The organism is Aquibium microcysteis (assembly GCF_014495845.1).
Classification (GTDB): domain Bacteria; phylum Pseudomonadota; class Alphaproteobacteria; order Rhizobiales; family Rhizobiaceae; genus Aquibium; species Aquibium microcysteis.
Genome location: NZ_CP061080.1, coordinates 175,001 through 232,671, shown reverse-complemented (window position 1 = coordinate 232,671; position 57,671 = coordinate 175,001). Strand labels below are relative to the sequence as shown.

46 protein-coding genes, 1 tRNA gene and 2 rRNA genes (1 of these 49 cut by a window edge) are annotated in these 57,671 nt (G+C 67.9%); 25 read left to right on the top strand and 24 right to left on the bottom strand.

Annotated elements, in window-relative coordinates:
• The first annotated feature begins 76 nt into the window (after positions 1 to 76).
• The 3 genes from IAI54_RS01050 to IAI54_RS01040 are packed head-to-tail and all read left to right on the top strand — an operon-like array spanning position 77 to position 1,971.
• Positions 77 to 1,162 carry an LLM class flavin-dependent oxidoreductase gene (locus tag IAI54_RS01050; RefSeq protein WP_187970603.1) on the top strand — a complete coding sequence of 362 codons (1,086 nt, stop codon included), beginning with the start codon at positions 77 to 79 and terminating at the stop codon, positions 1,160 to 1,162.
• Positions 1,163 to 1,166: 4 nt separating this feature from the next.
• On the top strand, positions 1,167 to 1,472 hold the full coding sequence (locus tag IAI54_RS01045; RefSeq protein ID WP_187970602.1) for a hypothetical protein: 306 nt from the start codon (positions 1,167 to 1,169) through the stop codon (positions 1,470 to 1,472).
• A 4-nt stretch (positions 1,473 to 1,476) separates the two neighbouring features.
• Positions 1,477 to 1,971: a flavin reductase family protein gene (locus IAI54_RS01040; protein ID WP_187970601.1), complete on the top strand. Its 495-nt coding sequence runs from the start codon at positions 1,477 to 1,479 to the stop codon at positions 1,969 to 1,971.
• Between the two features lie 31 nt (positions 1,972 to 2,002).
• Here the strand turns inward: IAI54_RS01040 and IAI54_RS01035 are convergent, their stop codons facing one another.
• Together IAI54_RS01035 and IAI54_RS01030 are read right to left on the bottom strand one after the other, a co-directional pair.
• Entirely contained in the window at positions 2,003 to 3,775 is a 1,773-nt protein-coding gene (locus IAI54_RS01035) for a TRAP transporter permease (protein WP_187970600.1), read from the bottom strand.
• Entirely contained in the window at positions 3,772 to 4,725 is a 954-nt protein-coding gene (locus tag IAI54_RS01030; RefSeq protein ID WP_187970599.1) for a TAXI family TRAP transporter solute-binding subunit, read from the bottom strand. The genes IAI54_RS01035 and IAI54_RS01030 overlap by 4 nt, the downstream gene beginning before the upstream one ends.
• 18 nt (positions 4,726 to 4,743) lie before the next feature.
• Here IAI54_RS01030 and IAI54_RS01025 point away from each other — a divergent pair, with 18 nt between their 5' ends.
• Complete coding sequence (locus IAI54_RS01025; RefSeq protein WP_187970598.1) at positions 4,744 to 6,033, top strand: alpha/beta fold hydrolase; 1,290 nt, start codon at positions 4,744 to 4,746, stop codon at positions 6,031 to 6,033.
• Here IAI54_RS01025 and IAI54_RS01020 read toward each other — a convergent pair.
• The gene (locus tag IAI54_RS01020; protein ID WP_187970597.1) at positions 6,011 to 7,504 is read right to left on the bottom strand and encodes a class I adenylate-forming enzyme family protein; all 1,494 of its coding nucleotides are present in this window, start codon (positions 7,502 to 7,504) and stop codon (positions 6,011 to 6,013) included. The two genes, IAI54_RS01025 and IAI54_RS01020, sit on opposite strands and share 23 nt — an antisense overlap.
• 227 nt (positions 7,505 to 7,731) lie before the next feature.
• On the opposite strand from IAI54_RS01020, the gene IAI54_RS01015 reads away from it, so the two are divergent.
• The 3 genes from IAI54_RS01015 (at position 7,732) to IAI54_RS01005 (ending at position 13,135) form a co-directional block, all read left to right on the top strand.
• Complete coding sequence (locus IAI54_RS01015) at positions 7,732 to 8,034, top strand: hypothetical protein (RefSeq protein WP_187970596.1); 303 nt, start codon at positions 7,732 to 7,734, stop codon at positions 8,032 to 8,034.
• A gap of 116 nt (positions 8,035 to 8,150) precedes the next feature.
• Complete coding sequence (locus IAI54_RS01010; protein ID WP_187970595.1) at positions 8,151 to 10,268, top strand: glycosyltransferase; 2,118 nt, start codon at positions 8,151 to 8,153, stop codon at positions 10,266 to 10,268.
• Positions 10,265 to 13,135: an alginate lyase family protein gene (locus tag IAI54_RS01005; RefSeq protein WP_187970594.1), complete on the top strand. Its 2,871-nt coding sequence runs from the start codon at positions 10,265 to 10,267 to the stop codon at positions 13,133 to 13,135. The genes IAI54_RS01010 and IAI54_RS01005 overlap by 4 nt, the downstream gene beginning before the upstream one ends.
• A 93-nt stretch (positions 13,136 to 13,228) precedes the next feature.
• Here the strand turns inward: IAI54_RS01005 and IAI54_RS01000 are convergent, their stop codons facing one another.
• The 5 genes from IAI54_RS01000 to IAI54_RS00980 are packed head-to-tail and all read right to left on the bottom strand — an operon-like array spanning position 13,229 to position 18,152.
• A complete protein-coding gene (locus tag IAI54_RS01000) occupies positions 13,229 to 14,692 on the bottom strand; it encodes an aldo/keto reductase (RefSeq protein ID WP_187970593.1) in 1,464 nt (487 codons plus the stop codon).
• Position 14,693: 1 nt separating this feature from the next.
• On the bottom strand, positions 14,694 to 15,686 hold the full coding sequence (locus IAI54_RS00995; RefSeq protein WP_187970592.1) for a branched-chain amino acid ABC transporter permease: 993 nt from the start codon (positions 15,684 to 15,686) through the stop codon (positions 14,694 to 14,696).
• Positions 15,683 to 16,594, bottom strand: coding sequence for a branched-chain amino acid ABC transporter permease (locus IAI54_RS00990; protein ID WP_187970591.1), 912 nt, complete (start codon positions 16,592 to 16,594; stop codon positions 15,683 to 15,685). The genes IAI54_RS00995 and IAI54_RS00990 overlap by 4 nt, the downstream gene beginning before the upstream one ends.
• A complete protein-coding gene (locus IAI54_RS00985) occupies positions 16,591 to 17,349 on the bottom strand; it encodes an ABC transporter ATP-binding protein (protein WP_187970590.1) in 759 nt (252 codons plus the stop codon). The genes IAI54_RS00990 and IAI54_RS00985 overlap by 4 nt, the downstream gene beginning before the upstream one ends.
• The gene (locus tag IAI54_RS00980) at positions 17,346 to 18,152 is read right to left on the bottom strand and encodes an ABC transporter ATP-binding protein (RefSeq protein ID WP_187970589.1); all 807 of its coding nucleotides are present in this window, start codon (positions 18,150 to 18,152) and stop codon (positions 17,346 to 17,348) included. Before IAI54_RS00980 ends, IAI54_RS00985 begins: the two co-directional genes overlap by 4 nt.
• A gap of 118 nt (positions 18,153 to 18,270) precedes the next feature.
• Here IAI54_RS00980 and IAI54_RS00975 point away from each other — a divergent pair, with 118 nt between their 5' ends.
• From IAI54_RS00975 to IAI54_RS00960, 4 genes are all read left to right on the top strand, one after another.
• Positions 18,271 to 19,047, top strand: coding sequence for a GntR family transcriptional regulator (locus tag IAI54_RS00975; RefSeq protein WP_187970588.1), 777 nt, complete (start codon positions 18,271 to 18,273; stop codon positions 19,045 to 19,047).
• The gene (locus tag IAI54_RS00970; RefSeq protein WP_187970587.1) at positions 19,040 to 19,390 is read left to right on the top strand and encodes a TIGR04076 family protein; all 351 of its coding nucleotides are present in this window, start codon (positions 19,040 to 19,042) and stop codon (positions 19,388 to 19,390) included. The genes IAI54_RS00975 and IAI54_RS00970 overlap by 8 nt, the downstream gene beginning before the upstream one ends.
• Before the next feature lie 7 nt (positions 19,391 to 19,397).
• Entirely contained in the window at positions 19,398 to 20,447 is a 1,050-nt protein-coding gene (locus IAI54_RS00965) for an aldo/keto reductase (RefSeq protein WP_187972961.1), read from the top strand.
• An 83-nt stretch (positions 20,448 to 20,530) separates the two neighbouring features.
• A complete protein-coding gene (locus IAI54_RS00960) occupies positions 20,531 to 21,793 on the top strand; it encodes an ABC transporter substrate-binding protein (RefSeq protein ID WP_187970586.1) in 1,263 nt (420 codons plus the stop codon).
• Positions 21,794 to 21,908: 115 nt separating this feature from the next.
• Here IAI54_RS00960 and IAI54_RS00955 read toward each other — a convergent pair whose 3' ends face one another.
• The gene (locus tag IAI54_RS00955) at positions 21,909 to 22,925 is read right to left on the bottom strand and encodes a nucleotidyltransferase family protein (RefSeq protein WP_187970585.1); all 1,017 of its coding nucleotides are present in this window, start codon (positions 22,923 to 22,925) and stop codon (positions 21,909 to 21,911) included.
• A gap of 325 nt (positions 22,926 to 23,250) precedes the next feature.
• On the opposite strand from IAI54_RS00955, the gene IAI54_RS00950 reads away from it, so the two are divergent.
• The 3 genes from IAI54_RS00950 to IAI54_RS00940 are packed head-to-tail and all read left to right on the top strand — an operon-like array spanning position 23,251 to position 25,002.
• Positions 23,251 to 23,547: a PqqD family peptide modification chaperone gene (locus tag IAI54_RS00950; RefSeq protein WP_187970584.1), complete on the top strand. Its 297-nt coding sequence runs from the start codon at positions 23,251 to 23,253 to the stop codon at positions 23,545 to 23,547.
• Positions 23,544 to 24,011: a lasso peptide biosynthesis B2 protein gene (locus tag IAI54_RS00945; protein ID WP_187970583.1), complete on the top strand. Its 468-nt coding sequence runs from the start codon at positions 23,544 to 23,546 to the stop codon at positions 24,009 to 24,011. Before IAI54_RS00950 ends, IAI54_RS00945 begins: the two co-directional genes overlap by 4 nt.
• Positions 24,004 to 25,002 (top strand): phosphoenolpyruvate carboxykinase (ATP), encoded by a 999-nt coding sequence (locus tag IAI54_RS00940; protein ID WP_187970582.1) that lies wholly within the window; start codon positions 24,004 to 24,006, stop codon positions 25,000 to 25,002. The genes IAI54_RS00945 and IAI54_RS00940 overlap by 8 nt, the downstream gene beginning before the upstream one ends.
• Before the next feature lie 1,642 nt (positions 25,003 to 26,644).
• Here IAI54_RS00940 and IAI54_RS00935 read toward each other — a convergent pair.
• From IAI54_RS00935 to IAI54_RS00920, 4 genes are all read right to left on the bottom strand, one after another.
• A complete protein-coding gene (locus tag IAI54_RS00935) occupies positions 26,645 to 27,403 on the bottom strand; it encodes a DUF6065 family protein (RefSeq protein ID WP_187970581.1) in 759 nt (252 codons plus the stop codon).
• Between the two features lie 252 nt (positions 27,404 to 27,655).
• A complete protein-coding gene (locus IAI54_RS00930; protein WP_187970580.1) occupies positions 27,656 to 29,128 on the bottom strand; it encodes an aldehyde dehydrogenase family protein in 1,473 nt (490 codons plus the stop codon).
• Between the two features lie 17 nt (positions 29,129 to 29,145).
• On the bottom strand, positions 29,146 to 30,441 hold the full coding sequence (locus tag IAI54_RS00925; protein WP_187970579.1) for a nucleotide disphospho-sugar-binding domain-containing protein: 1,296 nt from the start codon (positions 30,439 to 30,441) through the stop codon (positions 29,146 to 29,148).
• A 17-nt stretch (positions 30,442 to 30,458) separates the two neighbouring features.
• Positions 30,459 to 31,346, bottom strand: a complete 888-nt coding sequence (locus IAI54_RS00920; RefSeq protein WP_187970578.1) for a GntR family transcriptional regulator — start codon at positions 31,344 to 31,346, stop codon at positions 30,459 to 30,461.
• A gap of 252 nt (positions 31,347 to 31,598) precedes the next feature.
• On the opposite strand from IAI54_RS00920, the gene IAI54_RS00915 reads away from it, so the two are divergent.
• From IAI54_RS00915 to adhP, 11 genes are all read left to right on the top strand, one after another.
• Positions 31,599 to 32,666, top strand: coding sequence for a polyamine ABC transporter substrate-binding protein (locus IAI54_RS00915; RefSeq protein WP_235679212.1), 1,068 nt, complete (start codon positions 31,599 to 31,601; stop codon positions 32,664 to 32,666).
• A 222-nt stretch (positions 32,667 to 32,888) separates the two neighbouring features.
• Positions 32,889 to 33,686, top strand: coding sequence for an ABC transporter permease (locus tag IAI54_RS00910; protein WP_187972959.1), 798 nt, complete (start codon positions 32,889 to 32,891; stop codon positions 33,684 to 33,686).
• Entirely contained in the window at positions 33,683 to 34,471 is a 789-nt protein-coding gene (locus IAI54_RS00905; RefSeq protein WP_235679211.1) for an ABC transporter permease, read from the top strand. Before IAI54_RS00910 ends, IAI54_RS00905 begins: the two co-directional genes overlap by 4 nt.
• Positions 34,468 to 35,529 (top strand): ABC transporter ATP-binding protein, encoded by a 1,062-nt coding sequence (locus IAI54_RS00900; RefSeq protein ID WP_187970577.1) that lies wholly within the window; start codon positions 34,468 to 34,470, stop codon positions 35,527 to 35,529. The genes IAI54_RS00905 and IAI54_RS00900 overlap by 4 nt, the downstream gene beginning before the upstream one ends.
• A gap of 17 nt (positions 35,530 to 35,546) precedes the next feature.
• Complete coding sequence (locus IAI54_RS00895; RefSeq protein WP_187970576.1) at positions 35,547 to 36,830, top strand: nucleotide disphospho-sugar-binding domain-containing protein; 1,284 nt, start codon at positions 35,547 to 35,549, stop codon at positions 36,828 to 36,830.
• A 1-nt stretch (position 36,831) separates the two neighbouring features.
• Positions 36,832 to 37,194: a cupin domain-containing protein gene (locus IAI54_RS00890; RefSeq protein ID WP_235679210.1), complete on the top strand. Its 363-nt coding sequence runs from the start codon at positions 36,832 to 36,834 to the stop codon at positions 37,192 to 37,194.
• A 27-nt stretch (positions 37,195 to 37,221) separates the two neighbouring features.
• Complete coding sequence (locus IAI54_RS00885) at positions 37,222 to 37,569, top strand: cupin domain-containing protein (RefSeq protein WP_187970575.1); 348 nt, start codon at positions 37,222 to 37,224, stop codon at positions 37,567 to 37,569.
• 76 nt (positions 37,570 to 37,645) lie between these two features.
• Positions 37,646 to 39,154 carry an aldehyde dehydrogenase family protein gene (locus IAI54_RS00880; RefSeq protein WP_187970574.1) on the top strand — a complete coding sequence of 503 codons (1,509 nt, stop codon included), beginning with the start codon at positions 37,646 to 37,648 and terminating at the stop codon, positions 39,152 to 39,154.
• A 37-nt stretch (positions 39,155 to 39,191) separates the two neighbouring features.
• Positions 39,192 to 40,379, top strand: coding sequence for a saccharopine dehydrogenase family protein (locus tag IAI54_RS00875; protein WP_187970573.1), 1,188 nt, complete (start codon positions 39,192 to 39,194; stop codon positions 40,377 to 40,379).
• A 98-nt stretch (positions 40,380 to 40,477) separates the two neighbouring features.
• Positions 40,478 to 42,349, top strand: a complete 1,872-nt coding sequence (locus IAI54_RS00870) for a hypothetical protein (protein WP_187970572.1) — start codon at positions 40,478 to 40,480, stop codon at positions 42,347 to 42,349.
• A gap of 178 nt (positions 42,350 to 42,527) precedes the next feature.
• Entirely contained in the window at positions 42,528 to 43,550 is a 1,023-nt protein-coding gene (gene adhP / locus IAI54_RS00865) for an alcohol dehydrogenase AdhP (protein WP_187972956.1), read from the top strand.
• Positions 43,551 to 43,855: 305 nt separating this feature from the next.
• Here adhP and IAI54_RS00860 read toward each other — a convergent pair whose 3' ends face one another.
• The 11 genes from IAI54_RS00860 to IAI54_RS00810 all read right to left on the bottom strand — a co-directional run.
• Positions 43,856 to 44,797, bottom strand: coding sequence for a dihydrodipicolinate synthase family protein (locus IAI54_RS00860; protein ID WP_187970571.1), 942 nt, complete (start codon positions 44,795 to 44,797; stop codon positions 43,856 to 43,858).
• Positions 44,798 to 44,941: 144 nt separating this feature from the next.
• On the bottom strand, positions 44,942 to 45,661 hold the full coding sequence (locus IAI54_RS00855; protein ID WP_187970570.1) for a GntR family transcriptional regulator: 720 nt from the start codon (positions 45,659 to 45,661) through the stop codon (positions 44,942 to 44,944).
• A gap of 393 nt (positions 45,662 to 46,054) precedes the next feature.
• Positions 46,055 to 47,224 carry a hybrid sensor histidine kinase/response regulator gene (locus IAI54_RS00850; protein ID WP_187970569.1) on the bottom strand — a complete coding sequence of 390 codons (1,170 nt, stop codon included), beginning with the start codon at positions 47,222 to 47,224 and terminating at the stop codon, positions 46,055 to 46,057.
• Positions 47,221 to 47,793, bottom strand: coding sequence for a chemotaxis protein CheB (locus IAI54_RS00845; RefSeq protein ID WP_187970568.1), 573 nt, complete (start codon positions 47,791 to 47,793; stop codon positions 47,221 to 47,223). The genes IAI54_RS00850 and IAI54_RS00845 overlap by 4 nt, the downstream gene beginning before the upstream one ends.
• Positions 47,790 to 48,620 carry a CheR family methyltransferase gene (locus tag IAI54_RS00840; RefSeq protein ID WP_187970567.1) on the bottom strand — a complete coding sequence of 277 codons (831 nt, stop codon included), beginning with the start codon at positions 48,618 to 48,620 and terminating at the stop codon, positions 47,790 to 47,792. Before IAI54_RS00840 ends, IAI54_RS00845 begins: the two co-directional genes overlap by 4 nt.
• Complete coding sequence (locus IAI54_RS00835) at positions 48,620 to 52,060, bottom strand: response regulator (protein ID WP_187970566.1); 3,441 nt, start codon at positions 52,058 to 52,060, stop codon at positions 48,620 to 48,622. Before IAI54_RS00835 ends, IAI54_RS00840 begins: the two co-directional genes overlap by 1 nt.
• 219 nt (positions 52,061 to 52,279) lie before the next feature.
• Positions 52,280 to 53,539, bottom strand: a complete 1,260-nt coding sequence (locus tag IAI54_RS00830) for a glycosyltransferase (RefSeq protein ID WP_187970565.1) — start codon at positions 53,537 to 53,539, stop codon at positions 52,280 to 52,282.
• Between the two features lies 1 nt (position 53,540).
• Positions 53,541 to 55,226: a glycosyltransferase family 2 protein gene (locus tag IAI54_RS00825; protein WP_187970564.1), complete on the bottom strand. Its 1,686-nt coding sequence runs from the start codon at positions 55,224 to 55,226 to the stop codon at positions 53,541 to 53,543.
• Positions 55,227 to 55,421: 195 nt separating this feature from the next.
• Positions 55,422 to 55,498, bottom strand: a tRNA-Met gene (locus IAI54_RS00820).
• A 232-nt stretch (positions 55,499 to 55,730) separates the two neighbouring features.
• Positions 55,731 to 55,845: ribosomal RNA gene (rrf, locus tag IAI54_RS00815) — 5S ribosomal RNA — on the bottom strand.
• A 286-nt stretch (positions 55,846 to 56,131) separates the two neighbouring features.
• Positions 56,132 to 57,671, bottom strand: a 23S ribosomal RNA gene (locus tag IAI54_RS00810) (it continues 1,371 nt past the right edge of the window).

The window sequence follows — 57,671 nt, the reverse complement described above, 5'->3', positions numbered from 1 at the left end:
AACTTAATCAATAGTGCCGAAATGCGCAACGACCTACCGTAACCACACCTGACGAATGCCAAGGGAGGTAGATGGTATGGAATTCGGTGTCTTCCTGCTCGCGCAGCAGCGCAGCTACGACCAGTCGTCGTTCGACGTGATCCACAATTCGATCGAGCAGACCGTCGCGGCCGAACAGGCCGGTTTCGACGTGGCATGGTATGCCGAACACCATTTCAACAACTACTCGCTCTCGCCCTCGCCGCTGATGCTGTGCGCCCATGCCGCGGCGAAAACGTCCACCATCCGGGTCGGCCCGGCCGTCTGCGTGCTGCCGCTCTACCAGGCGCCGCGTTTCCTGGCCGAGGTCGGACTGGTCGACACGCTGTCGAACGGCCGGTTGGAACTGGGCATCGGCTCGGGCTACCAGCAGTTCGAGTTCGAGCGCTTCGGCACGGATCTGGCAGAGGCCGGCAAGATGTTCGCCGAGTACCTGGACCTGATCCCGCTGGCCCTGACCCAGAAAACCTTCGAGTATCACGGCAAGATTCTCGACATCCCGCCGAGCAGCCTCAACGTGCGCTGCGTCCAGAAGCCGATGCCGCCCATCTGGGTGACGACCGGCAATCCGGTGGTTCGCGCCCGCGCCATGCGCGAGGGCCACAACCTCTTCATCACGGCGCTGCTCGGCGGCAACGACGCCATCCGCGGCCTCCGCGCAAAGATGGTGGAGGCGGCCGAGTCGGCCGGCGTCGACGTCGACGCCACGAAGTTCGGCTTCCTGCGCTGCGGCTATGCCAGCAACGACCGGGCCGAGATCGACCGCTATCTCGACAGCGCCCGCTTCGCCCGCCGCCTGTCGGAGAGCCTGCGCGACCGCCGCCAGGAGACCGACGACGGCTATCTGATGCAGGAAGTACCGCTGCAGCAGGAGCTGAGCCTCGACGACATGCGCGAGAACCTGCCCGTCGGCGAGGTCGACCGCGTGATCGACAAGATGCTGGAGGAGATCGAGATCCTGAAGCCGCGCCACATCGCGCTGCAGACCCAGCTCGGCGACGTCGACCAGAAGACGATGCTGCGGCAGATCGAACTCTGGGGCGACCGGATCATCCCGGCCATCAAGAAGGCTCTCGGCACGCCCGCGAAGGCGCCCGCCACGGCCCGCTCCGCGGCAGCCTGAACCGATGGAGATCGTCGTCTCGCGCGCCGCGCCGGTGCGGCTCCAGGCGCCGGACGCGTTCGACCGGTTTTCCGTCGCGGTCGGGTCCGGCGGGGCGCCGGGCCTGCAGAAGGCACTGGATGGAATCGCCAGGATCGACGGCGGCACGCACGCGTGGGTGTTCCCGCAGGCCGTGCGCAGGCTGGCCGGCCGGAAAAGCGACGAGGCCTGGAACGCCCGCTTCGATGCCATGCTGGCCTTCGCCGCCGACCGCGGCTGGCTGGCGTCCGACGGCGCCATCCGCGCCCATATCGACGTTCGGGAGGAATAACGGGATGGACCCCACGCGCTTCAGGCAGGCCATGCGCCTCCATGCGGCCGGCGTCTGCATCGTCGCCACCGGTTCGGGCCAGGAGCGCCACGGCATGACGGTCTCCTCGGTCACGTCGGTCTCGGCCGAACCGCCGCTGGTGCTCGTCTGCCTCAACCGGACGGCGTCCTGCCACGATCCGATCACCGCAGCTCCCGCCTTCAGCGTCAACATCCTGGCCTCCCGCCAGACCGATGTCGCGATGGCCTTTGCCGGGGCGACCGGGCTGAGCGGCACGCGGAAATTCGAGATCGGCCGCTGGACGCAAGCCTCGGCGCCGGTGCTCGACGGCGCGCTCCAGACGCTGCTCTGCGAGCCGGCCGGGCGGCACGATGCCGGAACCCACACGATCCTGATCGGGCGTGTGATCGAAGCCCTCGGCTTCGGCGGCGACGGCGCCCTGGTCAATTTCGACGGCGCCATGCGCGAGGTCGCCGCTTCGTCCCGCCAGGCCGCGTGAAGACACTGGCCGACGCCCGCGGCCGGCGCGGTCAGTCCGGCGCCGCGAGCCGGTCGTGCGCGGCCGTCCGCCGCCCCGGGGGCCGCCGCGCGAGCATCCACCAGGCCACCGCCAGCACAGCGGCGGCTGCCGCCAGAGTGGCGGCCGTTTCCGCCGGCGGGGCCGCCAGAAGGAGACCCGGGAAGAACACCAGAAGAAAGGGCAGCACGTAGAGAAACCAGCCGAAACGCATGGCCGCGAAAGCGGTTTCGGCGAACCTGGCCCCCGAAATGCTGCTCGCCGCCAGCGCCGCGAAGGCTACCGGCGGCGTGATCATCGCCACCACGCCGAAATAGAGCACGAACATGTGTGCCGCGATCGGCTCGACGCCCAGCTTCACGAGGCCGGGGACGAGCAGCGTCGCCACGACGATGTAGACGCCGCTCGTCGACAGCCCCGCGCCGAGTACGAGGGCGGCGAGCGCCGTGAGCGCGAGCGAGAGGAACAGGCTCTTCTCGCCGACATGGATCAGCCCGAGCGCAAGGCTGACGTCGAGCCCGGTGAGGTTCAGTGCGCCCACCACCACGCCGAGGCCGGACCCGGCCAGAACCAGCGTGGCCATGGCACGCGCCGTTCGCGGCAGGACCGCGAGCAGGCGCGCTGCAAAGCCGCGCGGACCGGCCAGAAGGATGCCCACCATCGCTGCGGTCGCCGCGCCCATGACGCCGGCCATCGCCGTCGCGCGGTCGCCGGCGGTCATGACGACCGTGATCGCCGCGAAGGGCGCCAGATGCCAGAGCATCGACCATCGCAGCGGCCCTGCCGACGGCAGACCGGACGGTTCCGGCTCGCGCTCCGCCTCGATCCGGCGGCCGTAGCGGCCGGCATGCAGAAGCATGATCGCATAGCAGATCGTCGCCGGTACGGCGGCCGAAAGGGCGATCGTGCCGTAAGGGATGCCGCTGACGTCGGCCATCAGGAAGGCGGCGGCGCCCATCACCGGCGGCGTCAGCTGGCCGAGCGTCGAGGAGAGCGCCTCGATGCCGCCCGCCTGGGGCGCGGGCACCCCCATGCGCCGCATCCCGCCGATGGTGACGTTTCCCGAGGTCAGCACGTTGGAGGTGGCGCTGCCCGAAACCGTGCCGAACAGCGCCGAGGAGATGATGGTCGCCTTGATGGCGACTCCGCTGCCGCCCCGGGCCAGCCTGAGCGCCAGGACGTCGAGTGCCGCGGCCCCGCCGGAGGCTTCGAACATCGCGCCGAACAGGATGAAGACGGTGACCGTGCCGCCGATGACGGCGAGTGCCTGCCCCAGAAAGGCATCGCCGCCGACGACCATGTAGGAGACGTACCGCGCAGCGGTGACGGGTGCGGCGTCGAACGGCGCACCCATGAACTGCGCGAGGTAGCCCACCGCAAGCGTGGCCCCGACCAGCACCACCATCGCGCGCCCGGAGGCCAGTCCGAGCGCCCAGGTGACGGTTGCCATGACGGCGAGCGAGACCGCCAGAATCGACGGCGTGGGCCGGACGAACAGCGCGGCGTCGCTGCCGAAATGCACGACGAGAAAGGCGCCGGCCGCAATGGCGATCAGCGAGCCGCCGACGAGGACGGTCGCCGCAGCAGGTCGCGCGCGGCGGGCCGCCTCGAGCAGGACGAAGACGATGGAGCAGGCGAGCAGGACGCTGAGAAACTGCTCGCCGACGAAGCGCATGGACAGTGCGCGGCCCGGGTCGACCGCCCAGAGGACCGGCAGGGCCGCAACGAGCGTAGCTGCGGCCGCGGAGGCAACCGAGATCGCCTGCCTTGCAGGCGTATGCTTCAATTCGACAGTCCCTTCTCGCGGAAGAAAGCCTCGGCGGCGGGATGGTAGGGAAGTCCGATGTCGGCGTTGATGCGGGCGGGGTCGAACCAGGCCATGCTGGCGACCGACTGGACCATCAGGTTCTTGCCGCCGTGAAGGCTCTCGACCATCCTGCGGACGGTGTCGTCCGCCTCGCCGGCATGGGTATAGACGAAGTAGTCATACTCCAGGACGACCGTTTCCTTGTCGATGTCGACCAGCGACGGGTCGGGCTGCAGGCGGCCGAGCGAGGCCACCGGAAGAACGTCCTTCAGCTTCGCCAGGGCTTCCGCGCCATCGTCGAACGGCATCGGCACGAGGCCGCCGACCGTCCGGGATACCTGCTCGTCGCGCGGCGTGCCGATGACGAAGATGTAGGCGTCGAGCTGTCCGGCCGCGAAGGCGTCGGCCATGGCCGTGAAGTCGTTCACCGGCACCTTCTCGACGTCGTCATAGCTCAGGCCGCCATTGGCCAGCATCGCCGAGATCAGCAGTTCGCCGGTGACGGCGGCACGGAAGCCGGCTGGAAGGCGCTTTCCCCTGAGGTCGTCGAAGCTGCGGATGCCGCTGTCCTTGCGGACGGCGAGCGCCATGCGCAGCGGCTGGAGCCGGGCGACCAGCCGCAGGTTGGACATCTTCTGTCCCTCGAACCGGCCGAGCCCCAGCATCGCCTCGCGAACCGCGAAGGCGTTCTCCAGACCGAAGTCGACCTCGCCGCCGTCGACGAAAGCCGCCCCCTGGCTGGTGCTCTTGTAGGGCTGCGGACGCAGGTCGAGCCCGCCGATCTCGCCGGCGGCGCGGGCGACGGCGAGCGCGATGTTGTAGGTCGACGAGCCCTGCGCGGCCGAGGCGATCGTCACGGGTTCGGCGCGCGCGCCGCAGATCATGGCCGTCGCCGAGAGGATCAGTGTCGCTGCGAAGCGGATGAACATGGATATCAAGTCCCGTCGATGGTGAAAAAGCCGGCTTTCCAAAGGAATACCGTTGCGTGGCGGAGGATGCTAGGACACGTTCGGCCCGAAAGAAACACATCCAGGCGACCGCAGATGACTGAACACACGGAAAAATCGATCACGCGCGAATCTCTGCGGCTGCGCAACCCTTTCGTGTATCCATCGTCTGGAACCGAGACGCAGATCGCCGACATATTCTCTCGCGTCATGGGCGTCATGCCCGTGGGTGCCGATGACGACTTCTACGATCTTGGAGGCGATTCTCTGCTCGGCGAGCAGATCAGCATGGAAATCCTGCGGATCACGGGACAGGTCTTCCCGATCTCGGGACTTTTCGAAAGCGGCACTCCGCGCGCCATTGCAGCGCATCTGTCGGGCGCGACGCAGGAACCGCAGGCCGGGGCGGCTGCCCGCGAGACCTTCTTCATCGTCCACGGCCGCGGCGGCTACACGGTGCTCCGCCCGACGTTCAAGGCCGGCATGACGAGCGGGGCGCGCGTCGTCATGCTGGAACTGCCGGGGATCCGCGGCGACGCACCGTTTCCGCGCAGCGTGCCGGAGATCGCAAGGGCCTATGTCGACCAGATCGAACGCGAGCAGCCGCATGGCCCCGTGCGACTGGCTTCGTTCTGCATGGGGGGGCTCATCGCCCTGGAAATGGCGAACCTCCTGGAGCAAAGGGGGCGCACGCTCGGCGGACTCGTGCTGCTGGACCCTGGCCTGCCGCGCTCGCTCCGACACCGGCATCGCGCCCTCCGCATGGTCGAGGCGAATGCCGCAAGCTGGCGCGCGAAGCTGATCCTCTTCGGCAGCACGGGCAGGCTGTCGGAAACCGATCCTTTCCTCGAACCGCTGTGGCTTCGTGCGCGCGCCATCGCCAACATGAGCAGCAGTCTGAGGAAGCTGCTCGGCATGGAAAAGAAGGCACTCTACCGCAATGCGGGCCTGAAGGACTGGCCGCGCGCCTGGCTGACCGCCACGTATCGGCATGCATGGCCGCGGCCCTCCGGCATCCGCGCGCATATCCTGGCCTCCGAGGGACGCGCAAAGAGCTTCCTCAAGCGGGACGGGGCGTGGGAACATCTCCTGCCCAACCGCAGCGTCTACGTGCTCGTCGGCAGGCACAACGAGATCGGCGGCGAATCCAGCCATGTCGCTGCTGCCCTGGAGACCCTGTTGCTCGGCGGCGAACTGGCGCGCGAAACGGCCATGTCGCCGCCATTCACGTCGTCCGGGACGGAAACGCGGGCAGCCGCGGGCGCCGTTACGGCGACAGCCGCGTCCTGAGGTCTGTCCGAAGGACCTTTCCGTTGGCGTTGCGCGGCAGCGCGTCGACCAGGACGAAGCGGCGCGGCCGCTTGTCCGGCTGCAGCTCGATGCGGCAATGGGCGGCCAGCTCGGGCTCGCCGATGCTGCCGTCCGTCACGACGAAGGCCGCGATCTCCTCGCCCAGGACGGGATCGGGATAGCCGACGACGGCCACGTCGCGCACGCCGGCCCGCCGGGCGATGGCTGCCTCGACCTCGCCCGGGTGGACGTTCGCGCCGCCCCGGATGATGAGGTCGGACGTCCGTCCGACGACGGTGAGGAAACCGTCCGCGCTCAGCCGCGCGAGGTCGCCCGTATAGGCCCAGTCGTCGCGGATGCGATCACCCGCCACCCTGTCGCGGCCCCGGTAGAGCTGGCTGGCCATCCCGACCGAACGCACCCGGAGTATCCCGACCTCGCCTGTGGGGACCGGGCGGTCGGCATCGTCGACGATTTCGACCGACACGGAGGGCAGGATGCGCCCCTCGGTGTCGGGCCGCGCGAGCAGGTCCTCACCTTCCAGAATCGAGACGGTGCCCGAGAGGCTGGCGGAAAAGCAGTGGAGGAAGCCGGGGGTGAGGCGGCGGTAGGCGCGGATCTTGTCGGCGGCGCTCATGCCGGAGCCGCCGCAATAGAGCGTCTCGAGCGTCGGCAGGAAAGGGCGGTCCCCCTCCCCTACGGCGTCGAGCATGGCCGAAACGGTCGCCGGAACGGCGAACAGGAAAGTGACGTTCTCCCGCCGCACCCGTTCGGCGAGTTCGTGGGCACCGAAGGTCGGCGGATGGAAGAGAACCGTCGCCCCCTGCAGAAGCTGTCGCAGCGTGTGGTGCCGGGACGCCGAGAAAGACAGGGGGTAGGCGTTGAGGAAGCGGCCGCCGAGCGAGGCACCTTGGGGCCTGCGCAGCATCAGCCCGCTCCTGCAGCGCTCGAACAGTTCGGCATGGCCGAGGACGACGCCGGCAGGCCGACCCGTCGTGCCCGACGTCAGCGAGATCGTGGCCGGATGCGCGCCCGACCGGTGTTCGATCGGCGGTGTCCCCGGCTGCCGCGCGACGAGTTCGGCGAAGTCGGCGTTCCAGACGATGGTCGGGTAGGCTCCGGCGCCGAGATCGCGATCCTCGATGATGAAGGCGAGATCGAATTCCTCCGCGAGACGGCCGCGCTCTTCCGCACGTGCGCGGAAGTCGATCGGCAGCGCCACGGCGTCGAGCATCCACAAGGCGAAGAGCGCGGTCGTGTTGTCGATGCCGTCCCGCAGCGCGATGCCCACCTGGCCGCCGGCGCCGACGCCGCGAGACCGCAGCGCGCGCGCGAGCTTCGCCGATTGCGCCATGAGGTCGGAAAAGCTCAGGCTGCGCGATCCCTGAACGACGGCCGGACGGTCGGCTTCGCGGTTCGCGAGCGCCAGAATCGCATCGGTCAGGTTGGCACTCGGCTGATGTTCCGGCATCCGATACCCTCTCCGGCCCCTCGGGTCCCGACGAACTGCGTCCGCCGCAGATTGCACGTGGCCGGCGCCTTGTCCATTGCGGCGTACAGCCGTGACCGACCTGGAGTCGGCGGCATGACCGGGAGGCGCGACGTTCGTCCATGTCCCTTGTCAAGGGTTCGATTTTACGGCATCGAGTTGCAATTGTAGAATAGAATCAACCATGGGCATTGGGAAAGGTTGGGGGAATGGACAGCAAGATCGGACTGGCGGCGGCACTGGCCGCGCTCTCGCTCGCCGCGGGCATCGAAACGGCAGTTGCGGTGGAATACGTGGTCGACAGCGACGTCGGCCTGGCCCGGATCGAGGCCCTGACCTCCGCGGATGCGCTTCGCGACGAACTTCACACCCTTCTCTCGATCAATCCGACCGACCCCATGGTCGGAACCATCACGCGCAAGATCATCCTTCTAGGACAGGTCGACGGCGGTCCGTCGGACATGTTCGCCATGGACGTGACTTCCTATGCGAGCATGATGGGGCCGTACTGACTGCGATCGGCAGCCTCCCGGTCCACGACGTCCGGGTTTTCGGGAACGAGTAACGAGTAGCTTTCCGCCGGCACCCTACGCTCGCTTGGGCGACGTGCCGGTCCCGGAGGTGGACCTTGGGGGATTTCGACGTCGTCCTCGCCGCGGATTTCGCTTCGGCAGAGGATACGGGCGCACGCGTCGCTGCCGAATGCGCAGTCCAGTGGGACATGGGTCTCCGCACCGGGCTGCTGCATCTTCCCTCGGCACCGGGCCGCCGGATCGTCCCGGACATCCATCGGTGCCTGCGCGAACGCCTTGCCGAGATCGTCGAGCTCGATCAGCCGGTCAGCACGCGGCTCCTGGTGGTGCATGCGCCGACGGCGCTCGCCCCGCTCCCGGCGACGCTCGCCAATCTGCGAACGCAGCGGATCGTGCTCGTGCACGACCGCTCCCCCGATCGCGACACGCTCGGCCGATTGATGGGGCTCGCGCGCGCGCCGATCGTCTGGGCACCCACCAATCGCTGGGTTCGTGCGGCCGTCGACGCGCTCGGGCTTCCCATCGACGTCGAGGAGATCGACTGGCGACCGCCCGTCGGCACACCCCTCGGACGCGAGCGAGCGCGGCGCGGAAACGGCCGCTTCACCATCGGCCATATCGATTTCGGCGGGGCTGCGCATTGGCCGGACCGTGCCGAAGCGCTTGCATCGTTGCTGCCGGCCGACGGCAGCGTCGACATCCGCCTGCTGGGCAGGCCGCCGGCATCCCTGCTGTCGCGCGACACGATTCCGGACGCGTGGCGCGTCCGCGAACGCGGCGCGATGACGATCGATGCCTTTCTCGACGGGCTCGACGCGCTCGTCTACGCCCCGGCCGGGATGCCCGGGACGGTTCCCGACAGCGTGCTCGGCATCGCTCTGACGAAGGGCTGCGTCGTCGCGACCCTGCCCCATCTTCGCCACCATCTCGGAGACGGCCCGGTCTACGGCGAATGCGGCGACTTGTTCCAGGCGGCGATCTCGATCCTCGAAAGGCCCGGTCTTCCGGACGTGCTCGAACGCGCAGCCCTGTCGGCGACGCGCCAATTCCCAAGGGAGCTCCACGTCGAGCGGGTGACCCGGCTGGCGGATCTACGGTCCCCGGCATTGCCGGCGACGGCAACGCGGCCACGGCCCCGCACGCGCCGCGTCCTGTTCCTCGCGTCGAACGGGGTGGGACTGGGTCACGTGTCGCGGCTGCTGGCCATCGCGAACCGATCGGCAGGACGTTTCGAACCGATCTTCGTATCCCACGCGCAGGCCCTGCCGCTGCTGCGCGGCTCCGGCTATCCGAGCGAGTACATCCCTTCGCTGTCGGACACCGGCGCGGATCCACGGCTGTGGGACCGCTGGCTGCGCAGCGAACTGGAACGGCTGATCTATGCCTACGAGGCGGAAGCGCTCGTCTTCGACGGCAACAATCCGACACCCGGCATCGTCGAGGCGGCACAGGCGCAGGCACCCTGCCGACTGGCCTGGGTGAGGCGCGGCATGAACGGCCCCCTCGCCTCCCCATACCTCTCGAATGCGGAGCATTTCGACCTCATCATCGAGCCCGGCGAGATCGCCGCCGAACGCGACAGGGGCGCCACGGCGTCTCTCCGGCACGAGGCGCTTCAGATCGATCCGGTAACGCTGCTCGACCCCGGCGATCTGCTCGACCGCGAGGAGGCCGCCCGGCTTCTCGGGCTCGATCCGTCGAGACAAGCGGTGCTGGTCCAACTGGGCGCGGGGGCTCATCGCGACGTGGTCACCCTGGTCGATCGGGTGGTGCGGTGCCTGCGCACGTTCGCCGGCCTGCAGATCGTCATCGCCGAGTGGGCGAACGCCATCGCCCCTCTGTCGCTCTGGCCGGACACCACCGTCGTCAGCGCCTATCCTCTCAGCCGCTATCTCCGGGCCTTCGATTTCTGCATCTCCGCAGCCGGGTACAACAGCTTTCACGAGGCGATCGCCTTCGGCGTGCCGACCGTCTTCATCGCGACCACGCACGCGGCGGTCGACGACCAGAGAGGACGGGCGCGCTACGCACAGGACATGGGCGCGGCGCTGGAACTGCCGGAGGACAAGCTCTTCCAGTTGCCGGCGGTGTGCGCGGTGATGCTCGATCACCGCGCGCGAGCGGTCATCCGCGAGAAATGCGCGCTGCTGCGCAGACCCAACGGCGCGGAGCGGGCAGCCGGCGCCATAGCCGAACTGCTGAGCGCTGCATGAGCAGGAGACGAACGTCGCCGCCTCTCCTGTCCGAACGGCAGGCGGCCCACTATCGGGCTCTCGACGCGATGCTCGGCGTTCTCGACGCTCACGACGGCGCGGGACGCGCCGCGCGCCGCATTACCCTGATTCCCGAGAAGACTCCGCCGACCGTGACGCTGCGCGCGCTCCTGCCCGACACATGGCCCGCCATCGAGGAGGTACGAACCCCTCTGCGCCCGCGTCCAGGCTGGCTCGTCCCGGACCAGGCGACGGCTGCGCCGGTGACGGTCGTGGCGCTCTTCGGACTCGATGCGCAAGGCATCCGGATCGCGCTCGACCACCTCGCGGCCCGGCAGCGGGAGACACCCGGTTTCCTGCCGGTCTGCTTCACCGACTGGCCGGATCACGCGGGCTTCCGCCGCAGGGGCTTCATCGTCGAACACTTCGTCCCCGAGCATATCCAGGACCCGGCAGGCCTCGGCCATTTCCGCGCACGCTTCATGCTGCTGTGGCGCAAATGGGGTGGGGCGGCACTGGTCGATCTTTCGCCGCCGACCCTTCTCGCATCGAGGATCGGCGACCTCGGGATGTTCGGGCCGCAAATGGTCCGCAGCGAGACGGACAGGGCCTGGGAACGGCCGAAGCCGGAGCGCCTGCCTGCGGCCAAGCCCGACATCGCGGCGCTCCGCGCCGAGTATGCCGCACGCGGCCTGAACGACGTGCCCGACACGTTCGTGCTCTACCGCATCGTCGGCAACGATCTCCATCCGCGGCACGAACCCGGCCAGTCGCTGCGCAACGTCCGCTTCATCCTCGAGAACGAACCCCGGTTCGCCGGCTGCGAGAAACGCTGGGTGGTGAACCGGATCATCGATCCGGAAACGGAAGCGTCGATCCTCGACCTCCTGGATCGCGCCGGGCAGACCTATCTGCACATCCGCTTCGACCCGGAGGAATACGCCCGGCAGGACTGGGACTTCTCCGGCTTCGCGGACCCGGCCTTCTGGCTGGCCCCGATGGACTGTTCGGAACGGATGCGGATGCGCCTCGAGACGCGCCTGCGGCGCCACAAGATCAACTACGCGATCAACAACAACGGCGCGCGCAACGCCGCGCTGAACGACGGGCGTGGCCGGGCGAAATGGGTCCTCCCCTGGGACGGCAACTGCTTCCTGTCGCAGATCGCCTGGGACAGGCTCGTCGCGGACGTCACGTCGCGCCCCTATCTCAAGTATTTTCAGGTGCCGATGGCGCGGCTGTCGGACACGGAGGCGGCGACGACCGCCGATCTCAGCCATCTCGCGACCGAAGAGCCGCAGGTGATCTTCAGGTCGGATGCGGAGGAATCCTTCGACGAAGCCTTCCCCTACGGACGCCGGCCGAAGGTCTCGCTGTTCTGGAGACTGGGGATCCCCGGCGACTGGGACCTCGCGCGCGACGACGTCTGGGACGTCCCGCGGCCGGAGCGCACGCCACGCGGTGCAGAGTTCGGGACGGCCGGCTGGGTGTCCCGTCTCCCGTCCGGCCGCTCTCACCTGGAAGCGCCGTCGAGGTCGAGCCAGACGGGACGCGAACTGGCACGCAACGAAGCGATCGTGGCGACGCTCGACGAACTCGACCATGCGGCACTGGCGCGACACTGGAGGCGGGACCGGCTCACCGCCTATGACGACGCGGCGCTCGATCGCCTGGCGGCGGCACCCGACGGCTCGATCGCGGCGCGGTGGCGCGAGGCGCTGGTGCAGGCGGGCGAAGCGGGGATCCTGCGCGGCCTGCAGTCGGTCGTCGACAAGACCACCCTGCCCCCGAGCGGCGATCCCCACGACTACTGGAACCCGGCGCCGTTCTGGTGGCCGAACCCGGCCACCGCCGACGGCCTGCCCTACGTCCGGCGCGATGGCGAGCGCATTCCTGGAACCGAGCTCTATTCGCCGCACAGCGAGCGCTATGACCGCACGCGCCTGCAGCGCTTCTTCGACGATGCGACCGTGTGTGCGCTGGCCTGGCGGGTCACCGGAGAACGACGGTTCGCCGAGCATGCCGCGGCCATGCTGCGCTGCTGGTTCGTCGATCCGCAGACGCGGATGAACCCGCATCTGACCTTCGCGCATTGGCGGCCGGAGCCGATCGCCAGGCATGCCGTCGGCTATGGCCTCATCGACCTGAAGGACCTCTATTTCTTCCTCGACGCGGTCCGGCTCATGCACGCGTCGGGAGCGCTCGACGATGCGGCGGAGGACCGGTTCCGCGCCTGGCTCGCGACCTATCTCGACTGGATCCAAACCGGCCCGCAAGGCGCCGCCGAACGCGCAGCCCCCAACAATCACGGCACGTGCTTCGACCTCCAGGTCGCCGCCATCGCCGCCTATCTCGGCGACATGCGAGCGCTGTCGGCCACCATGCGGTCGGCGAAGGCGCGCATGCTCGCGCAATTCGCGCCGGACGGCAGCCAGCCGGGGGAACTGACGCGGCAGACGTCCGCGCACCGTGCGAGCTTCAACCTGCAGAGCTGGGTCAACCTGGCGCGGCTGGCAAAGACGGTGGGCTGCGACCTGTGGGGCTGCGAAGGTGCCGATCACCGCTCGCTGCGCGGGGCGCTGGGCTGGCTCCTGCCCCGTCTCGACCAGCCGAACTGGTCGTATCCGCAGGTCTCGGCGTTCGACCGGAACCGTCGTTTCCCCCTCGCGGCCGCGGCGAAGGACGAACTCGGCCTGGAGGCCGCGGACCGGTCGGACGGAGGGGCGCTCGATCCCGCCGAATGGTCGCCGATCCATCATCCACGCGACGGGGTGAAGCCCTTCTGGCTCGTCGATCACCTGACGGGCTGCGCGTCGTCGGCCCTGACGGAACGGCGGGACGACGCCCTGCGGTTCCGCGGCGCGTAGACCCCGTCGGCAGGCGCAGGCCGGGACCTGTTCGTCCCGGATGCGCATCGCCGTGGCCCGTGGCGCAGGGCAATGCCGCCCGCGATGGCCGCCTCAGCCCGCCACGACCGCCTCCGCCTCGATCTCGACCTCGTAGTCGCCGACGAGGGCGCCCACCTCGACGAGGGTGTTGGCAGGGAGGATCTCGCCGAAGACGCGGCCGTGGGCGCGCGAGACGGGCTCCCACCTGGCGGCGTCGCGGAGGTAGATGCGGGTGCGCACCACGTCCTCCATCGTGCCGCCGAGCGCGTTCAGCGAGGCGGCGATCTTGTCTAGGATGTAGGTGGTCTGCGCGCCCGGATTGCCCGGCGCCACACAGCGGTCGGCACCATGGGTGGCCGTGGTCCCCGAGACGAGGATGCGGTCGCCGACCCTGACCGCGCGGCTGTAGCCGGCGATGCCCTCCCAGATGCTGCCCGACGACGCCCGCAGGCGGCCCGGGCGCCCGGGCACCTCGACCGCCTCGAAGACCGACGGGATCGAGCCGAGGTGGTGGGAGAGGTCGCCGGAAGCGGTCAGGAACGGCGGACGGCGGTACTCGTCGCCGCAATCGCCCGGGATCGGCCGGGTGGCGGCAAAGGCCTCGGCGAGACGGGCGTGGTCGGCGCCGTCGAGCGCGAAGGAGAAGATCTTCAGGTTGTCGTCACGGTGCTCGCTCTCGGTGAGGCGGGCGCCGATGATGGCCGCCGCCACCGCGTCGTGTTCCAGCACCCAGCGGGTCGCGACGTTGGAGACCGAGACGCCGTGCCTGCGGCCGATGTCCGAGGCGGCCCGCAGGATGCCCTGGAAGGCGGCCCAGCCGCCGGCCTCGTCGATGAAGCGCTTGTATTTCGACCGGCTCCAGTCGGGGATCGTCTCCGGCTCGGGACGGCCGAGCCAGCGCTCCGACAGGAAGCCGCCGCACAGCGTGCCATAGGCGAAGAGCCGCACGCCGCTGCGCCGGCACAGCGCCGCGAGTTCGCCGGCGGCGCGGCGGTCGACGAGCGAGAAGGACACCTGGTTGCTGACCAGCGGGATGCCGTCGGCGAGCGCCAGTTCCAGATGCGCGGCGTCGAAATTGGTGACGCCGATCTCGCCGATCAAGCCCTCGCGCCGCAGCTCCGCCATCGCATGCAGCGCATCCAGCCAGGCCGGATGTTCGAAGGTCCACCAGTGGAACTGCAAGAGATCGACCTTTGCTGCGCCGAGCCGGTCGAGCCGTTCCTGAACGCCGCGGCGGACCACGTCCGGCGTCATCGGGCCGGGTTCGGGGCACCACTTGGTCATCGCGACGGGACGGCCCTGCCCGGGATGGCGGGCGAGCAGCCGGCCGGCGATCAGTTCGGCGCTGCCGTAGTGGTCGGCCATGTCGAAGGTGTCGAAGCCAGCCGCGGCATAGGCGCCGAGCGCGTCGGCGGCCGCGTCGGGATCGAGCGGGGCGGCGTCCTTCTCGATGTCGGCGACCTGCCAGAGGCCGCAGACCAGCCGGCTGATGTCGAGCGAACCGGCGAGCCGGGTGCGTTCGGGGCGTGCGTTCATGTCAGGTCTCGCTGGTGGTGGTTGGCGCGGGCGCCGCAGGGGACGGGGGACGCAGCACGTGGCGGGACAGGATGCGGGCCTCGCCGAGGATGCCGCGCGGACGCCAGAGCAGGATGGCGCAGAGCGCCAGTCCGATCATCACGATCTGCAGGGAGGCGGCGCGCGCCTGCTGCTCGGCCGGGAACAGGGAGGCGACGGCCGACGCCGACAGCGCCCAGATGCCCCAGACGACGAGTGCGCCGAGGATCGCGCCGCGATTGTTGCCGGAGCCGCCGACGATCAGCATCGCCCAGACCTGGAAGGTCAGGATCGGCTGATAGTTGTCGGGGGCGATGTAGCCGATGAAATGCGCCTGGGTGGCGCCCGCGAGCCCCATGATGGCGCCGCCGAGCGCGAAGGCCTGCAGGCGGAAGCGCACCGCGCTCTTGCCCAGCGCGAGTGCTGCCGGCTCGTCCTCGCGGATGGCGCGCAGAACGCGGCCCCAGGGGCTGCGGGCCAGATGTTCGAGCGCGAGATAGAGCGCCAGGACCACCGCGGCGAGCAGCGCCAGATTGGCGAGGCTGAAGGCCACCGGCCGGTCGGCGAGGCCGGCGAAGGCGCGCGGAATGAAGCCGATGCCGAAGGGGCCGCCGGTGACGGACTGCAGGTTCAGGATGCACAGATGGATGGCCACCGCGGCGCCGAAGGTGGCGATGGCCAGATAGTCGGAGCGCAGGCGGATGGTGAGCGCGCCGACGAGGAAGGTCACGAAGCCGGTGGCGACGGCAGCCCCCAGCCAGCCGGCGGCGATCGGCAGGCCGAAACCGCCGAGATGGTCGGTGGCGGCCGGCGTGGTCATGAGCGCCGAGACGTAGGCGCCGACGGCGACGAAGCCGGCAATGCCGACGTTGAACAGACCGGTCTGGCCCCATTGCACGTTGAGACCGAGGCTGATGATGGCATAGGTGAGCGCCACCGAGAGGAAGAATGCGCCGTAGCTCAGGAGATCGATCATTCCGGTCTCCCGAACAGGCCGCGCGGGCGCAAGAGCAGGATGGCGACGAGGATGACGAAGGCGACGGCGGCGCGCCATTCGGCACCGATCAGCTGCACCGTCATCGCCTCCGCGAGGCCGACGATCAGGCCGGCGATCATGGCGCCCGGCACCGAGCCGATGCCGCCGAGGATCGCTGCGGCGAAGAGCGGCAGCAGGAGGTCGAGGCCCATCTGCGGCCGGATCTGGACGAGCAGGCCCGACATGACGCCGGCGACGCAGGCGAGGCCGGCGCCGAAGATCCAGACGGTGCGGATGACCATGCGCACGTCGATGCCGGCGATGCCGGCGAGCTGGCGGTTCTCGCTCACCGCCCGCATCGACCGGCCGATGGCGGTGCGGGTCATGAGCAGGTGGATCGCGACGACGAGGACGGTCGCGAGGCCGAGCGCCAGCATCTGGTCGGGCGTGGCGCGCAGGCCGAAGCCGAGCGGTCGGGCGATCTGCAGGGCGTCGGTGAAATAGACGGGCTTCGAGGTGAAGACGAACTCAAGCAGGCTGCGCAGCGTCAGCGCCGCGCCGAAGCTCGCCATCACGAGGATGATGACGGCGCTGCCGCGGTGGCGCAGCGGGCCGAACAGCAGGGCATCGACCACGAGCGCCAGGCCGGCGGTGAGCACGATGCCGGCGACCAGCGCGACCGGCAGCGTCCAGCCGAAAGAGAAGGGGCCGAGCGGGCTGCCCGGGCCGCCGGCGAGAAAGCCGAGCCCGCTCGCCAGCGCGAGCACGAGATAGGCCCCCCAGGACAGGAACTCACCATGGGCGAAGTTGGAGAAGCGCAGGATGGAATAGGTCAGCGTGATGCCGATGGCGCCGAGCCCGATCATGGCGCCGGCCACCAGCCCGTCCATCACAACCTGCGGGGTCATGGGCGTGCCTCCGCCGGCCGGTGCCGCGACCCGAGATAGAGTTCGGCCATCACCGCATCGTCGCCGAGCGTGCGCGCATCGCCTTCCAGGCGCACCTCGCCCTCGACGAGGACGATGGCGCGGTCGGCGATGGCGAGCGCCGCCTTGACGTTCTGCTCGACCAGCACGGTGGTCACGCCGGCGGCGTTGATGGCCTTCAAGTTGGCGAAGACCTCCTGCACGACCTTCGGCGCGAGGCCGGCCGAGGGCTCGTCGAGGATCAGGACGGAGGGCTCGACGATCAGCGCACGGGCGACCGCGAGCATCTGGCGCTGCCCGCCCGACAACTGGCCGGCGCGCAGCGCCTTCAGGCGCGCGAGGTCCGGGAACATCGCGCAGAGGTCGGCGATGCGCCCGGCGCGCCGTGCCTTCGGCAGCACCTGCGCCGCCACGAGCAGGTTCTCGTGGATGGTCATGGTGGAGAAGACGTTCTCGGTCTGCGGCACGAAGGCGAGGCCATGGCGGACGCGCAGATGCGGCGGCATCGCGGTGACGTCGGCGCCCTGGTGCAGCACGGTGCCGGAATGGACCGGCACGAGGCCGGCGATGGTCTTGACCAGCGTCGACTTGCCGGCCCCGTTCGGCCCGAGCAGCAGCAGGAACTCGCCCTTGCGCACCGCCATGTCGACGCCGCGCACGATCGGCAGGTCGCGCTCGTAGCCGGAGACCAGCGCGCGGGTCGCCAGCACGATTTCGGCGTCGGCCGCGGGCGTCATGCGACGTCCCCGAGATAGGCGGCGACGACCGCCGGATCGCGGGCGATCTCGGCCGGTGGGCCTTCTGCCAGCAGCCTGCCAGCCGCCATGACCACCGCGCGGCCGCAGAGCCGGGCCACCATGTCCATGTTGTGCTCGATCAGGAGGATCGTCTTGCCGTCCGCGTTGAGGGCGACGATGCGGTCGATCAGCAGGTCGAGCAGCACCGGATTGACGCCGGCGGCCGGCTCGTCGAGCAGGATCACCCCGGGATCGGCCATCAGGATGCGGGCGAGTTCCAGCAGCTTGCGCTGGCCGCCCGACAGCACCCGCGCGGGCTCCAGCGCCAACCGGTCCAGCGTGACGAAGGCAAGGAGTTCTCGCGCCTTCTCGACGGCGGCCCGCTCCTGCGCGGCGACGCGGCCGGGAGCGAGGAAGTTCATCCACATGCTTTCGCCGAGCTGGGCCTGCGCGCCGGCGAGCACGTTTTCCAGAACCGACATGTCGGCAAAGGGCCGCGGGATCTGGAAGGTGCGGCCGACGCCGCGGCCGATCCGGCGCTCCGGCCCCTCCCCCTGCACGTCGACGCCGTCGACCCGGATCGATCCCGCATCGGGCCGCAGGCTGCCGGCGATCAGGTTGAACATCGTCGTCTTGCCGGCGCCGTTGGGGCCGATCAGCGCGACCATCTCACCATGGGCGAGCGACAGCGACATTCCGTCGACGGCACGCAGGCCGCCGAACGCCTTCACGACGCCGGCGGCCTCGATCACCGAGGCTCCTTCCCGCGCCGATGCCTGCCTGGAGCCGTGCAGCGATTGCATGCGCACCCTTCGACTGTTGATCAGACATTTCCGATCTCTGATCTTTGATCAAACTATATTGACCGTCGGCAGCCTCGCAAGATAGAAAATGCGGAGAGGCCGGACCGAGGCATGCTCCATGGCTGACGACAGACGGGAACGACCCCTATCTCTGGCCCCGCGCGGCGATGGCTCATCGGAGCGCGGTTCGCGCGGCGTCCTCGGCCCGGTGGTGCGGGATTCGCTGCAGGAGCGCGTCTATCGCGAACTGCGCGGTTCGCTGATCCACGGCGTCTTCGACGCCGGCGAGATCCTGCGCATCCAGGAGCTCGCCGACACCTTGCAGACGAGCACGATGCCGGTGCGCGAGGCGCTGGCCCGGCTGGTCTCAGAACAGGCGCTGGAGGCGCTTCCGAGCCGCTCGGTGCGGGTGCCGATCATCACCCGCGAGCGGCTCGACGATCTCGCCCGCGCCCGCGTGCTGGTCGAGGGGGAACTCGTCCGGCTGGCGATCGGCCGGCTGACGCCGGCGGATTTCGCGCGCATCCGCGAGCTCACGCGGGCCTGCGAGGCCGCGTTCGGCGGGACGGCGCCCGACAAGGCGCAGGCGACGTCGGAGCTGAACCACGCCTTCCATTTCGCCATCTACGGCGCGGCCGGCTCGGCGGTGCTGCTGCCCATCGTCGAGAGCCTGTGGCTGCAGTCGGGACCCTATGTGCGGGTGGCGGCACGCGTCTACCAGGACAATCCGGAATTCTCCGCCGTGCATCATCACTGGGAACTGATCGAGGCGCTGGAGCGCGGCGATGCGGAGGCTGCGCTCGCGGCGCTCACCGACGACATCACGCAGTCCTTCAACCTGATCCGCGGGCGGCTCGATGCCGAGGCGAGCGCGAGGAAGGCGGCCAATGGCTGAGGCGCGGGACGATAGCTTCGAGCTCTACGATCTGCGCGTCGAGGTGGTGGCGCCGGAGGGCGGACCGATCCTGTGCGGGGCGCAACCGGGCGACCATTTCGAGCTGCGCGGCGAGATGCTGTATCTGCCGCCCGGCCAGGGCATCTCGATCTATTCGCTGGCCTCCGTGCTGCCGCTGCTGGCAGCCAAGCAGCGGCCGACGCACGCCAACGACTGGATGACGACCGACGCCGATATCGCCTGCCCGGACCCCAACTGCTCGACGCGCCTGCGCATCTCGCGGACGGGGCTGCGCCGCTTCAGCCATGCGGAAACCACGCTCGTTCCCCTGCCCGACCGATGAGGCCATGATGCAGTCCTTCGAACTCGCGCCCGGCTATGTCATCTCGCGGATCATCCGCGGCGGCTGGCAGATGGCCGGCGGGCATGGGGCGATCGACGCGGCGACGGCGGTCGAGGACATGGTGGCCTTCGCCGACGGCGGCATCGTCACCTTCGACTGCGCCGACATCTATACCGGGGTGGAAGAGCTCATCGGCCGGTTCCGGATGCGCTATCGCGACCTGCGCGGGGCGGATGCGCTGCGGGCGGTGCACGTCCACACCAAATGCGTGCCCGACCTCGACCTGCTGCACCGCATCCGCAAGGCCGACGTCGAGGCGATCATCGACCAGTCGCTCAGGCGCCTGCGCACCGAGCGGCTCGACCTCGTGCAGTTCCACTGGTGGGACTACGACGCGCCGAAATGGCTGGACGTCGCCGGCTGGCTCGCCGACCTGCGGCAGGCCGGCAAGATCGACAATCTCGGCGGCACGAATTTCGACACCGACCACATGGCGGCGATCGCCGATGCCGGCGTGCCGCTGGTTTCGATGCAGGTGCAGTATTCCCTGCTCGACCGGCGCCCCGAAAAGGCGATGCTCGCCGCGGCGGCTGCGCGCGGCATCTCGCTCTTCTGCTACGGCACGGTGGCCGGCGGCTTCCTGTCGGATCGCTGGCTCAGCCTGGCCGAACCCGAAGAGCCGCTCGAGAACCGCTCGCTCACCAAGTACAAGCTGATCATCGACGATGCCGGCGGATGGGACTGGTTCCAGGCGCTGCTGACGGCGCTGCGCCAGGTCGCCGACCGGCACGGCAGCGACATCGCCACCGTGGCGAGTGCCGCGATGCTGGCTCGGCCCGGCGTCGCCGCCGTCATCGTCGGGGCGCGCAACCGGTCGCATCTCGCCGCCAACCTCGCCATCGCGGACATGGCCCTGACGGACGAGGACCATGCCGGGATCGAGGCGGTCCTGTCGGCTGCGCGACCTCTGGAGGGCGACGTCTACACGCTCGAGCGCGACCGCGCGGGGCGGCACGGCTCGATCATGAAATACAACCTCAACAAGGGGGCAGCCTGACAGTTCGGCAGGTCGGGCGCTCGGTGCAAGCAGCCGAATCCAAGCATGGCGCCTGGCGCCAGTCAAAAAGAGGGAGAACGAAAATGAGAATGCTTCTGCTTTCGGGCACCGTGCTCGCCGCCATCGGGGCGGCGATGCTGCCCGCGAAAGCCGCCGACTGCGACATCACCGTCGGCCTCGTCATGGAACTGACCGGACCCGCCGGCGCCTATGGCCAGGCGGGTGCGAAGGCCGTGGAGATGGCCTTCCGCGACTTCAACGAGGCCGGCGGCGTCGGCGGCTGCAAACTCGTCACCGACACCCGCGACAGCCAGAGCCAGGGCAACGTCGCCGTCGACCAGGCGACGCAGCTCGTCAACATCACCAAGGTGCCGGTGATCATCGGCGGCATCATTTCGTCGGTGTCGATCCCGATCCTGACCTCGGTGACCGCCCCGGCCAACGTCGTGCAGGTGTCGCCCGCCTCGTCCTCGCCGACGCTGACCCAGCTCGGCCGCGACGGCAAGACCAACGGCATGTTCTTCCGCACCATCACCTCGGACGCCCTGCAGGGCACGGCGGCTGCGAAATACGCGCTCGACCAGGGGCTGAAGAAGCTCGCGATCATCCACGTCAACAACGACTTCGGCGTGAACATGGTCAAGGAGTTCTCGGCGGCGTTCGAGAAGCTCGGCGGGACGATCACCTCGGTGACGGCCTACAACGACAAGCAGGCGAGCTACACCGCCGAAGCCAATGCGGCCATGGCCGGCGAACCCGACGCGCTCTACCTCGTCTCCTACCCGGTCGACGGCGCCACGATCGCGCGCGCTTGGATCTCCAATGGCGGGCCGCAGAAGTTCCTGCTCAACGACGGCATGAATTCCACCGACTTCATTCAGGCCGTCGGCGCGCAGTACCTGAACGACGCCTACGGCACCTCGTCCGGCACGGCCGAGACGGCCTCGACCAAGTATTTCTACGAGAATTTCGAGGCCTTCTCGGGATCCATCAAGCCCGACGCACCGGCAGCCGACCGCTCCTATGACGCCGGCGCGATCGTCGCTCTCGCCATCGCCAAGGCCGGCAAGGCCGACTCCGCGGCCATCAAGGCGGCGATCCCGCAGGTCGTGGCGGCGGACGGCGCGCCGATCTACGCCGGCAAGGCCGAGTTCGAGAAGGCGCTCGGCCTGATCAAGGACGGCAAGCCGATCAAGTACGAGGGCGTGATCGGACCGGTCTCCTTCGACCAGTATGGCGACATCACCGGCCCGTTCCGGCTGTGGCGCATCCAGAACGGCGAGGTGACCACGGTCGGCCAGGTGAGCGCGGCCGAAGTGACCGCCATCAAGGACGGCATGAAGTAGCCTCCGGCCGCGAGAGACGACGAGACGACACGCCCGCACGGAAATCCTCTGTGCGGGCGTGTTTTCTTCGAGACCTGCCTGCACCGTCCGCGCGCCGGAGCGTGCAGCGCTTCTGCTACAGCTGAAGCAGGCGGCGATAGACGTGGCGCTGGGCGAGCAGGCGCCAGCGGTTGGGGCTCTTGGCGGCGAGCACCATCGGCGCCGTGATCAGCCGCCTCTCCAGGCGGGCTGCGCCCTTCGGCGCCAGAGTCGCGGCCAGCGCAGCCGAGGTCCGGCAGCCGTAGAGTTCGCTCGCCAGTCGCAGCATGGTGTGGACGGGAAGAGCCGCACCGCTGGCCCCTGCCCGCTCGGCCAGTTCGTCGGGATCGACACCGCTGCGCGCCACCATCAGTCCGTCGACCACGTATTGCAGCCGGCCGAACAGATGCGACGTGGCACCATGCAGTGCCGCCAGCACGAGCCGGGCCGCAGGCGTGACGCCGCTGCCGTTCCGGCCGACATGAAGATCGTAGGTCAGGCTGAGGCGGCGGCGAAGCTCCGGCGTGTGGACGAGATCGGTGTGGACCTCGACGAGGACGGTGTCCGATGCTCCGGGTGCGCCGTTGATCCACTGCCGCTCGGCATAGTCGGCCGCGTGCCGCTCATGGCCGTAAGGAACGAACCCTCGCTGCCCGAGGAGCGCGCCGAGTGCGTCCGCGGCATCCGCGCGCACGAGGATGTCGACGTCGCCAAAGGACCGCAGGTGCACGCCGCCATAGGCGTTCTCGGCGAAGTCGATGCCCTTGACGATGACCGCCGGAAAGCCGGCGAGGTCCTGGCGGATGGCCCGTGCCACCGCGGCGACCTGCATGGTGGGCGCAATGATGCCGCTGCGCGCGGCGCGGACGCGGTCGGTCAGGGCGGCCGCGGCCTCGTCCTTCCCCGCACCGGCCAGCAGGACGCCCGGGTCGTCGCGCAGGAGCCGGAGCAGGTTGGAATAGACCGCCAGATGGACGTTGTGCCGCACGGCCTCGTAGAGAAGCGCATCGATCGCTCGCGTATCTTCGGCACGCAGGGGGGCGGCCGCCCAGTGGTCGTTGGGGCCGGCCGGATCGGACAGCCGTGCCAGCCACGCATCGATCAACCGGCTCATCCCGGCTCCTCTCCCTGCGGATTCTCCTGCTCGACGGCGTGCGCCCGTACGGTCCGCCGCACGGCATCGGGCAGAAGGCGCGCCGCAGGCCGGACCCTGCCGCGCCCCGACCTTCACGTCCGGCGTGAAGCGATATTGCACGCCGCGTCACGCACCGGCAACCACCGGTCCGGAGAGTCCCGTCCTTTCAGGAAGCTCCTCCACCGGCACGGCGGACATGGCGATGTTGCGAAGGCGACGACGCCTGTGTACCGCAACTAGCGGGCCGCGGCATCATCTGTTATCGCAGTGGCCCACAGGACGATCATCTTCGAGGAGACCGCAATTGAACGACGCGAATTCCGCCGGCGAGGACGTCTACAGGCTTGCCGACGACGTGTCCCTGCAGCCGCTTGGGGAAGGCGAAGGAGGGGTCGTTCTCATGCTCAAGTCCGGCGATATCTACACCGTCAACGACACGACGCTCGACTTCCTCACCAATCTCGACGGCGCGCGCAGCCTCCGCGCCTGCGCGGAGGCCATCGCGGCGGTGTACGACATCGACCCGGCGACAGCGGCGGCGGACCTGGCTGCGATCGCGGCGGATCTTGCCTCCGAGCAGATCGTCATCCGGGTGGCATGACTCCGTTCCCGCCGGTCGCCGTGCCGTTTCCCGCCAGCGTCTGGATCGCTGCGCGGCTGCTGCCGGCCTGCGTCGGCTCTTCGGAACTCGATCGCCTGCTTGCCATGGCCACGCCGCCGCCGGGAGCGTCCGCCTATCGCGAATTCAGCGCCCAGGCCATTGTCTCCGCGGTGAAGCGTGCGGCGCGCCGTCCGTGGGTGATGCGGGATAGGCGCTGCCTGCGCGAGGGTCTGCTCGCGTTCCGCTATCTGAGCCTCGCCGGTCACCGGCCGCAGCTGCATTTCGCCCTCGAGCCGGGCTCGCTGAGCGACGGCAGGCTGTCGGCACATTGCTGGATCACGGTCGGCGGCGAGGTTCTGATGAACCCGCCGACGCCGACGATGATGCTCCTGTTCGTATGGGATGGTGCACGCATGACGAAACCGGAAGGCATGGCGGACGCGACGGTGAACAGCCATGGATGAACCGCATCGCGTCGCTTTCGACTTCCACGGTGCGGGCCTCGTCGCCGAAGCACCGCGCCGCTCCTGGACCGCCGGCATGGAAGACAGTTTCAGGTGGTACGTGACGGAGACGCCGCCGGAGCCCGCGTTCCGGCTGACCATGCACGAGGACGAAGACCCGCGGATGCCTCCCGACATGCCGCTGACGTGGAGCGGGCTGCTTCCGGAACGCGAACCGGGCCGGATGTACGAGACGGACACGCTCTGGGCGCTCGAGGTCGGGACCCATGGTTTCCTGCGGATCGACCATACGGCGTCGACCGCCGAACTGGTGATGCGCCGCGGCAGCGAGCGGGCCTTCACGATGACGCCGATCGTGGCGGTGCTGAGTGCTGCGCTCCACGCGCGCGGTCAGCACATCGTGCACGGCGCGAGCCTCGGCTGCCGCGACGGCCGCGGCGCGATCCTGATCTGCGCACCGTCCGGCTTCGGCAAGACGACGACCTCGCTCGCGCTGGCCCGCGAAGGCTTCCGCCTCTTCGCCGACGACGTCAGCATGATCGTCTCAGGAACCGAGGCTTCGAAGCCGCGAATCTGGGGGCTCCCGAACTGGCTGCGGATCCACCGCAAGACGCTCGAACTGCTGCCCTGGCTCGGGCCGCTGCCCGACAAATGGAATGCCGAGGACGAGCAGGCGGTCGCGCTGCACGACATGGACGCAATCCTGCCGGTCGGCCGCACCGCACCTGCTCCGCTTCGCGCGGTGATCATCATCGGCACGCGGGCGGAGCGCCATTCGGTCGTGCCACTGGCACGGGCAGAAGCGCTCGTCCGTCTCGCCAGGGACAACGTCTCCAGCAGCGGCGCGGGCGTGACCCCGTGGCACCGTCGGCAGTTCGCCGCCTATGCGGATGCGCTCAAATCCTGTCCGGTGTTCGAACTGCACGCCGGAACGGATCTGGCGTCGCTCGCGGATGAAGTCGACGCGGCACTGGCCGCTGCAGAGCGATGACGTCGAGGCGGTAGCGCCTGACGAGCGTCTGAGGCCCGCCAGGTCACACCAAGACTCGGTCGCCGTGAGACGGCTGCTGACGCCAGCTGCCCGTCGTCAGTCTGAGCTCGGCACCCAGATCATGGTCACCGACTGTGCGGTGATCGCGCCGAGCTTTCCACGCTTCGACAGGACGGGCTTCTCGTAGGTCTTCTTCATCACATTCTCCGACTATCAGTGCATGAGGGGCTGCAGGCAAAGAAATGCCCGCACGCAGCTAACGGTTACATGCGTAACCGCCGCGGCATCCGGACCGCGTCCGTCAGTTGAAGTCTGCCGTCAGTCTGAGCTCGGCACCCAGATCATGGTCACCGACTGTGCGGTGATGGCGCCGAGCTTGCCACGCTTCGACAGGAGGGGTTTCTCGTAGGTCTTCTTCATCGCATTCTCCATTGGAATGAGTTCAAACGGTCGAAAGTCGTCGCAACCGTCCAAGAGCACCCGGCGGGGCGGAAAACGAGATCGCCGCGGCGCACCGACCGCTGCCGCCAGTCTTCAGCCTCAGGTCGGCACCCAGATGACCGTCACCGACTGAGCGACGATCGCACCGAGCTTTCCGCGCTTCGCCAGAACAGGCTTCTCGTAGGTCTTCTTCATCGCATTCTCCGGAGATCCGAGGCTAAGCAGCAAAACACAGCGCGCGCTTGCGCCCGCCACGCGGCACTCGACGACGTTGCACAAGGCAAGACTTCCGAGAAACTGCCGGGATCACCGCCGATCGAGTGCGGATTTCTGCCGCACGCCGATGGACGCGCCGACAGGTCGGCGATCCACACGAACAGCCGGAACCAGGGAACACATGACGCCCTTCGCCGCCATACGAACGAGGAGCCGCTGACTTTCGACGCTCATCGCCGAAATCCCGCAAGTTCCGGAAGCGGCAGCCAGAACGGCTGAAGTCCCCGATTCGGCTCCAGTCCGCCGGCAGCTACGGAATCAGGATCACGGTCACCGGGGCCGCCGTCACCACGCCGAGCTTTCCACGCTTCGAAACCGAAGGCTTCTCGTAGGTCTTCTTCATGTCATTCCCTCTCCAAAAGCACCACGACCCGGAGGCTCGCGGCATTCATTGCGACCCACTCGAAAGCAGTCACTTATTCCAGTCGACCGCACCTCTCCGCGCGGTCATTTCACCCGTCGTACCCTGCCCACTGCGGGGTGAGCACGCCTCGGCCTTCAATGAAGGCTTCAGCCCGGAACCCAGATGAGGGTGACGGACGCGGCCGTCACGGCCCCCAACGTTCCCCGCTTCGAGAACTCCGGCTTGACGTAGGACTTCTTCATTCCAACCTCCACGTGAGACTATGTGCCGCCCGTCAGACGGGGGAACCCGTATCCGCATCCGCTCCGGTCCCTGCTTTCCGCTGAAGCAGACCGGGTCAGGCACGCCTCGTCAGAAACGATCCATTCCCCGGTTCCGACCTAAAACCCGAGTTTACTGCCGCCGGGCCTGGCGGGCAGCAACGAGAGGAGCATCCCGGCCCCATTCACCATCGCCATCCTGCCGCTGCGCCGCCGATTCTCGAAACCTCTCCACCACGAAGCATAGTTCAGGACGAAAAAGTATTCAATCGGCTAAAGCGGGCGGCACGAAAATGGAAAATCACTGCGGTTTCGGTTCTTTCGATCGTCGGTCTTCGAAGGAAGCGAGCCTCTGCCGCGTGCGGTGATCGGGCGGAGCGACCTTCGTCCCGGTGACGTCCTGGCCGCGCCTGTAGTGTCCCGGCCAGCGCTGCTCCCGCGCGGGCGAATCCGGCTGGTGAAGGGCGGCCTGGAAGGCGCGCCGTCTGGTGAGCCATTCTTCCATGTAGCCGGCCACCTCCGGGTCGTCGGAAACGCGCTTCATCTCCGGCGCGAATGCCTCCAGATCGCCGCGGCGGGTCGGGAAGACCTGAACGAGCGGATCGCCCTTGCGGAACCGGACGGCGTGGTTGGGGCGCGTGAGCTGCCAGTGCATGGCGATGGAGGAGAGGAGCCAGTCGGTCTCCACCGTGCCCGAGAGGGGCGAGGCCCCGTCGACCGGCATGTTCGGGGGGCCCTGGATCACGAGATCATAACCCGGCTCGGTGCGAAACACCGCCGGGAACGAGAAGGTGACGATGCCGAAGCCGAAATGGCTGACGATCCGGTGATTGCCGGGTTCGTCGGGGAGGATCGCGACGCAGTCCGGGTGATCGCCGCCGTTCCAGATGGCCGTGAAGCCGACCGGCGAGCATATCTCCCAGCCATGCTGGTTGGATATCATCATCGGCAGGCAGCCATAGGCGAAGCCTTCGTTGAGCTTCGACATCCAGGCCCGTTCCGCGCGCGCCGGCCGGATGTCGAGTTCCTGGCCGTCCTCGACATAGGCGGTGAATCGCATTGCCGCTCCCCCTGCCGGCCTGTTTGCCGATCCGGTCCCGTTCGGGTCCGATCCTGACGCCGGCACCCGAGGCCGTCGCACTCCGGCGCCGGTTGGCGCGCTGCCGAGGCCCGGCCCGGCATGTTCCGGACCAGCCGGCATCGAGCGGAGACTTCGTTTGGCCCGGCGAACACTATTCCCCCCGGAAGAAGCCGGGTCAATCGTCTCCCGCATTGAACGCGGGACGCGCGTCCAGAGAGCCGCGAGACGAATCTACTTGATGTACCAGCCCCAGGGCCGGTCGGTCTCGTAGGCGGTGATCTGCTTGACCTCGAGATAGTTCGCAAGGCCCCATCGGCCGAGCTCGCGGCCGATGCCGGACTGCTTGTAGCCGCCCCAGGGCGCTTCGGTGAAGGTCGGCTGCGAGCAGTTGATCCAGACGATGCCGGCGCGGAAGGCGCGCGCGACGCGGTCGCAGCGCGCGCGGTCCTTCGACATCACCGCGGCGGCGAGGCCGAAGCGGCTGTCGTTGGCCATCCGCACCGCGTCGGCCTCGTCCCGGAAAGGCTTCACGCAGACGACCGGCCCGAAGATCTCCTCGCGCCAGACGACGGAATCCTCCGCCATGTCCGTCAGAATGGTGGGTTCGAGGAAGTAGCCGGTATCGAGTCCGGCCGGGCGGCGTCCCCCGCCCGCCACAGTCGCACCGTCGTCCCTGCCCCGCGCGATGGCGGCGAGCACCTTGTCGTACTGGCCCTTCGAGACCAGCGGGCCGAGCAGCGTCCCCTCCTCCAGGCCGTTGCCGATGCGGATCTTCGCGGCCTCGGCAACGAGGCGCTCCAGCAGCGCGGGGTAGAGGCTCTCCTCGACCAGAACGCGCGAGGTGGCCGAGCAGACCTGGCCCTGGTTCCAGAAGATGCCGAACATGATCCATTCGACGGCGGCCTCGACGTCGGCATCGGCAAAGACGACGAAGGGCGACTTGCCGCCGAGTTCGAGCGAGACGGCCTTGATGTCGCGCGCCGCCGCCATCATCACCTTCGAGCCCGTCGGCACGGAACCGGTGAAGGCGAGCTTGTCGACGCCGGGATGCTCGGTCAGCGGCTGGCCGGCATCGGGTCCGGTGCCGGTGACGATGTTGAGCGCGCCGGCGGGCAAGCCCGCCTCGGCGACGATCGCGCCGAGCTCCAGCGCCGTCAGCGGGGTAAGTTCGGACGGCTTCAGCACCATGGTGCAGCCGGCCGCCAGCGCCGGTGCCACTTTCCACACGGCCATCAGCAGCGGGTAGTTCCACGGCACGATGGCGCCCGCGACGCCGACCGGCTCGCGCACCACCTTGGTGGAAAAACGGTCGTCGGCGAGCGGAATCGTCTCCGCTTCGTCGTCGAGCGCCTCGGCGAGCCCCGCATAATAGGAGAAGCAGCCGGCGACGTCGCCGATGTCCCACAGCGCCTCGGGCAGCGGCTTGCCGTTGTCGCGCACCTCGAGGCGGGCGAGTTCGTCCTGGCGCGCGGTCACGCCGTCGGCGATGCGGCGCAGGATGGCCGCGCGCTCGCGGCCGGTCATCCGCGGCCACGGACCCTCGTCGAAGGCCCTGCGTGCCGCTGCGACCGCCCGGTCGACATCCTCGGCGGTCCCGGCAGGCGCCTGCGCGAAGACCTCCTCCGTCGCGGGGTCGACCACCGGGAAGCTGCCTCCCCTCGTCGGAGCCACCCACTCGCCATCGATGAAGAGCCCGTCTCGCATTGCCTTTCCCTCTTTCGTCATCCGGCCGCCCGGCGCGGCGCCGCGGCACGGTTCACCACGTCCAGGATGGTCTCGGCGGCCCGCCGCGCGCCCTGATGCGCTTTCATGCAAACGGCGTTCTCCTGCAGCCGTGCCCGCATCGCCTCGTCGCCGAGCAGCGCGCGGATCGCTTCGGCAAGCTCCGCAGGCTCCCAGCGGTAGCGGTCGAGCGCGCGGCCGACACCGGTCTCGGCGGCGCGGCGGGCATTGTCGTGGCCGTCCCAGCAATAGGGCATCACCAGCGACGGCACGCCGAAGGTGAGTGCCTCGCAGAAGGAATTGTTGCCGCCGTGGTGGATGAACAGGCTGGACTGGGCGACGACCGACGGCTGCGGAAACCAGCCGGCGACATAGACGTTGTCGGGCACGGCGGAGTATTCGTCGCTCCACGAGCCGCCATTGACGAGGAAGCGACAGGGAAGGTCGGCGAAGACCTCGATCATCCGCCGGGTCATGCCGACGTCCATGGCCCCCAGTGAACCGAAGCTCGTCAGCACCAGCGGCGCGTCATTGTGGCTGGCGAAGCGCGGCGGCTGGTAGTCGGCCTCCTGGCGCACGCAGCCGTCGAGGAAGACGAAGCGGTCGGGGTCGAGCGCCACGGCGCGGTCATGTCGGATGATCTCGGGCGCCAGCAGCAGGTTGAGCCAGGGCGACGGGTCGAGGAAATTCGGGGCCGGCGGCGGTGCAAGGCCGCATTCGGCGAGGAAGGCACCGAAGCGCTTGTGGGCCGACGCGGTGACGGCCTCGTAGCGGCGGGCGAAATCCGACCAGCGGTCACGGTCCGCCAGGCCGAGGCCCGACAGGTAGGGTGGCACGTTCGGGTCCGGCAGTTCGGTCTCGGCGCAGGAGATCACGCGGATCCAGGGCACGCCGGCATTGGCGACGGCCGGAAACATCACGACGTTGTCGAGCACGATGCCGTCGGGCTTCAGGCTGGCGAGCAGCTGGCGAAGCGGCGTCTCGACGGCGATGGCGGTGTCGACGATCGCGTCCCAGGTTGGCCCGACATAGCTGTCGAGCTGGCGGTCGGGCGTCTGACGGAAGGCGTCCTGGTGGCGGGCGATGAAGCCGGTCCAGTCGGTTGAGCCGTCCGCACCGGAGCCGAGCTGATACTCGGCGAAACCATATTCCGCGAAGACGCCGCTGAAGCCCGGATGGCAGATGAAGACCGGCCGCGCGCCCATGCGGCGCAGTTCCTGGGCGATGCCGACGCAGTTCAGCGCCGCGCCGAAGCTCGCTTCGGGAAACAGGGCGATGGTCCTGGATGAGGTCATTCGGCTCCCGGTGCTTCTCAGCGCGCGACCATCTTGAAGGCGGACGGAACGCCCCGGCCGGCCAGGCGCGGCCGCTGCGACTGCGAGAGCTGGATATGCACCCGCATCAGATCGGCAGCAAGGTTCATCTGGCCGCGCTCGATATGCTCCAGCATCTGGAGATGCTCCATGTTCGACTGCATCAGCCGCCAGGTGGAGACGTGGCCGGACGGTGCGGCGCGGCGGCGGCGGTGGTGGTTGGCCAGCGCCTCGGCCATGAAGGGATTGCCGCAGTTCCTGGCCACCAGCAGGTGGAAGTCGAAATCGGTGCGATCGAAGAGTTTCCGGTTGAAGCCGTCCTCGTCCATCCGCCGCAAGGCCAGCATCGACTGGCGCAGCGACAGGATGGCGGTCGCGTCGCGGCGGAAGTTCGGCATGGTCAGCGCCAGCGGTTCGGTGGCGAGACGGAACTCGTAGCTCGCCGCGGCCGCGTCCGAACTGATCGCGAACTGCTTCAAAAGCCATTGCTGGCCGGCGCCGCGTTCGGCGAGCCCGTCCTCGGAGAGCCTGAGCAGCGCGTTCTGCACCGCCAGGCGCCCCTCCCCGTAGCGCCGCTGCAAGGCGGCCACCGTCTGGGCCTCCTCGATGCGGCCGGCCGCAAGGTCGCGCAGGATGGCGGCATGGACCTCGTCCTCCGCCTGGGCGCCCGGCTCCAGGTCGAGGGCCGGCACCATCGCCGGATCGATCGCCAACCGGTAGCCGCCCTCGGCGTCGGCCGCCACGAGCCCCTGCTCCGCCAGCACCTGGAGCGCCTTGCGGACGGGCGTGCGCGAGACGCTGCACAGCGTGGCGATCGACTGCTCGACGAGACGCTCGCCCGACACCATGCCGCGCTCCGTGGCGAGGGTCAGTATTTTTTGCGCCAATTCGACATGCCGTCGATTGGGCTTTCCGGAGTCCGACATGACGGGCCCTTGCTCATTCCACGCCGGCAAGCATGCGTGGTCGCGGCATGGATGGCAAGCGCGACGTCGGTCCGACGGAAAAAGATCGGAGATCGCATTTCGGCTATTGACGTATTTTTTTCGAAAACAATACACTCCGCGCCGACGGAGAAGATCGCGACAGGCGACGAGCGTCCACCCAGAGGCCGGAACACCAACATGAGGAGCAATTCCGTGACAGCGACCAGAAGGTCCGTATCCAGGGGCTGGGCCGTCCGCCTGGCAACCGCCGCAGCCATGCTCGGCCTCGCGCAGGGCGCGTCGGCGGCCGACCTCGTCATCTCGAACTGGGATGGCTACATGGCGCCCGACATCGCCGAGACCTTCAAGGCGGCGACCGGTCTCGAGGTCGAGATCGTCAATCACGCCACCAACGAAGAGATCATGGGCAAGCTCATGGCGAGCCAGGGCAAGGGCTACGACGTGGTCTTCGTCTCCTCCCCCTTCGCCGAGATCCTGAACAAGCAGGGGCTGCTGGCCCAGATCGACAAGGCCGCCGTGCCGAACCTCGCCAACCTCTATCCGGAGGCCGCCGCGCTCGCCTACGACCCCGGCACCAGTTTCGCCGTGCCTTACGCCTGGGGCACCACCGGCCTCTGCTACCGCTCCGACCTCGTCGATGGCACGCCCGACAGCTGGATGGCGATGCTGAAGCCCGCCGACGCGCTGAAGGGCAAGATCACGATGCTGGCGACCGACCGCTGGCTGATGGGCGCCGGCCTGCTCGCCACCGGCGCATCGGTCAACGAGAGCGATCCGGCGAAGATCGATGCGGCGAAAGACCTTCTGATCGAGGCCAAGAAGACCCTGCTCGCCTATGACGACACGACTTTCTATTCCAAGCTCGTTTCGGGCGAAGCCTCGCTCGTCCAGGCCTGGGACGGCTGGTGCAACTACGGCATCGCCGAGAATGCCGACATCAAGTTCGTGGTGCCGTCGGAGGGATCCGATCTCTGGGTCGACACGATGGTGGTGATGAAGAACGGCGAGAACACCGCCAACGCGATGAAATTCCTCAACTTCGTGCTCGACGCGGAGAACCACGCCTGGGCGGCGGAGAACATTCTCTACAAGGTGCCGAACAAGGCGGCGATGGAAAGCCTCGATCCCGCGCTGGCGCAGCAATACCCGAACATGGGCATGACGCCGGCCGAACTGACCGGTTACGAACTGCTGCGCGACCTGGGCGACGCGCAGAAGCTCTATTCGCGCGCCGTGAGCGAGATCAAGGCCGCGAACTGACCGAAGAGGCTGAATACCGGCCCTATCCGACGAACCCGGCGGGGAGCGCGTGCAGCCGCCCTCCCCGTCTCCCTTCAGGCATGACGTGACCCACGCGACCGCGGCCGGTACAGGCAGGTGGCTCCGGTTACACCCGTCCCGCGCAACAGGCATCCCTTGTCGTTTCAGGCCGCCCGACCGAACCTGCTCGCCGCGCCGGCCGTCGCCTGGCTTCTCGCCTTCATGGTCGCGCCATGCCTGCTGATCCTCGGCTATGCCTTCTTCGAACGCGGCACCTGGGGCGGCGTGGTCTATACCTTCACGCTGGAGAATTTCGAGCGCGTCTTCGACCCGCTCTATGCGCGGATCTTCCTCAATTCGGCCCGCATCGCGGCCACGGTGACGCTGCTTGCCATCCTGATCGCCTATCCGGCCGCCTATGCGATCAGCCGCGCCCCGAAATCCCGCCAGGCGATCCTGCTGTTCTTCGCGGTACTGCCGTTCTGGAGCAACTACCTGATCCGCACCTATGCCTGGATCGTGCTTCTGAACCGCGAGGGTCTCGTCAACTCCGTGCTGCGCTGGGGCGGCTACGAGGGCGAGCCGCTGTCGATGCTCTACAGCGAAGGCGCCGTCATCGTCGGGCTCGTCTACAACTACCTGCCTTTCGTCATCCTGGCGATCTATTCCAGCCTGTCGCGGCTCGACATGAGCCTCGTCGAGGCGTCGCGGGACCTCGGCGCCGGACCGGTACGAACCTTCCTGCGCGTGACCCTGCCGTTGACCCTGCCGGGCGTCGCGGCGGGCGGCGTGTTCGTCTTCGTGCTGTCGATCGGCAATTTCGTCACGCCCGCACTGCTCGGCGGCGGCCGGTTCCAGATGATCGGCAACCTCGTCTACGACCAGTTCCTGACCGCCAACGACTGGCCCTTCGGCGCCGCGCTCGGCATGATCCTGATCGCGATCATGATCGTTCTCCTGACGCTCCAGGCGCGCGCCACCAACCGCGCCGCCGGCACGACCCGGGAGGCGATCCGATGATGGGATGGACGCGCCGGAACGCCGGTGGCCGCGCGACGCTGGTCGCCGTCTTCGGCTTCCTCTATCTGCCGATCGCCGTGCTCGTCGGGCTGTCCTTCAACGAGGCCGGCCTGCCCACCGTCTGGTCGGGCTTCTCGACCAGGTGGTACGGCGCGCTCCTCGGCAATGCCGACATCCTCGGCGCGGCCTGGAACACGCTGATCGTCGCGGTCTTCGCCACCGCGATCGCGACGGTGCTGGGGACGCTGCTGGCCATCGGCATCGAGACGCGGCGGCGCGCGAGCACCGGACTGGAGGCGCTGGTCTTCGCGCCCATGGTGATCCCCGACATCGTGCTCGCCGTGGCGCTGCTCTCCTTCTTCTCGCGGCTCGACGTGACGCTCGGTCTGCACACGATCGTGCTCAGCCACGTCATCTTCGACCTCGCCTTCGTCTGCTCCATCGTGCGGGCAAGGCTCAAGCACTTCGACTATTCGATCGTGGAAGCCTCGCGCGACCTCGGCGCCTCGCCCTGGACGACTTTCTGGCGCGTCACCTTCCCGGTGCTGATGCCGGCGATCGTGGCCGGCGCGCTGCTCGCCTTCACGCTGTCGATCGACGAGTTCATCATCGCCTTCTTCACCGCCGGCGCCGGACGCTCGTCCATCACTCTGCCGATGCAGATCTATTCGATGATCCGTTTCGGCATCACGCCGGAAATCAATGCCCTCGCCACCATCGTCATGAGCGTCAGCGCAGCCGCGCTTCTCGTCTCGCAGTGGCTCAACAAAGACCAGCTGCGATGACCGACGCGCCTGCCACCGACGAACCGATCCTGCGCATCGAGGCCCTGTCGAAGGATTTCGGCCCGGTGCGCGCCGTCGACGACGTGACGCTCGACATAAGCCGCAACGAGTTCTTCGCGCTGCTCGGGCCGTCCGGCTGCGGCAAGTCCACGCTGCTGCGCATGCTTGCGGGCTTCGAGATGCCCTCCGCCGGGCGCATCCTGCTCGAGGGGAAGGACATTTCGGGCCTGAAGCCGGAGCGCCGGCCGGTCAACCTGATGTTCCAGTCCTATGCGCTCTTCCCGCATATGAGCGTGCTGCGGAACATCGCCTACGGGCTCGAGATGGAGCGGCTATCGAAGGCCGAGATCCGCGCCCGCGTCGACGAGATCATGGCGGTGACGGACCTGACCGGTTTCGCCGACCGCAAGCCGGAGCAGCTTTCGGGCGGGCAGAAGCAGCGCGTCGCGCTGGCGCGGGCGCTGGTCAAGCGGCCGAAGGTGCTGCTTCTCGACGAGCCGCTCGGCGCGCTCGACAAGAAGCTGCGCGAGCGCATGCAGCTCGAGCTCAAGCGCCTGCAGCACGATGTCGGCATCACCTTCATCGTGGTCACGCACGACCAGGAGGAGGCGCTCGTCATGGCCGACCGCATGGCCATCCTGAAGGACGGCAGGCTGCTGCAATGCGGCTCGCCGGAAGAGGTCTACGAGACGCCGCACGACCGCTTCGTCGCCAACTTCATCGGCGTGATGAACTTCATCGAGGGCCGGATCGGCGGCGATGGACATTTCAGCGCAAAGGGCATGCGCGTGCCGGTTCCTTCTCTGGCCGCCGGGCCGACCGTGCTGGCCATCCGGCCGGAGGATATCGCGGTGGAGCATGGCGGCGACGCCGGCATCGCCGGCCGCATCACCGACATCGCCTATCACGGGCTCGACCGCGTGCTGCATGTCGCAGTCGAGGCCTGCGCGACGCCGCTTCAGGTGCGCGTTCCTGCCCGCACGGAGGCCGGCCACGCGATCGGCGAAGCGATTCGTATCGCGATCAGACCCGACCGCTGCAAGTTCTTTCCCGCCTGAGCCGAAGAGGAGACCCCATGTCGAAGACCATCGCATTCTTTCCCGAAGCGGCCTTCGGGCCGGCGCTCAATTCCGTCGGCATCGCGCAGGCCGTGCAGGCGCTCGGCCACAAGGCCGTCTTCCTGTCCGATCCCGGCTTCGTCGCGGTCTACCAGGGCTACGGCTTCGAGGCGCATCCGGTCGCGCTGTCGGAGCCGATGCCGCCTGAGAAGATGGCGAAGTTCTGGGAGGATTTCATCAACGGCCACATCCCGAACTTCCGCAAGAGCCCCTACGAGCAGATCGACACTTACGTGAAGGACTGCTGGACGGCGATCGTCGACAGCGCCAAATGGGCGCAGAAGGACCTGCCGGGCGTGCTCGACCGCATCAGGCCGGACCTGATCTGCGTCGACAACGTGATCCTGTTCCCCGCGATCAAGCAGTACGGCAAGCCGTGGGTGCGCATCATCTCGTGCTCGGAGAACGAGATCGAGGATCCGAAGATCCCGCCGCATCTGTCGGGCTGCGGGGCAACGGACTTCGCCTGCCACGACGCCTACCGTGCGCGGTTCAACGACGTGATCAAGCCGATCCACGACGACTTCAACGCGTTTCTCGCCTCGACCGGCGAAGCGCCCTACCCGCTCGGCCAGTTCTTCGAAGCCTCGCCGACGATGAACCTGCTGCTCTACCCGGAAGCGGTGAAGTTCGAGCGCGCGCATCCGCTCGATCCGAAGCAGTTCCAGTATCTCGAAGGCTGCGTGCGCAGCGAGAAGCCCTACGAGGTGCCGACCTTCGCCGAGAAGAACGACAAGCCGCTGGTCTACGTCTCCTTCGGCAGCCTGGGCGCGGGCGACACCGAACTCCTGAAGCGCATCATCGCCACGATCGGCACCTTGCCCTACCGGGCGCTGGTGAATGTCGGCGACTACAAGGCCAGCTACGAGGACGTGCCCGGCAACGTGGTGATCGAGAGCTGGTTCCCGCAGCCGTCGGTGATCCCGCAGGTCGACGCGGTGATCCACCACGGCGGCAACAACTCCTTCACCGAGTGCCTCTATTTCGGCAAGCCCGCGATCATCATGCCCTATGTCTGGGACGGGCACGACAACGCCACGCGCGTCGACGAGACCGGCCACGGCTTCAAGATGCCGCGCTACGACTGGACGGACGCCGACCTCGCCGCGAAGCTCGACGCCTGCGTCAACGATGCGGCGATGAAGGCGAGGCTCGCCGCCACGTCGGCGCACATGCAGGCGCAGAACGGGCCGAAGAAGGCCGCCGGCCTCCTCGACGGCATCCTGAAGGCGGGTGCGTGACGTGGCCGCGACGCTGACATCCAGCGCGCCGCATATCCACGGCGCGACGACCTTTGCCGATCTCGTCGACTGGGGCGTCCAGCCGGACGCGATCGAAGGCGCCTCGGCCTCGTCGGGGCGGCTGCTGTTCAAGGGGCCGAACAACCAGCCGGAGACCGGCATCTGGGTCTGCACGCCCGGGCGCTGGCGGCTGTCGATCCCGCGCGACGAGTTCTGCCACTTCGTCTCGGGCAAGGCGGTCTACCGCTCCGACGACGGCGAGACCATCGAGATCGGTCCCGGCACGGCGGTGATGTTTCCCGCCGGCTGGACGGGCGAATGCACGGTCATCGAGACCATGCGCAACATCTACATGCTGGCCTGACGGCCGGCGCAATTCGAGGACGACGACATGACCGCGACACCGCTGATGCGCAAGCCGCTCGAGCAGACGGACCTCAAGGACTGGGGCGTGATCCCGACGATGATCGAGGGCGAAAGCCGCACCTCGGGCGTGCTCATCCACAAGGGGCCCGAGGGCCGGTCGGAATGCGGGCTCTGGGTCTGCACGCCCGGCAAATGGGAATGCCACGTCACCCGCGACGAGTTCTGCCACTTCCTCGAAGGCCGCTGCACCTATGTGCATGAATCCGGCGAGGTGATCGAGATCACGCCCGACACGGCCGCCTTCTTCCCGCAGGACTGGAAGGGCGTCTGCACCGTCCACGAGACGGTGAAGAAGGTCTACATGATCCGCTGAGGCGGACGCATCGGCACGCCCCGGCCGCCGGTCTCCGGAGGCTGGCCCGGCGCGAAAGGCGAGCAAGGACAAGGCCATGCGCTTCACGCCCGACAAACCGATTCACTTCGCCGGAGGCGGCTACCGACCCTCGGCCGGCCAGGCGATGCCGGTCGTCGATCCGGCGACGCTGGCCATCGTCGGCCATATCGCCGAGACGGGCGCGGCCGAGATCGAGGCGGTGCTGGCGGCGGCGACGACCGCCCAGAAGGCCTGGGCGAAGCTCGACGCCAAGAGCCGGGCGACGATCCTGCACCGGATCGCCTACCGCATCGAGGCGACGGACATGCGCTTCTGCGCCGAGACAATGTCGCGCGAGATGGGCAAGCCCTATCCGGAGGCGATCGGCGAGGTGGCGAACTGCGCCGGCGCCTTCCGCTACTTCGCCGAGATGGCGCGCGACGAGGCCGGCAAGGTCGCCGGCACGACGCAGGCAGGGTCGTTCCAGTTCGCCCGCTACGAGCCGCTCGGCGTGTCGGTGCACATCATGCCGTTCAACTTCCCGATCCTGCTCATGTGCTGGACGGTGGCGGCGTCGCTCGCCTCGGGCAATGGCTGCGTGATCAAGCCGGCGCTCGCCACCACGCTCTCGACGCTGATCTTCATGGAGGTGTTCGCCGACCTGCCCGACGGGCTGATCGCCTGCCTGCCGGGCGGCGTCGACGTCGCGCAGGCGCTGATTCATTCGCCGCGCACGCATGCCGTGGCCTTCACCGGCTCGGTCGCGGCCGGCCGGGCGGTGGCGATGGCAGCGGCGGGCGAGATGAAGCCCGCGGTGATCGAGGCCGGGGGATCCGATCCGATGATCATCACCAGGCACGCGCCGCTCGACGTCGCGGCGGCGGGTGCTGTGACGGCGGCCTTCCACATGTCGGGCCAGGTCTGCACCTCGGCGGAGCGCTTCTTCGTCGTCGACGACGTGCACGACGCCTTCATCGAGCGCTTCGCGGCGGAGACGCGGCGGCTGCGGGTGGGCAATGGCCTGACGAAGGCAGAGATCGGGCCGCTCGTCTCGAAAGCCGCGCGCGACAAGGTCATCCGCCTCGTCGAGGACGCGAAGGCCAAGGGCGCGACCGCGGTGATCGGCGGCCGCATCCCGCCCGATCTGCCGGTCGGCTGGTTCTACGAGCCCACCATCCTCACCGGCTGCACGCCGGACATGGACATCCTCAAGGAGGAGTGCTTCGGCCCGGTCGCCGCCGTCTGCCGGGTGAAGGATTTCGACGCGGCGATCGAAATGGCCAATGCCAGCGAGTTCGGCCTCGGCGCCTCGGTGTTCACCACCTCGCTCGAAGAGGCGATGGAGGCGGCCGAGCGGTTGGAGGCCGGCATGGTCTGGGTCAACAATCCGCTGATCGACAACGACGCCCTGCCCTTCGGCGGCTGGAAGAAATCGGGCATCGGCCGCGAGTTGTCGCGGCTCGGGCTCGACACCTTCCGTCGCTCGAAGATGGTCATCATCGACCACAAGCCCGTCGTGCAGGGCTGGTGGTACCCCTATCCCGACGACTGGTTCCACGACGCCGGCGGCCGCAAGCACGTCTGACCTCGTCCTTGGATCAGCGAAACTCAGGAACGACACCATGATCATCACGCTCCTCGGCGGCGCCGGCTACATGGGCGCCGGCATCGTCCGCGACCTCGTCTCGGACCGCGCCATCATCGACATCACCCGGGTGCGCGTCTGCGACGCCTCGCGCGAGAAGATGCAGGCGCTGGCCGACGACCTCGGCGATCCGCGCATCGAACTCGTCGATCTCGACGTGGCGACGCCCGACGCGTTGCAGGCCGCCATCGCCGGGTCGAACATCTGCATCAACTGCGTGCCGACCCTGCTCGGCTACCAGATGCGCATCTTCGAGGCGGCGCTGGCCGCGCGGGTGCCCTATGTCGATCTCGGCGGGCTCGGAACCTACACCGTCAAGCAGATGGCCGAGCACGAGCGCTTCCGGGCGGCGGGCGTGACGGCGGTGATCGGCGCGGGCGCGGATCCCGGCATGTCGAACGTGATCTGCCGCGCGGTGGCCGACGAACTCGACGCGATCGATTCCATCCGGCTCTACTGGGCGGCGGAGCTGGTGGGCGCCGAGAACCCGGTGCTCGTGCCGCCCTACAGCGTCTCCACCGTGCTCGCCGAATACGCGCACGAGAGCACCCAGTTCTACGATGGCCGCCACGTCACCTGCCCGCCGATGAGCGGCCGCGAGTTCCTCGACCTGCCCGAGCCCTGGGGCCGGTGCGAGTTCATGCACTCGCCGCATTCCGAGCAGCTCACCGTGCCCCTGGCCGACGGCATCCGGGACAAGGGAATCAAGGAGTTCTCCTGGAAACTGCACCTTCCGCACCGTGAGCACGAGGCCTGGGTCGGCCTGGTGAAGGCCGGCTTCGGCGATTTCGACCGGCCGGTGGAGATCGGCGGCCAGACGATCCGTCCGCTCGACGTGCTGAACAAGGTGATCGAGCGTAACATGCGCGAGAATGCCGAAGCCATCCCTGAGCAGGACAGCCACGAGATCCACTTCGCCATCGGCAAGGGCCGCAAGGACGGCAGGGAGACGACCGTCACCGTGGAGGTGATCGTGAAGCCGGATCCCCTCTACAAGCCCTATGTCGACGCCTGCACCTCCATGAACGGCTCGATCGCCGCGCAGCTGATCCTGTCGCAGCCGATGCGGCCGGGCGTCTTCGCGCCGGAGGCCTATTTCGACGTTCCGACCTATTTCCGGGAGCTGGAGAAGCGCAGGTTCACCATCGCCAAGCGGGTGGAATAATCCGTTCGCGTCCGGGCACTTGATCGCTGTGAGGCGCGTCACAACACTGTAATGCGAGGCCGGTAGGCGGGAGGCAGCCCCAAGCGAAGGATTGCCCCGTGCCGCGCCAGACCGCCTTTTCCCGTCTCCTGCTCCTCGGTTCAGCCGCGACGGCGCTCGCCATCGGCGCTTCCCTGCCGGGAACCGCCTTCGCGCAGGCCTGTTCGCCGTCCTCCCCGGCGAACGGCGACACCGTGGTCTGCTCCGGGACGGGATCGGGCGTGCGCAACGGCAGTCTCGACGACGCGACCTTCACGATCGAGAAAGGCGCACTGATCGAAGGCGGCGCCAACCAGGCCTTCGAGTTCGACGACGGCGTGACCTTCACCAACAACGGCACGGTCACCTCCACCGGCGACCATGCCGTGCAGGGCGACAACGACGTGACCGTGATCAACAACGGCACGATCACCGGCGGTTCGGGCGATGACGGCGTCAACATCGACGACAATGGCCGCATCGAGAACAGCGGCACGATCTCGGGCGGCGACGACGGCGTGCAGGTCGAGAGCAACGGCACGGTCATCAACTACGCCACCGGCATCATCACGGCCACCGACGAGGGCGTCAACGCCAACCAGCCGAACGCTTCCATCGAGAACCACGGCATCATCGAAGCCGGGGACGACGCGATCAATGCCGGCACCAATGCGACCATCATCAACACCGGGCGGATCACCTCGACCGGCGACCAGGATGGCATCGACCTCGACGACGGCACGATCACCAGTTCCGGACTGATCGAATCGCTCGGCGCGGAGGACGGCATCGACTTCGACCCGAGTGCTGCGTCCTCGCTGGTGACGAACTCCGGCACCATCCGCGGCAGCATCGCCATCAACACCGATGCCGCCGACACCGGCGCGCAGACCGTGGTCAATTCGGGTTCGCTGATCGGCCGCAGCGGGACGGCGCTGAACCTCGGCGACGGAAACGATACCCTCATCCTGAACGACGGCTCGCGGATCAGCGGCCTGATCGAGATGGGCAGCGGCAGCGACGCGCTTACCGTGAATTATGTCAAGCTCGAGCGGCTGGACGTCGGCTCGGCAATCGAGAGCGTCACGACCGTCGGCCCCTCCTTCGTCGGCTCCGATGCGATCATCCTGCTCGACCCGGTGGCGCTCGGCGCGGGCGACCGCGACGCGCAGGACCTCGCCTTCAACCTGTCGCGCACGCTGCTCACCGCGCCCGGCGGCAAGGGCCTGTGGACGGCCGGCCGCGGCGCCGTCATCGCCGACGACCGCGCCTATCTGGGCGGCGTCGTCGGCTACGACTTCGACCTCGGCGGGCATGCGCTCGGCGTCTTCGGCGGCGGTGCCAAGGCCGGCGACCTGCAGGCCTGGCTTGCCGGCCTGCGCTTCGACCTCGCCGACGGCGGCCCCTTCGACCTGCGGGCCACAGCCTTCGCGGGCGTCACCGAGGGGGCCGATATCGGCGGCTCCGACGGTGCCGAGGGCACGCTTCTCGGCATTTCCGCACGCGCGTCCTATGCGCTGATCGAGGCGGCGCCGGGCGGCTTCGGCCTCGACCTCGCCGCCGAAGGCGGTTTCAGCCGGCACGCGGTCGACGGCTACACGATGTCGGTGCTGGAGACGTCGATCGCCGACCGCGACTCCGATGCCGGCTATGCCCGCGTCGAGATCGGCATCCCCTACGTCATCGACACGGACACGACGCTGCGCGGCTTCGCGGCCGTGACGCATCACGCCGGCTCGGCCGATCTCATCGCGGCCGCCTTCGAGGGCCAGACCCTGAGCTTCGCCAGCGGCGCCGATCTCGACCGCACCGCCTTCGGCCTCGGCGCGACCTTCACGCGGAAGCTGGCTTCGGGCATGGCCTTCGACGCGACGCTGGAGGCAAGCAACGCCGACGGTGACACCGAGGCCGCGTTCGGCGTCTCGCTGCGCATTGCTTTCGGCAACCGATAGGACCGCATAGGTGCGGACGGAGAGCGCGGCCGCATCGGCCGCGCTTTCGTTTTCGGATGGCCGGCGACATGCTGCAATGCGAAACTCCGAGTACCGCTTTGCGCTGCATCAAGGCGTTCGGCATGTCCCTCCGCGAGAATGACCGCGTTCCTTCCTCAACGGAGCGTTGTCCATGTCCCTGCCGAAGACCATGAAGGCCGCGGTCGTTCCCGCGCTCGGAAAGCCTCTGGAAATCCGTGAAGTCCCGGTGCCCGAAGTCGGCCCCGGTCAGATCCTGATCCGCGTGCGCGCCTCGGGCGTCTGCCACACCGACCTGCATGCGGCCGAAGGCGACTGGCCCGTCAAGCCCACCGCGCCCTTCATCCCGGGTCACGAGGGGGTGGGCGAGGTCGCCGCCCTCGGTGCCGGCGTCACCCACCTGAAGGAGGGCGATCGCGTCGGCGCGCCCTGGTTGCACACGGCCTGCGGCCGTTGCGAGCACTGCGTCGGCGGCTGGGAGACGCTGTGCGAAGGCCAGCAGAACACCGGCTATTCGGTCGACGGCGGCTATGCCGAGTTTGTGCGGGCCGACGCCGACTTCGTCGGCCGCCTGCCCGGCAATCTCGACTGGGGTCCGGCCGCCCCGGTGCTCTGCGCCGGCGTCACGGTCTACAAGGGCCTGAAGGAGACCGAGGCGAAGCCCGGCCAGTGGGTGGCGATCTCCGGCATCGGCGGTCTCGGCCACATGGCGGTGCAATATGCCAAGGCGATGGGCCTCAAGGTGGTGGCCGTCGACGTCGCCGAGGAGAAGCTCGCTTTGGCGCGCGACCTCGGCGCCGACATGACATTCAACGCGCTGACTCAGGACCCGGCGGCGGAACTGCAGAAGCTGATGGGCGGCGTGCATGCCGCGCTGGTGACGGCGGTGTCCAACGCCGCTTTCGCGCAGGCGGTCGGCATGCTGCGCCGCGGCGGCTTCATGTCGCTGGTCGGCCTGCCGCCCGGCAGCTTCCCGCTGCCGATCTTCGAGATCGTGCTGAAGCGCATCACCGTGCGCGGCTCGATCGTGGGCACCCGCAACGACCTCGCCGAGGCGCTCGCCTTCGCCGGAGACGGACGCGTCGCCACCCATTTCAGCTGGGACAGGCTGGAGAACATCAACGCGATCTTCGACAGGATGCGCGCCGGCCAGATCGACGGGCGCATCGTGCTCGAAATCTGATCCCAGAGGCCCTTACCTTCGAGCCTTGGCGCAGCCCCTCATCCCCCTGCCGGGACCTTCTCCCCGTTGAACGGGGAGAAGAACGCCTTCATCGACGGCTTCGCCACTCTCGAAGGTGGGGGATATGGCGCCGCCTTCGAAACCGCGCGCCCTTCTCCCCGCTTGCGGGGAGAAGGTGCCGGCAGGCGGATGAGGGGTTCGGCGCCATCGGTCGATCGAAAGGACTGCCGGTATGACCGGATCGGCGACCAGCAAGACGGGCGCGGGCGTGCAGCCGCGTTCGTTGTCGTCTGCCCTCGACCCGCTCAGGCGAGCGACTTCACCCAATCCGCATACCATGCCCTGAACAGGGCATACTGCGCCTCGGCGTAGTTGCGCTGCGAGTCGGTCAGCGCGTCGGTCTCGTTGAAGTGCAGCGTGTATTCGGCGTCGCCGTTCAGCACCATCAGGTGCTTGTAGTAGAGCACGAGATCGGGTCCCTCGTCGAAGGACGACAGGACCGCGAGCGCGCGTTCCAGTTCCAGCGCCTGCGCGCGGGCGCGGGCATCGCCTTTCGCCGCCTTCTGGCAAAGCGAGACGAGGTGCAGCACCTCGCGCGGCAGCGCGTTGCCGATGCCGGTGATGGCGCCGGTGGCGCCGCAATTGACGTAGCCGTGGAAGACCGCGGTGTCGACGCCGACCATCAGGGTGACATCGGGGCTCTGCGAGGTGATGTTTTCGGCCGCGTAGCGCAGATCTGCCGCGCCGCCGAACTCCTTGAAGCCGATCAGGTTCGGGTGCTCGGCGCGCAGCGCGAAGAACAGGTCGGCGCGGGTCGCGAAGCCGTAGTAGGGGCTGTTGTAGATCACCGCCGGCAGGTCGGGCGCGGCGGCGAGGATCGCCTTGAAGTGCGCCTTCTGGGCGATCGCCGAACTGCCGCGCGACAGGACGCGCGGGATGACCATCAGCCCCTGCGCGCCGACCCGGGCCGCGTGCGCGGCATGGGCGACGGCCTGCCTCGTATTGACCGCGCCGGTTCCGACGACGGTCGGGATGCCGGCCTGAACCAGACGCGCCACGCCTTCCATGCGCTGCTCGTCGGTGAGCAGCGGCCAGTCGCCCATGGAGCCGCAATAGACCACCGCCGACATGCCGGCTGCGATCAGTTCCCCGCCCTTGCGCACGAGCGCGTCGAAATCGGGCGTCCTGTCGGGTCTGCAGGGCGTCATCAGGGCGGGGATGGTGCCGGTGAAGATGGTGCTGGCCATGAGCGTGTCTCCCGTCGGCAGATCCTGCACTGCGCCGCATGGGAGGGCGCTGGCCAGCCGACCTATGGATGCGGTCATACCGCAGCCCGGCCATCTTGTCGACAACGAATATGCAAGATCGAGCGTGGCAGGCCGTCGGATCGGTCAGAACAGAAGGTCGGCGTTGAGCCTCCGGTCCTGGGCGATGTAGGCCTGGATCTGACGGACGATCTGGTCCGCATGCGCGGCGGCAATCCGGTCGGCGCGGGCGACGTCGCGTGCCTCGATCGCCGCCACCATTTCCTCGTGCTCGTCGAGAAACGCGTGCGGCAGACTTTCATCGAAGGAGGAGTAATAGAAGCGCAGCAGACGACGGCCCTCGTCGAGCAGACGTTCGAACAGTTCGCCGAAATAGGCGTTGCGGCCGGCGCTTGCGATCGCCGCATGGAAATCGCGGTTCACCTCGATCATGGCGGAGATGTCGCGCGCGGCGAAGGCTTCCGCGTAGCCGGCCTGCAGGACGCGGATCGCCGCGAGATCTCCATCGGTCCGGTTCGCCGCGGCCAGCCGCGTCGTCGCCCTGTACATCAGCGTCAGCGCGTCGAAGAACTGCGGCAGGCCGAGGATGTCGAGCGGCGCAACCACGGTGGCGCGGTTGGCGAGCGTCACCACGAGCCCCTCCCCCGCCAGCTTGACCAGCGCCTCGCGAATGGGCGTCCGCGACATGCCGAAGCGTTCGGTCAGGCCGACTTCGTCGACCGGGCTGCCCGGCGGGAGCGTCAGGTCGAGGATTTCGCGCTTGAGGACCGCGTAGGCCGTCGCGGCGCCGTGACCGCGTTTCGGACGGCCTCTGGCTGAACCGGTCTCGTCGTCCTGCTCGACCATGACGGAAGTCCCGCGCCCCGAGGTCGTCGACACCATCCGCGGCGCCTCGCCGCGGCGGCCGACGCCAGGAGGCTTCGGTCGGCCGGGCGGCGTCGTCAAGAGAAAACCGTGCGCGGCCGGGGTACACGCCCCGGGATGGCCTCCCGGCGCGCCTGCGGCATCATACCAGCGGTCTTTTCGATTGACCCTCGGCGCTGCCCCTCATCCCCCTGCCGGCACCTTCTCCCCGCAAGCGGGGAGAAGGGGTCACGGCCGCGACATCGGCACCAGGTAGGCGACCTTTGCGACCGGCGAAGCCGTCGGTGACGGCGTTCTTCTCCCCGTGTTACGGGGAGAAGGTGCCGGCAGGCGGATGAGGGGCGGCGCGAGGGTCGAAGGTGAACGCCAGTAGTATCACGTCTCGGAACGCGATTCGGGCGCCGCGGCCGGTCCGGATTGCCGATTTGGCAAGCTTATGGTGAAGGCGGCGCCCTTCCCCGGCCCATCGCTGGCCGCCGATACCGAGCCGCCGTGAAGCTCCACCAGTTGCTTCACCAGGGAAAGCCCGATGCCGAGGCCGCCGCGTGCATGCTGCAGGTGGGCGTCCACCTGCGCGAACAGGCGGAAGATCGAGGACGAGGCCTCCGGCGTCAGCCCCAGGCCATCGTCGGTCACGCGGATGTCCACCGTATCGTCCCGTTCCTCTACGCAGACCGAGATCGATCCGCGCTCGGGCGTGTACTTGGCGGCGTTGTTGAGGAGATTGGCGACGCATTGGGTGAGGCGGACCTGGTCGGCGACGATCGCGACGGCGCTATGGGGCATGGAGACGGATATCGCGTGATGCTTGGCCTCCACCGCAGGTCGCGCCATCTCGACCGCGGCAGCGACGGCGTCCCTCAGATCGAAGGGCGCGAGGCGCAGTTCGATCTTGCCCTGGGTGATACGCGAAACGTCGAGCAGGTCGTCGACCAGGCGAACGAGATGCGCCATCTGCCCCTGCATCAAGCCGCCGATCCGTTCCGCCTTCGGTCCGTCCGGCTGGCGCAGGAGCATGGCGAGCCCGCCATGGAGGGCGGCGAGCGGATTGCGCAGCTCGTGCGCGAGAATCGCAAGGAACTCGTCCTTGCGCCGGTCGGCGAGACGCAGCGCCTCGGCCTGCTCGCGCAGCACGTCGCGCTGCTCGGCGAGCTGCTGGCGCTGCCGGTAGAGCTCCAGGAAGACGTCGGTCTTGCTGCGCAGGACGTCGGGTTCGATCGGCTTCTGGATGAAGTCGACGGCGCCCGCCCCGTAGCCCTGGAACCGCCGCTCGGAACTGTGGCTCCCGGCGGTGACGAAGATGATCGGGATGCGCCGCGTCCGCTCGTTCCCCCGGATCAGTTCGGCCAGTTCGAAGCCGCTCAGCCCCGGCATCTGGACGTCGATGAGCGCGAGAGCCACGTCATGGTCCAGAAGGAGTTCCAGCGCCTCGTCGCCGGACTTCGCCTTGAGCAGCTCGAGCCCATCCCGGCGAAGCAGGGCTTCGAGCGAGAGGAGGTTCTCGGGAAGGTCGTCGACGAGGAGGAACTTGACGGTGGCGCTCATCGGATGATGCTCTGCAGATAGGAAAGGATGCCGTCGGCGTTCAGCACGAGCGCTTCCGGACAGGCTGCGATCGCCGCCTCCGGCATGGCCCGGGCATAGGCCTCGCCAGGATCCTGCACGATGGCGGTGCCGCCGGCGGCCGCGATCGCTTTGAGCCCCATCGCGCCGTCCTGGTTGGCGCCGGTCAGCACGATGCCGATCGCAGCATCGCCCCAGACGTCGGCCGCACTTTCGAAGGCGACGTCGATGGAGGGGCGCGAGAACAGGACCTGATCCTCGTTGGAGAGCGCGATCGTATCGCCGTCCTCGATCAGGAGGTGATAGTCCGGCGGCGCGAAGCAGATGACGCCGGCCGCGAGCGGCTCCTTGTCCTCCGCCTCGATCGCCCGCAACCGGCATTTGGCGTCGAAAATGGCGGCGAGCACGCTTCGCCTGTCCGGCGGAACGTGCACGACCACGACGACCGGCAGCGGAAAATCGGACTCGAGCCGCGGCAGGATCAGAGACAGCACCTCCAGCGCGCCGGCCGACGCGCCGATCATCACGGCACCCCTTCGTGCGCCGGTCATGTCCCGGTCCTCTGGTAGATCTTCTCCTCGCGTACGAAGTCGCGGAAGGCATCCGCGTGCCGCGAAAATCGCAGGGTCTCCTTGGCACCGAGACCGAGAAAGCCGTTACGCGGCAATGCCTCGCGGAACAGGCCGACGGCACGGTCCTGCAGCGACCGGTCGAAGTAGATCATCACGTTGCGGCAGGAGACGAGCTGCATCTCGCCGAAGACCTGGTCGGTGACCAGGCTGTGATCGGAGAAGACGACGTTCCGGCGCAGGCTCCGGTCGAAGACGCACCGGTCGTAGCCGCTGCGATAGTGGTCGGACAGGGAGGTCCTGCCGCCGGCCCGCCGATGGTTCTCGGTGAAGAGGCGGATCCGGTCGACCTGGTAGACCCCGGCCTCGGCCTGGGCCAGGGCGTCCGGGTTGATGTCGGTGGCATAGAAGATGGTCCGCTCCTCCAGTCCTTCCTCGCGGAAAAGGATGACGAAGGAATAGAGTTCCTCGCCGCTGCTGCATCCGGCGATCCAGATCTTCAGCGACGGATAGGTCTTCAGGTGCGGGACGACCTTCTCGCGGATCGCGCGGAAGTAGCCCGGATCGCGGAACATCTCGCTGACCTGCACCGTCAGGTACCGGAGGAGCTTGGGCAGCATGTCGGGATCGTGCAGCACCGCCTCCTGCAGCGCCGAGATCGTGGCAACGCCCATCTGCTCGCGGGCCTGCCGCAGGCGCCGCCGGATCGACGACATGGCATAATTGCGGAAATCGTAGTGGTAGCGGTGGTAGAGCGCCTCCAGCAACAGTCTGATTTCGATGTCCTCGATCCGGTCGAACGTCTCCATCAGCGCGGCATCCACACGCGCACCAGCGACAGCAGCTTCTCCACGTCGAGCGGCTTTGCCATGTAGTCGTTGGCACCGGCCTCGATGCAGCGCTGCTGGTCGTCCGGCATCGCCTTCGCCGTGAGCGCGATCACCGGCAGTTTCTTCCAGTCCGGATCGTTGCGGATGTGTCGCGTCGCGGTGAGACCGTCCATGACCGGCATCATCACGTCCATCAGGACGAGGTCGATCGCGGCCTCGCCAGGCCGACGCGACTTCTCCAGCTTGGCCAGCGCCTCCTCGCCGTTGCGCGCGATCTCCACGACGGCGCCGCGCGGCTCGAGGATGTTGGTGAGCGCATAGACGTTGCGCACGTCGTCCTCGACGACGAGAATCCGACGCCCCTCGATCAGGGCGTCGCGATGCCTCGCCTTGCGGATCATCTTCTGCTGCTCGTCCGGCAGCTCGGACACGACCTGGTGCAGGAACAGGGTCACCTCGTCGAGCAGACGCTCGGGCGATTTCGCGCCCTTGATGATGATCGACCGCGAGTAGCGCCTGAGCTTCTGCTCCTCCTCGGCCGACAGGACGCGGCCGGTGTAGACGATGACCGGCGGGATCGGATAGGCGCCTTCGCGGCTGATCGTCTCGAGCAGCGAGAAGCCCGATGCGTCCGGGAGCGACAGGTCGAGCACCATGCAGTCGAAAGCCTGGTCCTTCAGAAGGGCGAGGCACTCCGCCGCGGTGCCCGCTCCGACCGTCTCGACGTCGTGAGCACCGATCAGGCGGGCGACCGCCTCGCGCTGGATCTCGTTGTCCTCGACGATCAGCACGCGGCGGACGTTCTGCGAGATCCGGGCCTCCAGCGAGGTGAGCACGTCGAGCAACTGCTCGCGCCGCACCGGCTTGAGGGCGTAGCCGATGGCGCCGAGCGAGAGCGCCCGGTCGGTATGATCGTCGGCGGACACGATGTGGACCGGGATGTGACGGGTGCGGACGTCGCGCTTCAGGCGGTCGAGTACCGACAGGCCGGACTGGTCGGGAAGGCCGACGTCGAGCACGATCGCGCTCGGCATGAAGGCCCGTGCCAGTTCGAGCGCCTCCTGGGCGGTGCCCGCGACGAGGGCATCGAACTTCAGTTCTCGGGCGAGGTCGCGAAGGATGGTGGCGAAGGTGCGGTCGTCCTCGATGATCAGGAGCCTGCGGCCCTGATCGGAGACGTGCAGCCGGTCGTCCTCGACGATCCGTGCCGGCTCGGCGGCGGGCTGCGCACCGGCCGGATCAGGCGCGGCAGGCAGCGGGGAAGCGCCGGCCGGCACCACGGCGGGCCCGGATGCGGCCGGTCGGGCCGGGTCGTGGGTTTCGGGAAGGACGATCGTGAAGGTGCTGCCGGCGCCCGGCCGGCTCTCCAGATGGATCGTGCCGCCGAGCAGGCGCACCAGTTCGCGCGAGATCGAGAGGCCGAGGCCCGTGCCGCCGAAGCGGCGGCTGATGGTGCTGTCGGCCTGGTGGAACGCCTCGAAGATGCGCCGCTGCTGGTCCTCTGCGATCCCGATGCCCGTGTCGGTGACCGAGAAGGCGACCTGACCACCGCCGAGAGGCCGTACGGCCACGCTGACCCCGCCGGTCTCCGTGAACTTGATCGCGTTGGCGACGAGGTTCTTGAGAACCTGTTCCATGCGCATGGGATCGGTCTCGATCACCGGCGGCGCGTCGGCGGCGACGTCGACGGAGAAGTCCAGCCCCTTGCCTTGGGCAAGCGGCTCGAACAGCTGCCGCAGCGAGGCGGCGGTGCGTTCGAGGGAGATCGGCTCGGGCCGGATCTCGACGTGGCCGGCTTCGATCTTGGACAGATCGAGGATGTCGTTGATGAGGTTCAAGAGGTCGTTGCCGGACGACTGGATCGTCTGGGCGAACTTGACCTGCTCCGGCGTCAGATTCTCCTCGGCATTGTCGGCCAGCAGCTTCGCCAGGATGAGCGAGGAGTTCAGCGGCGTGCGCAGTTCGTGCGACATGTTGGCGAGGAAGTCCGACTTGTAGCGGCTCGCCTGCTCGACTTCCCGCGCCTTGGCCTGGATGGCGCCGTTGGCCGTTTCGAGGTCGTCCCGCTGACGCTCCAGTTCCTGCGCCTGCTCCTCGAGCTGCGCGTTGGTCTGCTCCAGCTCGACCTGCTGCTGTTCCAGCCGGGCCTGCGATTCCTTCAGCGCGCGACCCTGCTCCTCCAGTTCTTCGTTGGAAACCCGCAGTTCCTCCCCCTGGACCTGAAGCTCTTCCGCCTGGCGCTGCGTCTCGCGCAGCAGGGTCTCCAGCCGCGTTCTGAACGCCGCCGATCGGAACGCCGTGGCGATCGTAGCGGAGGACCTTTCGAGGAGGTCCAGCACGTGGTCGGGCACCGGGTTCAGGAAGCCGAGTTCGAGAATGGCCTCCACCTCGCCGTCGACCAGCGCGGGCGCGAGCGCCAGATGGCGCGGTCCCGCCCGGCCCAGGCTCGAACCGAAGGAGAGGTAGCCTTCCGGCAGCGTCCCGACGGCAATCGGCTTGTGATCGGTGAGCACGTGACCGAACAGCCCGTCGTTGCGGCCGACGCGGTCCGGCAGCGTCGCCCCCTGCGGCACGCCGAAGGTCGCGGCGAGCGCGAAGTCGGCGTCCCGCTCGACATAGATCGCGCCCGCGACGGCCCCGGCACGGTCCGTCAGGTAGCGCAGCACGTTCTCGCCGATCTCCTGCAGCGCCCGCTCGCCGATCACGGCCTCGCCGAGCCCGACCTGCGCCTGCTGCAGCCACTGCTCGCGGCGACGCGCCAGCGTCGCACGGCGCATCAGCGCTCCCACCACCAGCGTCAGGACGATGCCGAGGACGCCGGACAGGAGGCTGGTGGCGAAGGCGACGACATAGGCGCGGTCCATCTCGGCGATCCGTCGAGCTCGCGTCGCGGTCTCCGTCTCGCGCATCGTCGACAGCAGCGTCCTGATCGCCTCCATGTCGGCCCGGCCGCGATCGGACCGGAGTGCTGCAACGGCGGCCGTCGGACCCTCGGTGCGAAAGAGGTCCACCGTCTCCTGGAGTTCGCGGAATTTCGATGCGACGTATCCCTTCAGTTCCTCGAAGCGCCGCGCCTGCTGCCCGTCGGCAGCGACCAGCGCGCCGACGGAGGTCGTGCGGCTGGCGAGTTGCGACACGGCCCGGAAATAGGGTTCCAGATAGCGTTCGTCGCCGGTCAGGAGATAGCCACGCTGCCCGGTCTCGGCATCGCGGATGTCGGACAGGAGCACGTCGAGACCCACGATGACCTCGTGCGTCTGCACGACGGCCTGGTTGCTCTCCCGCAGCAGGCGCGTCGTGTAGACCGCCACGATCGCGGTCACCACAAAGAATCCGATGGCGACGGCGAGGCTGGTCGCGACGAGCGGGTCGAGGCCGAAAGCCCCCTTGCCACCGAGGGCCCTGGCTTTTCTATGCATGACGTCCGAGGGCTTTCCGTGATTCGCGAGCAGAGGGAGGGGCGGCGCACCGCCGCATCCGTCCGGGAGCTTCAACCCCGCAGCAGACGGGGCTGAACGCAGTGGCGTGGCTCGGGTTCCACCGGCTGCAACTTTTTTTGAACGGCTCCTTCCGGCTGCCCTGCGGAGCCTTGGCAGGCCCGTCGTGCCAGCCGAGGGAGCCGGCCCCGGTCGCGGCGGTCAGGGCAAGGGTCGTCCGGTTCGGCGCGCCGCGGTGTGGTCGCGTCTAGCCCGCCGGTAGACATGCTCCAGGAAGAAGGCCTCTTCCTCGATGCGCATCGGCAACGGAATGGCTGCTCGCGCCCGCTCGACTTCCTCTGCGTCGGTTGCGAGTCGCCGCAGGGCCTGCGTCCATGCCCCGGCGTCCGAGAAAGGTACGGACCAGCCGCATCCGTGCCTGCCGACGATCTCCGCCGGCGCGCCGAGATCCGAGACGAGCGCGGGAACGCCGCAGGCGAAAGCCTGATGCAGGACCTGGGAGAACGTCTCCGGCACCTGGGACGGCAGGCACAGGACGTCGAAGCGCGACAGCACGGCGAAGACCTCGTCCGACGTCACCGGACCTCGAAGGGTGACGGATGGACAGCGGCCGGCGACCGCGGCGACCGCGTCCACGGTCGCCGGATCGAAGTCGACGGGACCGACGAACGCGAGAGACGCGCCGGGAACGGCAGCCGCGGCAAAGGCCTCCGCAAGCATTCCCGCCCCCTTCTTCGCATGGATCGTGCCGAGGAATCCGAATCGCAGCCCCGTCCCCGGCGGCCGCGCGCCCAGGCTCGCACAGGCTCGCAGCACGTCGATGCCATGAGGAATCGTCTCGAATCCGAGATCGGGAAACGACCGCACATACTGCCTTCGGGAATAATCCGAGCAGACGATCCGCGCGCCGGCATCGGACAGCAGCCGCCGGAAGCGCTCGAAGCGCGCGCGCGGCTCCGATCCGGTCGGGCAGTGGGCCGCGCAGGCCCTTCCACCATGCGGACCGTCGCAGGCCGTGCCGTCCAGGCGCACCAGATTGACGGCGTGGCACAGAGGAAAGAAGTCGGTCAGCGAAACGACGTACGGAATGCCCTCTTTCCGCACGGCCTCGATGGCCGATCCCATCCGCATGGCATGGGCGAGATGAACCACGTCGAAGCGGTTGTCGGCGAGAAAGGCACGGACGAGGTCCGCCGCAGCGACGTCCTCGGCTGCATGCAGCGCGTGAGGATCCGTGATCATGGCCCGGGGAATGGCGTGTACGGGGATGCCATCGACGGATGCGAACCACAGACCGTTGGCCGGTGCGACGGTCCAACGGGACGCCTCGCCCAGCGCACAGGTGAGGACCGCCACGTGGTGGCCGGCCCGCTGCGAGGACTTGGCGATGTTGAAGACCGCGGTTTCGGTTCCGGATGCGAACTCCGGCCGGAACTGGTGCACGACGAACAGAATGCGCATGTCATATACCCGCCGTGAGAATGTCTCGCAGGGCCTCGAGCCTCTCCTTCCGGTCGCCCGGTCCTGTCTGCGCCGGAGGAGCGATGCAGCAGAAGGCGAACTGCGAACCGACCGTCATCGCAAGGGTCTTGTCGATGGCGCTGGTCAGTTCTCGCCGGACCGTCTCGTCGAGAGCGGTATAGGCCTCCAGGACCGTCCCGAGCGACTCCAGCCGATGGGCGAACATCGCACGGGTCTGCTCGAAGCTCGCCCGGACGAGGGCCGCCTCGACCGGGTCCGTCCCGGATCCGGGGGTGGAAGAAGAGGAGTAGTCGTCGAGCCATCGCTGGAGCGGTGGGAAGCCGAAACCGTCCCATCGCTCGTCCGGCACGTCGGGCAGGTCGGTCCGCCGCACGCGGTCGACGAAGGCAGCCAACGCTTCGGAGGGGACGCGCAACTCGCCGTTGCCGAAGTCCGGTCTGAGCCTGGACAACACGGCTGCCGCGGCCAGCGATCCGGCAAGGCCGTTCGAGGGAGGCGGCAGAAAGTCCGGAAAGACGCCAGCCAGGAAGTGGACGTCGACGAAGGAGCGGCGCAGGAAATACTGCACCGGTCGGGTATGGGAGTGGATGACCCGGATCGACGAGAGCATGGCGACGCGGTGACCGTCCCTAATCAGTCTGACCCCCAGCGTCAGATCTTCCGCATAATCGCCCTGGTAGCGGTAGGCGTCGAAGAGGACTTTCGGGATGGCGCAGGCGACGTCGCTCAGCTGGCCCTGGCTGCGAAGGGATACGTGGTCTTCGCCGGTATGCCGCCCCAGGCGATCGCCTTCGCTGCATCCGATGAAGTCATAATGCGTCTTCAGAAGAACATCATAGAACAGTTCGGAATCGCTGCGCGGATATTCCGCGCAGGACAGGGCCGCGAGACCGCCGGACTGCCGGTGATCGATCAGGCAGCGCACCAGCCCGTAGAGCCAGTGATCGCCTATCGGAAAGGCATCCTGCACCATGAACACGAGGTAGTCGCCGCGCGCCGCTGCGGCTCCCAGATTGCGGGCATGGCTGTGGGAGAACTCGCTCTGGTCGATGGAGACGAGGGTGCATCCATAGGCTGCGGCCGTCGCCGCCGTCGTGTCGCGGGATCCGGAATCGACGATCACGATCTCGACCGAACGCAAGCCCTTCTGGCCGGTCAGCTTGCGCAGCAGATAGATGAACTCGGGACCCGCATCATAGGTCGGTATGATCACCGAAACGGCGATGTCGAGCGGCAGGGGTTCCTCCCCCTCGAGATCCGGATGGATCGTGAGATAGGGATCGAGAACGACGTCTTCGACGGACCGCGGCAGCTCCGACGGCACCGCTTCCGGTTGAGGGGCCTCCTTCAGGCGAGCCGGCGGCTGCGCAGGCATGTCGGTCCCGATGCGCGCCTGGGCCTTCGACATGCGGTAGAGACGGCGCTTGCGGCGCTTCAGCGGATGACGCAGGAAGGACGCGGCGAGATCGGCCATGCGGTGGCCGACGCTTGCTCCCGCCCGACCATCCGCGCGATCGGCGCCAGGCGGCATCGGGTCGGGGGTCGCCGCCTGCGGCAAGGCGACGCCGTCGGGCTGCGCTTCGGCCAGCGACTCGCGCGCCGGAGCCTGTCGGCTCCGCCCGTGCATCAGAACCGCGAACGTCCGGGAAAGAAGTCTTCTTGGCATGGCAGATGCTCATAGGACCGGCGCAGAAAGAATGCAAAGCGGGCGCGGGCCGGCACGGTCACGACGGTCCCGGGTGACGCCCCCTACCCCATGCGTGCGGCGAGGTCGGCGGATCCCGCGCGGGGCAGTTCGACCGGCCGTGTCGAGGGCATAAAAAAACCCCCGGGCGCTTTGGCTCGGGGGTTTTTGTGGATCTGGTTGCGGGGGCAGGATTTGAACCTGCGACCTTCAGGTTATGAGCCTGACGAGCTACCGGGCTGCTCCACCCCGCGTCAGGGTGTTGGCGGGGGTTCCGCCGTGTTGTTTCGCCGGGGTCCGGTCGGTCCTGGCGTGTCCGGCGGGTTTCGCGCCGGGGTATCGTTGTCGAGCCCTTGCGGGCGGTTGCGGCGGGGAGCGCCGCGCGGCCGTGAACGGAGAGCGCCGGCCGTGCGGGAATGCAGGGCCGGCAGCTTTCCGGCGGGGCCGGACATGGTGTCGAGAAGCTTTCGATTGTGCGTTTTGTAGACCTGGCAGCGACCTACTCTCCCGCGTCTTGAGACGAAGTACCATCAGCGCTGGGGCGTTTCACGGCCGTGTTCGGAATGGGAACGGGTGCAGCCACCCCGCCATAACCACCAGGTCGACGAAGCGCACAATCATTGATCGAGAAGCTGGGAGGGGGAGTGGCGAATAGCGAATGGCGAATGGGGTCGAGACCCCGAACGCCGCCGTGCTTTCCGTTCTCCTCGTCTTTTCCGCGCAAGCCATCATGGCTGACCGGCTTTTCGGGCGCAGCCCGAGCACGCGACTTGCGTGCCGCCGGTCGTCCGGCGCCCCCGCGGAGGGCCAGCAGCCGAAGGCTGCGGTACGGCCCGCGAGCGCCAGGGAACCATCCCATCGCTTTGCGATGGGCATGGAGAATGAGAATGATCAAGCCGATCGAGCTATTAGTACCGGTAAGCTTCATGCGTTGCCGCACTTCCACACCCGGCCTATCAACGTGGTCGTCTTCCACGGCTCTGATAGGGAATACTCGTTTTGAGGCTGGTTTCCCGCTTAGATGCCTTCAGCGGTTATCCATTCCACACATAGCTACCCTGCAATGCGGCTGGCGCCACAACAGGTCCACCAGAGGTGTGTCCATCCCGGTCCTCTCGTACTAGGGACAGATCCTCTCAATATTCCTACACCCACGGCAGATAGGGACCGAACTGTCTCACGACGTTCTGAACCCAACTCACGTACCGCTTTAAATGGCGAACAGCCATACCCTTGGGACCTGCTCCAGCCCCAGGATGCGATGAGTCGACATCGAGGTGCCAAACAACCCCGTCGATATGGACTCTTGGGGGTCATCAGCCTGTTATCCCCGGCGTACCTTTTATCCGTTGAGCGATGGCCCTTCCACGCGGGACCACCGGATCACTATGACCGACTTTCGTCTCTGCTCGACTTGTCTGTCTCGCAGTCAGGCAGGCTTATGCCATTGCACTCGACGACCGATTTCCGACCGGTCTGAGCCCACCATCGCGCGCCTCCGTTACTCTTTAGGAGGCGACCGCCCCAGTCAAACTACCCACCATACACTGTCCCGGACCCGGATGACGGGCCGCGGTTAGACATCCATGTCCACAAGGGTGGTATTTCAAGGGTGACTCCACGCAGGCTGGCGCCCGCGCTTCAAAGTCTACCACCTATCCTACACATGCGAACACGAATGCCAGTGTAAAGCTATAGTAAAGGTGCACGGGGTCTTTCCGTCTAACCGCAGGAACCCCGCATCTTCACGGGGAATTCAATTTCACTGAGTCTCTGCTGGAGACAGCGGGGAAGTCGTTACGCCATTCGTGCAGGTCGGAACTTACCCGACAAGGAATTTCGCTACCTTAGGACCGTTATAGTTACGGCCGCCGTTTACTGGGGCTTCGATTCAAAGCTTGCACCTCTCCTCTTAACCTTCCAGCACCGGGCAGGCGTCAGACCCTATACGTCGCCTTGCGGCTTCGCAGAGCCCTGTGTTTTTGATAAACAGTCGCTACCCCCTGGTCTGTGCCACCCCCCCACACTTGCGTGCGAAGGGGTCACGCTTCTTCCGAAGTTACGCGTGCAATTTGCCGAGTTCCTTCAGCAGAGTTCTCTCAAGCGCCTTGGTATGCTCTACCAGTCCACCTGTGTCGGTTTCGGGTACGGTCTATACGGAGGAGCTATTTCCCGGGACCGCTTCGCCGCCCATCCAATCCGATAAGGATGAACGACACACGCGATCCGTCACTACCTCCAGGCCCACGAATATTGACGTGGTTCCCATCGACTACGCCTTTCGGCCTCGCCTTAGGGGCCGGCTAACCCTGCTCAGATTAACTTTAAGCAGGAACCCTTGGACTTTCGGCGAGCGGGTCTCTCACCCGCTTTATCGTTACTCATGTCAGCATTCGCACTTCCGATACCTCCACCGGTCCTCACGGA

Excerpts from the sequence above, each read along its gene's own strand:
- IAI54_RS00995 (WP_187970592.1), bottom strand. The coding sequence starts at position 15,686 with ATGATCGATCTCCTGAGCTACGGCGCATTCTTCCTCTCGGTGGCGCTC.
- IAI54_RS01000 (WP_187970593.1), bottom strand. The coding sequence starts at position 14,692 with ATGAACGCACGCCCCGAACGCACCCGGCTCGCCGGTTCGCTCGACATC.
- IAI54_RS00975 (WP_187970588.1), top strand. The coding sequence starts at position 18,271 with ATGGCTGACGACAGACGGGAACGACCCCTATCTCTGGCCCCGCGCGGC.
- IAI54_RS00840 (WP_187970567.1), bottom strand. The coding sequence starts at position 48,620 with ATGGAGACGTTCGACCGGATCGAGGACATCGAAATCAGACTGTTGCTG.
- IAI54_RS00930 (WP_187970580.1), bottom strand. The coding sequence starts at position 29,128 with ATGCGAGACGGGCTCTTCATCGATGGCGAGTGGGTGGCTCCGACGAGG.
- IAI54_RS00965 (WP_187972961.1), top strand. The coding sequence starts at position 19,398 with ATGCAGTCCTTCGAACTCGCGCCCGGCTATGTCATCTCGCGGATCATC.
- IAI54_RS01025 (WP_187970598.1), top strand. The coding sequence starts at position 4,744 with ATGGTGAAAAAGCCGGCTTTCCAAAGGAATACCGTTGCGTGGCGGAGG.
- IAI54_RS01040 (WP_187970601.1), top strand. The coding sequence starts at position 1,477 with ATGGACCCCACGCGCTTCAGGCAGGCCATGCGCCTCCATGCGGCCGGC.
- IAI54_RS00845 (WP_187970568.1), bottom strand. The coding sequence starts at position 47,793 with ATGACCGGCGCACGAAGGGGTGCCGTGATGATCGGCGCGTCGGCCGGC.
- IAI54_RS00910 (WP_187972959.1), top strand. The coding sequence starts at position 32,889 with ATGGTCGCGCCATGCCTGCTGATCCTCGGCTATGCCTTCTTCGAACGC.
- IAI54_RS01030 (WP_187970599.1), bottom strand. The coding sequence starts at position 4,725 with ATGTTCATCCGCTTCGCAGCGACACTGATCCTCTCGGCGACGGCCATG.
- IAI54_RS00990 (WP_187970591.1), bottom strand. The coding sequence starts at position 16,594 with ATGACCCCGCAGGTTGTGATGGACGGGCTGGTGGCCGGCGCCATGATC.
- IAI54_RS00925 (WP_187970579.1), bottom strand. The coding sequence starts at position 30,441 with ATGACCTCATCCAGGACCATCGCCCTGTTTCCCGAAGCGAGCTTCGGC.
- IAI54_RS00835 (WP_187970566.1), bottom strand. The coding sequence starts at position 52,060 with ATGCATAGAAAAGCCAGGGCCCTCGGTGGCAAGGGGGCTTTCGGCCTC.
- IAI54_RS00970 (WP_187970587.1), top strand. The coding sequence starts at position 19,040 with ATGGCTGAGGCGCGGGACGATAGCTTCGAGCTCTACGATCTGCGCGTC.
- IAI54_RS00875 (WP_187970573.1), top strand. The coding sequence starts at position 39,192 with ATGATCATCACGCTCCTCGGCGGCGCCGGCTACATGGGCGCCGGCATC.
- IAI54_RS00960 (WP_187970586.1), top strand. The coding sequence starts at position 20,531 with ATGAGAATGCTTCTGCTTTCGGGCACCGTGCTCGCCGCCATCGGGGCG.
- IAI54_RS00940 (WP_187970582.1), top strand. The coding sequence starts at position 24,004 with ATGGATGAACCGCATCGCGTCGCTTTCGACTTCCACGGTGCGGGCCTC.
- IAI54_RS00900 (WP_187970577.1), top strand. The coding sequence starts at position 34,468 with ATGACCGACGCGCCTGCCACCGACGAACCGATCCTGCGCATCGAGGCC.
- IAI54_RS01045 (WP_187970602.1), top strand. The coding sequence starts at position 1,167 with ATGGAGATCGTCGTCTCGCGCGCCGCGCCGGTGCGGCTCCAGGCGCCG.
- IAI54_RS00860 (WP_187970571.1), bottom strand. The coding sequence starts at position 44,797 with ATGGCCAGCACCATCTTCACCGGCACCATCCCCGCCCTGATGACGCCC.
- IAI54_RS00855 (WP_187970570.1), bottom strand. The coding sequence starts at position 45,661 with ATGGTCGAGCAGGACGACGAGACCGGTTCAGCCAGAGGCCGTCCGAAA.
- IAI54_RS00825 (WP_187970564.1), bottom strand. The coding sequence starts at position 55,226 with ATGCCAAGAAGACTTCTTTCCCGGACGTTCGCGGTTCTGATGCACGGG.
- IAI54_RS01050 (WP_187970603.1), top strand. The coding sequence starts at position 77 with ATGGAATTCGGTGTCTTCCTGCTCGCGCAGCAGCGCAGCTACGACCAG.
- IAI54_RS00985 (WP_187970590.1), bottom strand. The coding sequence starts at position 17,349 with ATGACGCCCGCGGCCGACGCCGAAATCGTGCTGGCGACCCGCGCGCTG.
- IAI54_RS00885 (WP_187970575.1), top strand. The coding sequence starts at position 37,222 with ATGACCGCGACACCGCTGATGCGCAAGCCGCTCGAGCAGACGGACCTC.
- IAI54_RS00830 (WP_187970565.1), bottom strand. The coding sequence starts at position 53,539 with ATGCGCATTCTGTTCGTCGTGCACCAGTTCCGGCCGGAGTTCGCATCC.
- IAI54_RS01015 (WP_187970596.1), top strand. The coding sequence starts at position 7,732 with ATGGACAGCAAGATCGGACTGGCGGCGGCACTGGCCGCGCTCTCGCTC.
- IAI54_RS01020 (WP_187970597.1), bottom strand. The coding sequence starts at position 7,504 with ATGCCGGAACATCAGCCGAGTGCCAACCTGACCGATGCGATTCTGGCG.
- IAI54_RS00850 (WP_187970569.1), bottom strand. The coding sequence starts at position 47,224 with ATGAGCGCCACCGTCAAGTTCCTCCTCGTCGACGACCTTCCCGAGAAC.
- IAI54_RS01005 (WP_187970594.1), top strand. The coding sequence starts at position 10,265 with ATGAGCAGGAGACGAACGTCGCCGCCTCTCCTGTCCGAACGGCAGGCG.
- IAI54_RS00905 (WP_235679211.1), top strand. The coding sequence starts at position 33,683 with ATGATGGGATGGACGCGCCGGAACGCCGGTGGCCGCGCGACGCTGGTC.
- IAI54_RS00955 (WP_187970585.1), bottom strand. The coding sequence starts at position 22,925 with ATGAGCCGGTTGATCGATGCGTGGCTGGCACGGCTGTCCGATCCGGCC.
- IAI54_RS00880 (WP_187970574.1), top strand. The coding sequence starts at position 37,646 with ATGCGCTTCACGCCCGACAAACCGATTCACTTCGCCGGAGGCGGCTAC.
- IAI54_RS00895 (WP_187970576.1), top strand. The coding sequence starts at position 35,547 with ATGTCGAAGACCATCGCATTCTTTCCCGAAGCGGCCTTCGGGCCGGCG.
- IAI54_RS00945 (WP_187970583.1), top strand. The coding sequence starts at position 23,544 with ATGACTCCGTTCCCGCCGGTCGCCGTGCCGTTTCCCGCCAGCGTCTGG.
- IAI54_RS00935 (WP_187970581.1), bottom strand. The coding sequence starts at position 27,403 with ATGCGATTCACCGCCTATGTCGAGGACGGCCAGGAACTCGACATCCGG.
- IAI54_RS00980 (WP_187970589.1), bottom strand. The coding sequence starts at position 18,152 with ATGCAATCGCTGCACGGCTCCAGGCAGGCATCGGCGCGGGAAGGAGCC.